The sequence below is a fragment of the Variovorax nitratireducens genome (genome assembly GCF_051216545.1).
Taxonomy (GTDB): Bacteria; Pseudomonadota; Gammaproteobacteria; order Burkholderiales; family Burkholderiaceae_C; genus Variovorax.
The window spans coordinates 446,130-502,662 of the sequence record NZ_JBPJZO010000004.1; the positions used below are offsets into that span (position 1 = coordinate 446,130).

The window sequence follows — 56,533 nt, forward strand, 5'->3', positions numbered from 1 at the left end:
TCACCACCGAGCCGCCCATCGCGAGCGGCCCCTATGCCATGGACAAGGTCGATTTCGGCAAGTCGATCTCCTACCGGCGGCGGCCCGATTACTGGGCCGTCGATCTTCCGGTGCGCAAGGGCATGTTCAATTTCGGCGAAGTGTCCTACCAGTACTTCAAGGACAAGCTGGGTGAGGAAGAATCACTCAAGGCCGGTGCACTCGACGCGCTGGAAGAGGCGTCGCTCAATGCCTGGATCCGGCGCTACAAGGGCCGCCGTTTCGACTCCGGCGAGCTGGTCAAGGCGGAAATCTCGCACCGTCGCTTCACTGGCATGCAGGGCCTGGTGATGAACCTGCGCCAGCCCCGTTTTGCCGATATCCGCGTGCGCCGGGCCCTGGCACTGGCCTTCGACTTCGACTGGCTCAACCAGCATCTCTTTCACAACCGCAGGGCACGCACCGAGAGCTACTTCCAGAACAGCGACGATCTCATGGCACGGCCCGAGGTCAGCGCCGAAGAGGCCACGCTGATCGAACGCCTGAAGCACAAGGCGCTCTATCGGGACAATGTCCACGGTGAGCTGCCGCGTCCCGCTGCCACCGGCGATACGGCCGACGGACTGCGGCGCAACCTCGTCAAGGCCCAGGGCTTGCTGAAGGAGGCGGGGTGGACGTACCGCGATGGCGCGCTGCGCAACAGTGGCGGCGATGCCTTCGTGATCAACCTCGACATCCCGGATCGCGCGTCCGAGCCCGTGCTGGCGCCGTATGCCAGAAATCTGGCCAAGCTTGGCATCGCGCTCCAATACCGTCTTCGCGACGCCAGCCTGATCAAGAAGAAGCAGGACGAGTTCGACTTCGACATGGCCATCAACATCCTGGGTGGCTCGTCGAGCCCGGGCAACGAGCTGTACGACGACCTCGGGTCGAAGTCGGCCGCCGAAAAAGGCAGCCAGAACCTCAGCGGCATCAGCGACCCGGTGGTGGACGACATCATCGAGGAGATCGTCGACAGCCCCGATCGCAAAACGCTGGCAGCGGGCGCCCGCCTGCTGGATCGTTACTTGCTGCACCAGCACTACGTGATTCCGATGTACTACGGCAAGCAATACTTCGTTGCCCACAAGCAGCACCTGCGCCATCCGGCCGCCGCATTGCCACAACGCCTGCTGGCAGGCTCGTGGCTGCTGACGATGTGGTGGATCGACCCGAAGTAGCCACCCACGCAACCCATGTTCGCCTACCTGCTTCGACGGCTGCTCCTCATCGTCCCCACCTTGCTGGGGGTGCTGGTGGTCAATTTCGCCATCATCCAATTTGTTCCTGGCGGGCCGGCGGAACAGCTGCTTTCGCAACTCACCAACAAGGAGAACCGTATTTCAGGTGGCCCGACTGGCCGCACCCTGGATGCGAAGCAGGTCGCCGAAATCAAGGCGCTCTACGGTTTCGACAAACCGGCGCCCGAGCGCTTCTGGCAGATGCTGGGCCAGTTTGCGCGTTTCGATCTCGGCAAGAGCTTCTTCCAGAGCCGGGACGTGTGGACGCTGATCAAGGACAAGCTGCCGGTTTCCATCAGCCTGGGCCTCTGGACTTTCTTCATTAGCTACCTGATCGCGGTACCGCTCGGGGTCGCCAAAGCGGTGCGCGCCGGTTCGCGCTTCGACTTTCTGACGACGCTGTTCGTTCTGGTCGGCTACGCGATCCCCGGCTTCGTGCTGGGCGTGGCGCTGCTCGTAATCTTCGGCGGGCAACTGCAGTGGTTTCCGTTGCGCGGGCTGACCTCGTCCAACTGGGGCACCCTGAGCTGGGGCGCCAAGGTGGTCGACTACCTGTGGCACATCGCCTTGCCGATCACCGCCATGGTGCTCGGCAGCTTCGCCGTGACGGCGATGCTGACCAAGAACTCTTTTCTCGAAGAAATCCGCAAGCAGTACGTGCTGACCGCACGCGCCAAGGGCCTGGCCGAGCGGCAGGTGCTGTGGAAGCATGTGTTCCGCAACGCGCTGATCCCGATCATCACCGGCTTTCCGGCCGCCTTCATCGGTGCCTTCTTCACCGGGTCGCTGTTGATCGAAACACTTTTCTCGCTCGACGGGCTAGGCCTGCTCAGCTACGAGAGCGTGATCCGGCGCGACTATCCCGTGGTGCTGGGCACGCTCTACCTGTTCACCCTGATCGGGCTGGTGACCAAGCTGATATCTGACCTCTGCTATGTCTGGGTGGATCCAAGGGTGAAGTTTGACTAGCGGCGCGCCGACTGTTTCGCTGAGCCCCGGCCGTCGCGCCTGGTTGCGCTTCAAGCGCAACCGGCTCGGCTTCTGGAGCCTCGTGGCCTTCAGCGTGCTGGTGGTGCTGAGCCTCTTTGCCGAGGTGCTCTCGACCGACAAGCCGCTGGTCGTGCGCTACGAGGGCGCGACCTACTTCCCGGTGCTGCGCGATTACCCCGAGAAGACCTTCGGTGGCGACTTCGAGACACCGGCCGACTACCTCGATCCCTTCATCCGCGAGCGCATCACGCAGGGCGCCAACTGGGCGATCTACGCGCCGAATCCCTACGGCCCGAAGACGCTCAACTACTTCGCGAAGTCGCCCAACCCGGCAAAGCCGTCCGGCCAGAACTTTTTCGGCAGCGACGACCGCGGACGCGACCTGCTGGCGCAACTGATCTACGGCTTTCGCGTGAGCGTGCTGTTCGCGCTTGCGCTGACCTTCGTCGGCGTGGTGCTGGGCGTCATCACCGGCGCGATCCAGGGCTTCTTCGGCGGCAAGACCGACCTCGCGTTCCAGCGCTTCATCGAGATCTGGGGGGCGATGCCGGAGCTGTACCTGCTGATCATCTTCAGCGCCATCTTTGCGCCCAGCCTGTCGTTGCTGCTGATCCTGCTGAGCCTGTTCGGCTGGATGGGCCTGTCGGACTACGTGCGCGCCGAGTTTTTGCGCAACCGGCAGATGGACTACGTTCGGGCTGCGCGCGCGCTGGGTGTCGGCAACCTGCAGATCATGTGGCGGCACATCCTGCCCAACAGCATGACGCCGGTGGTGACCTTCCTGCCGTTCCGCATGAGCGCGGCGATCCTGGCGCTGACGTCGCTCGACTTCCTGGGCCTCGGCGTCCCGCCCGGCACGCCGTCGCTCGGCGAACTGCTGAGCCAGGGCAAGGCCAACATCGATGCGTGGTGGATCTCGTTGTCCACCTTCGGCGTGCTCGTGGTCACACTGATGCTGCTGACCTTCATGGGCGACGCGTTGCGCGATGCGCTCGACCCTAGAAAGATGGACAAGTGACGACGACACCGCTGCTCGATGTGAAGAACCTGCGCGTGGCGTTCGGCGGCAAGGCGGTGGTGCACGGCATCGACTTCCGGATCGCGGCGGGCGAAAAGCTCGCGCTGGTGGGTGAGTCAGGCTCGGGCAAGACGGTCACGGCACTTGGCCTGCTGCGCCTTGTGCAAAACGCCGAGCTCTCCGGCGTTGCCTGCCTTTTTGGCCCAGAGGGCCCGGCGGACGGGCGCGACCTGCTCGCCATTCCCGAGCGACAGCTGCGCGGCATCCGGGGCAAGGAGATCGCGATGATCTTCCAGGAGCCGATGACCGCACTCAACGCGCTGTACCCGGTGGGCGACCAGATCGCCGAGGTGCTGGAACTGCACGAAGGCCTGTCGAAGCGCGAGGCGCAGGCGGCCGCCGTGCAGTTGCTGGCTGAAACCGGCATTCCCGAGCCCGAGCGGCGCGCGCAGTCGTTCCCGCACCAGTTGTCGGGCGGCCAACGCCAGCGCGCCATGATCGCGATGGCGCTGGCCTGCAAACCGCGCCTGCTGCTGGCCGACGAGCCAACCACCGCGCTTGACGTGACGGTGCGCGCGCAGATCCTCGCGCTGCTCGACGACTTGCAGCGCAAGCACGGCATGGCGGTGCTTCTGATCACGCACGACCTCAACCTGGTGCGGCGCTTTGCCGATCGCGTGGCCGTAATGGAGAACGGCCACATCGTCGAGCACGGCCCGGTGCAGACCGTGTTCGAGGCGCCGCAGCATTCCTACACCCGCAAGCTGATCGACAGCCGCCCCGAGCGCAACGTGGTGCCCGCCACGGGCGGGCATGGCGCCGCGCCGGTTCTGGAGGCCAAAGCGCTGCGCGTGAGCTACCCGGTCGCGCTGCCGGGCGTGCGCGGCTGGTTCCGCAAGGACGCTTTCGTGGCGGTTGAGGGCGTGGATTTCGCGCTCGCACCGGGCCAGACGCTGGGCGTGGTCGGCGAGTCGGGCTCCGGCAAATCGACGCTGGCGCTCGCGGCGCTCGGCCTGTTGCGACACGAGGGCGCCTTGCGCATCGGCGGCCGGCAGTGGGCTGGCGCCAGCGTCGCCGACCGCGCGCTGCGGCGCGTGATGCAGGTTGTCTTTCAGGATCCGTTCTCGTCGCTGTCGCCGCGCCTGACGGTCGAGCAGATCGTCGGCGAAGGCCTGCAGGTGCACGAGCCCGGGCTCGACACGGCGGCGCGGCGCGTGCGCAGCCTGACGGCGCTGAACGACGTGGGCCTGACCGAGGCGCAGTTTCCGGCGCTGCTCGACCGCTATCCGCACGAGTTCTCCGGCGGCCAGCGCCAGCGCCTGGCGATTGCGCGGGCGCTGATCGTTGATCCGCAATTGCTGGTCCTGGACGAGCCGACCAGCGCGCTCGATGTCACGATCCAGAAGCAGGTGCTGGGCCTGCTGCAGCGCCTGCAGCGCGAACGCGGGCTGAGCTACCTGCTGATCACGCACGACGTCGAGGTGATCCGCGCCATGGCGCACCAGGTGATCGTGATGAAAGACGGCGCCATTCTGGAGGCCGGCCCGGTGCAGCAGGTGCTCGACGCGCCGCAGCATCCCTACACGCAGAAGCTCGTCGCAGCCGCTTTTGCCGATTGAACGCAATGACGACCCATGAAGCCACCCAGCGGCGCGGCGCCTGGCGCGCCGCGCTCGCCTGCATGGTCACGCTGGCCGTGGCGATGGGGCTCGGCCGTTTCGCCTTCACGCCGATGCTGCCGATCATGCTGCACGAGGGCAAGCTCGACCTGCAGGACGGTGGCCTGCTGGCTTCGCTGAACTACCTCGGCTATTTCCTCGGCGCAGTCAGTTGCGCGGCGATCCGGGTCAAGGCGTCGACCATGGTGCGCGGCGGGCTGCTCGCCACCGCGGCGCTCCTGCTCGGCATGGGCTTGCTGAACGGCTTCACTGCCTGGGGCATGCTGCGCGCCGCGGCCGGCGTGATGAGCGCCTGGGTGTTCGTCTTCGCGTCGGGCTGGGGCCTGCGGCGGCTCGCCGAAACCCATGCGCCAGCGCTCGGCGGTGTCATTTATACGGGGCCCGGCATCGGCATTGCGGTCACCGGGCTGCTGGGCGGCGCAGTCGGCCGTTGGGGATCGAGCGCGGGCTGGATCGGTTTCGGCATCGTCGCGCTGGTGCTCATCGCGGTGATCTGGCGCGTTTTCGACGACGGTGCGGCGCCCGCGGGCACCGTCGCGCCGGGGGCTGCGGCAGTACCGGGCGCGGCCGCATTGGGCTCGGCCCGCCGCGACGCGATCTGGCTGGTGGTGCTCTACGGGCTGGCCGGCTTTGGTTACATCATCACCGCGACCTTTCTTCCGGTGATCGCGCGCCAGGCGCTGCCGGGCTCGCCCTGGCCGGACTTTTTCTGGCCGCTGTTCGGCGCTGCGATCATTCCGGGCGCGCTGATCGGTGCGCGCGCCCCCGGCCATTGGGACAACCGGCTGCTGTTGGCCGCCGCTTATGCCCTGCAGGCGCTTGGCGTGGTGCTGTCGGTGGTCTGGCCCACCATCACCGGCTTTGCAATCGGCAGCCTGCTGCTCGGCATGCCGTTCACCGCCATCACCCTGTTCGCGGTGCGCGAAGCCCGCCGGCTGCGCGGCAATGCGGCGGCGGGGTTGATCGGCTACGCCACCGCGTCGTATGGCGTGGGCCAGATCCTCGGGCCGCTGTTTGCCGCACCGCTGGCCCATCGCACCGGCTCGTTCGGAATCGCGCTCCTGGTCGCTGCGGCCGCCCTGGCGCTCGGTTCGGCGCTGTTTGCCGTGGTTTGGGCCCGATCACGGCGTCCCGCAGCCGCCTGAGAGCAGGTAAACCCTTTATTTGTCACAGGAAAAGCATATAATCCGAGGCTCACGACCAAACGGGCGGGTACCAACCGCCCGTTTTTTTTGGTCTATGCATTTCTGATGGGGCTTTTTCAAACACGTGGCATTGCAGCAGACAGTGGAACAAACCGTGGCCGGTCTCGGCTACGACCTGGTCGAGATCGAAAGATCGGCCGGGGGATTGCTGCGCGTCACGATTGATTTGCCCTGGAATGGCCCCAATTCGGAAGCTGTGGCCGGCGCGCCCGAACCGTTCGTGACGGTCGAGGATTGCGAAAAGGTCACGCGGCAGTTGCAGTTTGCGCTAGAGGTTGACGGCGCCGAGTACAAGCGGCTGGAAGTTTCGTCGCCGGGCATCGACCGCCCGCTGCGGCACGAGAAGGATTTCGAGCGTTTCGTCGGCGAAGTGATCGACCTGACGCTCAAGGCGCCGATGGGTGCCGCTGCGGGGACGCTGGTGTCGGCCACCCGCAAGAAGTTTCGCGGCACGCTGGAGCGTGCCGAGTCGGGTGGATGGCAGATCGTCTGGAGCGATGCCCCCGCACCCAAGCCAGGACAAAAAGTGAGCAAGAAGAGAGAGCCCGCCCCGTTGCAGGCGCTCGGCTTCGCATTGGACGAGCTGCGCGATGCGCGGCTCGCGCCGATTGTGGATTTCAAGGGCCGCAAGGCCAGGACCGCTGATACCGGTTTGCCGGATTGATTGAGGAGCTAGGTGGCATGAATCGCGAAATGTTGATGTTGGTGGATGCGATCTCGCGCGAGAAGAACGTCGAACGCGACGTGGTGTTCGGTGCGGTCGAATCCGCTTTGGCGCAAGCCACCAAAAAACTTCACGCGGGTGACGTGGACATTCGTGTCTCGGTCGACCGCGACAGCGGCGTCTACGAAACCTTCCGCCGCTGGCACGTCGTTCCGGACGAGGCCGGCCTGCAGCTGCCCGACCAGGAAATCCTCCTGTTCGAAGCCAAGGAAGAAATGCCCGACATCGAGGTCGACGAGTACATCGAGGAAGCGGTGGAGTCGGTGCCGATCGGCCGCATCGGTGCGATGGCGGCCAAGCAGGTGATCCTGCAGAAGATCCGCGACGCCGAACGCGAGATGCTGCTCAACGACTTCATGTCGCGCGGCGACAAGATCTTCGTCGGCACCGTCAAGCGCCTGGACAAGGGCGACATCATCGTTGAGGCCGGCCGCGTCGAAGGGCGCCTGCGCCGCAGCGAGATGATCGCCAAGGAAAACCTGCGCAACGGCGACCGCGTGCGGGCCATGATCATGGAGGTTGACCTGACGCTGCGCGGCGCGCCGATCATCCTGTCGCGCTCGGCACCCGAGTTCATGATCGAGCTGTTCCGCCAGGAAGTGCCCGAAATCGAACAGGGCCTGCTCGAAATCAAGAGCTGCGCCCGTGACCCGGGTTCGCGCGCCAAGATCGCCGTGCTCTCGCACGACAAGCGGGTCGATCCGATCGGCACCTGCGTCGGCGTGCGAGGCACCCGCGTCAACGCCGTCACCAACGAGCTGGCCGGCGAGCGCGTCGACATCGTGCTGTGGAGCGAAGATCCGGCCCAATTCGTGATCGGCGCGCTGGCTCCGGCCAACGTTTCCTCGATCGTGGTCGACGAAGAAAAGCACGCCATGGACGTGGTGGTCGACGAGGAAAACCTCGCCATCGCCATCGGCCGCGGCGGCCAGAACGTGCGCCTGGCTTCCGACCTCACGGGCTGGAAGATCAACATCATGGACGCGAACGAGTCGGCCCAGAAGCAGGCCGTCGAAACCGATGCGAGCCGCAAGCTGTTCATGGAAAAGCTCGACGTCGACGAGGAAATCGCCGACATCCTGATTTCCGAAGGCTTCACCAGCCTCGAAGAAGTGGCCTATGTGCCGATCTCCGAGCTGCTCGAGATCGAAAGCTTCGACGAAGACACGATCAACGAGCTGCGCACCCGTGCCAAGGATGCGCTGCTCACGATGGAAATTGCCAGGGAAGAGGGCGTCGAGACCGTTTCGCAGAATCTGCGCGACCTCGAAGGCCTCGACGCCGAACTCATTCCCAAGCTGACCGAGGCGGGTGTCCACACCCGTGACGACCTGGCCGACCTCGCGGTCGACGAACTCACCGAGATCACCGGCCAGAGCGCCGATGACGCCAAAACCCTCATCCTGAAAGCCCGCGAACACTGGTTCGCCGGCCAGGCTTGACGGTCATGGAGGCTCAAAGCACATATGTCCAGCACCACAGTCGCCGAGTTCGCGAACGAACTCAAAAAGACCCCCGAAACCCTGCTTGACCAGCTCAAGAGCGCAGGTGTGGCCAAAGCCGCGCCAACCGACGCGCTCACCGAGTCGGACAAGCAGCGCCTGCTCGGTTTCCTGAAGGCCAGCCACGGCACGGCCGAGCCCGAGCGCAAGAAGATCACGCTGGTCAAGAAGTCGACCAGCGAGATCAAGCAGGCTGACGCCACCGGTCGCGCACGCACCATCCAGGTCGAAGTGCGCAAGAAGCGCACCTTCATCCAGCGCGACGAAGGCCACCCGGCCACGCCCGAAGCGGCACCGGTCGAAGCGCCGGTCGCACAGGCCCCGGCCGCACCGCAGATCGACGAAGCCGAGCTGGCTCGCCGCGAGGAAGATGCGCGCCGCCAGGCCGAGCTGATCCGCCGCCAGGAAGAAGAGCTGGTCGAAAAGCGCCGCGTTCGCGAGGAAACGGAAGCCCGCGAACGTGACCAGGCAGAGCGCGCCGAACAGGCAGAGCAGCAGGCCAAGGCCGAAGCTGCCCGGAAAAAAGAGGCCGCAGCGCCCGCAGCGCCCGCGAAGGGTGCTGCCAAAGCCCCGGCAGCAACCGAAGAAGCCACCAACGCCGCCGCAGCCGAGAAGGCCGCGGCCGAAGCAACGGTGGCGCAGGCCAAGGAAGACGCCAAGGCCAAGGCGGCCGCCGAATCGAAGGCACGTGCCGACGAGGAAAGCGCGCGCGCCAAGGATCTGGACGAGCGTCGCCGCAAGGCGCTGGCCGAAGCCGAAGCCATCCGCGCAATGATGAATGCACCGGCGCGCGTGCTGGTGCCGCACAAGGCGCCCGAAAAGGAAGTGCCGAAGCCGGCCGTCAAGGGCACGCTGCACAAGCCGGCCACGCCGGCCGCACGCCCCGGCGCCCCGGCGGCCCCGGGCAGCACCGCGCCCGGCGCAAGCAAGGACGTCAAGTCGGCCAAGCTCTCGTCGAGCTGGGCTGGCGATCCGGCCAAGAAGAAGGAAATCAAGACCCGCGGCGATGCCAGCGGTGGTGTCGGTCGTGGCAACTGGCGCGGAGGCCCGCGCGGCCGCCGCGGCAGCAACGACCGCGGGGGTCATGAAGACCACGCACAGGCGGCACCGGTGGAAGCGCGCGTGCTCGAAGTGCACGTGCCTGAAACCATCACCGTGGCCGAACTGGCGCACAAGATGGCCGTCAAGGCGCAGGAAGTCATCAAGCAGCTGATGAAGCTCGGCATGATGGCGACCATCAACCAGTCGCTCGACCAGGACACCGCGATGATCATCGTGGAGGACATGGGTCACAACGCCGTGGTTGCCGCGCTGGACGATCCGGAAGCCTTTACCGACGACGACGTTACCGCATCGACGGCCGAAGCCTTGCCTCGCGCACCGGTCGTGACCGTCATGGGCCACGTCGACCACGGCAAGACCTCCCTGCTGGACTACATCCGCCGCGCCAAGGTCGCTGCGGGCGAAGCCGGCGGCATCACGCAGCACATCGGTGCGTACCACGTCGAAACCGAACGCGGCATGGTGTCGTTCCTCGACACCCCCGGCCACGAGGCGTTCACCGCCATGCGTGCCCGTGGTGCCCAGGCCACCGACATCGTCATCCTCGTGGTGGCGGCCGACGACGGCGTCATGCCGCAGACCAAGGAAGCCATCAAGCACGCGAAGGCGGCTGGTGTGCCGATCGTGGTCGCGATCAACAAGGTCGACAAGCCCGACGCCAACCTGGACCGCGTGAAGCAGGAACTGGTGGCTGAAGAAGTCGTGCCCGAAGAATACGGCGGCGACGTGCCGTTCGTGCCGGTGTCCGCCAAGACGGGCCAGGGCATCGATGCGCTGCTCGAGCAGGTGTTGCTGCAGGCCGAAGTGCTCGAACTCAAGGCGCCGGTCGATGCCGCCGCCAAGGGCTTGGTCATCGAAGCCCAGCTCGACAAGGGCCGCGGCCCGGTCGCGACGGTGCTGGTGCAGTCCGGCACGCTCAAGACCGGCGACGTGGTGCTGGCCGGCTCGACCTATGGCCGCGTGCGCGCCATGCTGGACGAAGACGGCAAGAGCATCAAGATGGCCGGCCCGTCGATCCCGGTGGAAATCCAGGGTCTGACCGAAGTGCCGCAGGCAGGCGACGAGTTCATGGTGATGTCCGACGAGCGCCGTGCGCGCGAGATCGCTACCTACCGTGCCGGCAAGTTCCGCAACACCAAGCTGGCCAAGCAACAGGCGTCGAACCTGCAGAACATGTTCACCGACCTGTCGGCGGGCGAGGTGCAGACCTTGCGCCTGATCATCAAGGCCGACGTGCAGGGTTCGCAGGAAGCACTGGCGCAGTCGCTGCTCAAGCTGGCGACCGAAGAGGTCAAGGTGCAGATCGTCTACGCGGGCGTGGGCGGCATCAGCGAGAACGACATCAACCTCGCAATCGCTTCCAAGGCGGTCGTGATCGGGTTCAACGTGCGGGCCGATTCCGGCGCGCGCAAGCTCGCCGAAGGCAATGGCGTGCAGTTGAACTACTACAGCATCATTTACGACGCCGTGGACGAGATCAAGGTCGCGATGTCCGGCATGCTGGCACCCGAGCGCCGCGAAGAGATCATTGGCTCGGCCGAGATCCGCACGGTGTTCGTGGCTTCCAAGATCGGTACGGTTGCGGGTTCTTACGTCACCTCGGGTTCGGTCAACCGCAGCGCGCATTTCCGCCTGCTGCGCGACAACGTGGTGATCTACACCGGCGAAGTCGACTCGATCAAGCGCATGAAGGACGATGTGCGCGAAGTCCGCGAAGGCTTCGAGTGCGGTATCAAGCTCAAGAACTACAACGACATCAAAGAAGGCGATCAGCTCGAATTCTTCGAGATCAAAGAGATCGCGCGTACGCTTTGATCACCCCCAGTCTTCGCGCACTTCGTGTCGCTTCGCCAACCCCCTTCCGGGGGCAACACCTGCGGCCCGGCAAAGCCGGTTCCGCGGTGTTTCACGAAGGGTTCACGAACTCGATGAAGTCTGAGACGATGACGAGTCCTCGCTCCTTACATGCCTAAAAGAAAAGCCGCAGCCCCCAACCGTGCGTTCAAGGTCGCCGATCAGATCCAGCGTGATCTGACGGAGTTGATCGCGCGCGAGTTGAAGGATCCGCGCGTGGGCATGGTCACCATCCAGGCGGTCGAGGTCACGCCCGACTATGCGCACGCGAAGATCTTCTTCAGCGTGCTCACGGGCGATCCGGCCGCGACGACCGAAGCGCTGAACCAGGCTGCAGGTTTCCTGCGCAACGGCCTGTTCAAGCGCCTGCACATCCACACTGTGCCCACGCTGCACTTCCTGTTCGACCGCACCACCGAGCGTGCTGCCGACATGAACGCGCTCATCGCGCAGGCTGTCGCTTCGCGTTCGAAAGACGAGTAGCGCGTGAGTACCGCAGGGCCGCCCCAAGGTGCGAAGGCCCCCTTGGGGGGCAGGGATTTACACGCATTGAAAGACCGTGGGGGCGACAGTCCCGCGCCACGCAAACGGGTGCAGCGGCGCCCTGTGCATGGAGTGTTGTTGCTCGACAAGCCGCTGGGTCTCTCCAGCAACCAGGCCTTGCAGAAGGCCAAGTGGTTGCTGCGCGCCGAAAAAGCCGGCCACACCGGCACGCTCGATCCGCTCGCGACCGGAGTGCTGCCGCTGTGTTTCGGCGCGGCAACCAAGTTCAGCCAGTTGCACCTCGATGCCGACAAGACCTACGAGGCCACTGCGCGCCTGGGCGTGAAAACCTCGACCGGCGACGCCGAGGGCGAAGTGATCGCCGAGCGCACGGTGAACGTGAATGCCGATGACCTGGCGCGTGTCGAGGCGCAGTTCACCGGCCCGATCCGCCAGACCCCGCCGATGCACAGCGCCCTCAAGAAAGACGGCAAGGCGTTGTACGAGTACGCGCGCGAGGGCATCGAAATCGAGCGCGCCGCGCGCGACGTCGTGATCTACAAGCTCGGTTTGGCTGAAGCACCCGCGCTGTCCGGGCAGTCGGCCATCAGGTTGACCGCTACCGTGAGCAAAGGCACCTACATCCGCACGCTGGGCGAAGACATCGGCGAGGCGCTTGGCTGCGGCGCGCACCTGACGGCGCTGCGCCGTACTGCGACCGGCGATTTCGACGTGTCGCAGTGCGTGACGCTCGAAGCGCTCGAAGCCATGAGCGAAGAAGAACGCCTGGCGCAACTGCTGCCGGCCGAATCTCTGGTCGCCGGCCACAGCCGCGTCATGCTCGGCACGGAAGATGCGGCGCGTTTCCTGTCCGGCCTGCGCCGGCGCGGCGAATGGGCCGATGCGGCCGAGGTGGCCGTGTTCGGCGCCGAGCCGCATGCATTTCTGGGCACGGCGCATGTCGTGTCCGGCGAACTGATCCCGGGGCGCTTGCTGAACCCCATCGAAATCCAGCAAACATTACTTTCGACTGAAGCGACACCATGAGCACTCCCAAGCAAATCCGCAACATCGCCATCATTGCCCACGTTGACCATGGCAAAACCACCATGGTCGACCAGCTGCTGCGCCAGTCCGGCACCTTTGCCGAGCACGAGAAGGTGGTCGACACCGTGATGGACAACAACGCCATCGAAAAAGAGCGGGGCATCACGATCCTGGCCAAGAACTGCGCCGTGACCTGGGAAGGCACGCACATCAACATCGTCGACACACCCGGCCACGCCGACTTCGGCGGCGAAGTGGAACGTGCACTGAGCATGGTCGATGGTGTGGTGCTGCTGATCGACGCGCAGGAAGGCCCCATGCCCCAGACGCGTTTCGTGACCAAGAAGGCGCTCGCCCTGGGCTTGAAGCCGATCCTGGTGGTGAACAAGGTCGACAAGCCCGGTGCGCGCCCCGACTACGTGGTCAACGCCGCTTTCGACCTGTTCGACAAGCTTGGCGCTACCGATGAGCAGCTTGATTTCCCGGTGGTCTATGCCTCGGGCATCAACGGCTGGTCGTCGCTGGAAGAGGGCGAACAGGGCGAGCAGTGGGGCCCCGACATGTCGGCCCTGTTCAACACGGTGCTCAAGCACGTGCCGGCGCAAGAGGGCGACCCTGAGGCGCCGCTGCAACTGCAGATTTCGGCACTCGACTTCTCGACCTTCGTGGGCCGCATCGGCGTGGGCCGCATCAGCGCCGGCACCATCAGGCCCATGATGGACGTGGTAGTGATGGAAGGCCCGGACGGCAAGGTCGTCAAGGGCCGCGTCAACCAGGTGCTGACTTTCCAGGGTCTGGAGCGCGTGCAGACGGCGGAAGCCGGCCCGGGCGAAATCGTGCTGATCAACGGCCTGTCCGACATCGGCATCGGCGTGACGGTCACCGACCCGACCAATCCGGCCCCGCTGCCGATGCTCAAGGTCGACGAGCCGACGCTGACGATGAACTTCTGCGTCAACACCAGCCCGCTGGCCGGCCGCGAAGGCAAGTACATCACCAGCCGCCAGATCTGGGATCGCCTGCAGAAAGAGCTGCAACACAATGTTGCCCTGCGCGTCAAGGAAACCGACGAAGAAGGCATCTTCGAGGTCATGGGCCGCGGCGAACTGCACCTGACCATCCTGCTGGAAAACATGCGCCGCGAGGGCTACGAGCTGGCCGTGTCGAAGCCGCGCGTGGTGTTCCGCACCATCGACGGCGAGAAGCACGAGCCGATCGAACTGGTGACCGCCGACATCGAAGACCAGCACCAGGGCGGCGTCATGCAGGCTTTGGGCGAACGCAAGGGCGAACTGGTCAACATGGAACCGGACGGCCGCGGCCGCGTGCGTCTCGAATACCGCATTCCGGCGCGTGGCCTGATCGGCTTCACCAACGAGTTCCTGAATCTGACCCGCGGCTCCGGCCTGATCAGCAACATCTTCGACAGCTACGAGCCGCACAAGGGCGAGATCGCCAGCCGCAAGAACGGCGTGCTGATCTCGATGGACGATGGCGAAATCTTCACCTACGCGCTGGGTAAGCTGGACGACCGCGGCCGCATGTTCGTGCGCGCCAACGACCCGGTGTACGAAGGCATGATCGTCGGCATCCACAGCCGCGACAACGACCTGGTGGTCAATGCCACGCGCACCAAGCAACTGACCAACTTCCGGGTCTCGGGCAAGGAAGATGCGATCAAGGTGACCCCGCCGATCGAACTCACGCTTGAATATGGCGTGGAGTTCATCGAGGACGACGAACTGGTCGAAATCACGCCCAAGAGCGTGCGCCTGCGCAAGCGCTACCTGAAGGAACACGAGCGCAAGCGCGCGGGCCGCGACACCGTCGCCGCCTGAGTTGCACGACTCGCAGGGCGTGAAGCCGTGAGCAGAGGGCTGCGGTGGCGGTCGCCGCTGGCTATCGGTGCAATGGTTCTCGCGGCCCTGGCACCGTCTCTAGCCGGCGCGGCTTCCGCCCCGGCGTTGGCCGCGCACGCCGACGCGGGCCGCGCGTTCGACGCGTTGCGCGCGGCACAGCCAGGGCGCATGCCACGTCTGGCCGAGGCAGAAGGTGGCACCTTGCTGCGGGTGCTGGGCGATGCGCCGCGCTTCCTGGACGACATGAGCTACACGCCGGCCGAGCTCGGCGTGCTTTCGGATCTGTGCGACCGCGACAAGGCGGCGATCACGGCCTACATCAGCTTCGGCGCCGTTCAGCCGGGCGGCATCGACGCATCGGTGGTGGTGCGCAATGTCCTGGAGTTTCAGGACGAGCTGGCGGTGTTGCAACCGTTTTTGGCGCGCTGCATCGCGCGTCAGGTGCCGGTCGCCGAGGCCATGCTGCGGCAAATGGGCGAGCGCCAGGCCTCGCAGCTGCGGCTCGGCGGATTGAAGCGCAGCCAGACCTCGCTGCTTCAGCTCTACGCCGGTGTTGCCACCTGCTTGGCGGACACGCGCTTCGGCCCGGCCTACTGCAGCCTGCTCGACCTGATGGCCGAACTGGCGCCGGTGCACGCGCGTGCGCTGCCGCTGGCGTCGCGAACCATGGCAATGCGTCTGCTGCCGCCGCCGCAGCAGCTTCCCGCGGGCCCGCAGCGCGAGGCCGTGCGGCGCATCGCCGACGCGATGAGCGACGACCGGTGCACCGCACTGTGCCTGCTGGGCACCGCTCCATGAAGCTGTCGCATCACCGGGCCGTCTGGCTGATGGTCGGCATCACTTTGTTGTGGGCCACGGCCGGCGTGGTGACGCGCCATCTGGAGGCCGCGCGCAGCTTCGAGGTCACGTTCTGGCGCAGCCTGTTCACGGTGCTGGCCCTGCTCGTGATCCTGCCGGCCTGGCAGGGGTGGGCGGTGTTCGGCAAGATTCGCCGCGGCGGTATCGCACTCTGGGTGTCGGGTGTCTGCTGGTGCGTGATGTTCACCGCCTTCATGGTCGCGCTCACGATGACCTCGACCGCCAACGTGCTGGTGACGATGGCCGTCGGGCCGCTGTTCACGGCGCTCGCGGCGCGCATCTTCATCGGCCATCGGCTGGCCGCGCGCACCTGGGGCGCGATCGCGGTGGCCGGCGCAGGCATTGCGTGGATGTACGGCCAGCAGTTCGGGCAGGGCCCGATGACGGGCACCTTCGTCGCTCTCTGCGTGCCGTTGGCGCTGGCTTGCAACTGGACGGTGGTGCAGCATGCCCACGCGCAGGGCCACGACATCGACCTGGTGCCGGCGGTGCTGATCGGGGCGGCGCTGTCGGCACTGCTCACCTTGCCGCTGGCCTGGCCGTTCAGTGCCAATGCGCACGACCTCGGCCTGCTGGCGTTTCTGGGGCTGTTCCAGCTCGCCATTCCCTGCGTGCTCTCGATGGTCTGCGCCAAGGTGCTCAAGGCGCCGGAGGTGGCATTGCTGGCGCTGCTCGAAGTGATCTTCGGCATCGCTTTCGCATGGATCGGTGCCGACGAGAAACCGGCCCCGAGCGTGCTGGCCGGCGGGGCGCTCGTGGTCGGCGCACTGGTGGTCAACGAATGGCTGGGCTGGCGCCGCCGCGAGGCCTGAGCCCACAAAAAAAGCCGGCGCTGGGGCCGGCATTTTTTTTAGGGCGAAAGCCTTTCAGGGCTTCGCGAGTTTCCAGGTGCCGCCGACGCCGTCACCGGTCTTGTCGCCGGCCTTGGTGTCCTTGATCCAGTAGTAGAGCGGCCAGCCCTTGTAGGCCCACTGCTTCTTGCCGTCGTCGCGCGTCACGATGTTGTAGCCGCCCATCGGCTTGGCGCCCTCGGGCGCCATCAGCGGCGGCCAATTGGTGGCGCACTGGCCGTTGCAGACCGATTTGCCGCTGTTGGCGGCGTCCTTGTCGAAGGTGTAGAGCGTCATGCCGGTCGGGCCGATCAACACGCCGTCGACCGTGCGGGTCGGGGTGTCCGGTGCCATGGCGGTCTTCATTCCGCCGCAGCCTGCGAGAAGGGCGACGGCGAGGATGGAAGCGCTGAGCAATTTCATGAAGATTTCTCCTTCAGTTAAAAAAACGATAAACAAATGCGCGATGGACAGTCTAGCCCCGACCAGCCGGCGCCCGCTCGGGTTGTCGGTACATCACCGTGGCAAGACCCGGCAAGGATTCGCCCGCCAGATTCCCTTGTCCTCAGGAAGTTTTTGCCTGGAGGACGCGGCGCTTGAGCAGCACGGCGGGGTTGCCGGTGTAGACCCCCCAGGGCTCGAGCGCACTGAAGGCGACGGCCCGCGCGCCGAGCACCGCGCCTTCGCCCACCGTCACGCCGGGGCCTACGAAAGCCTCGGCGGCGATCCAGGCCCTGGCGCCGATCGCGATGGGTTTGGCGAACAGCTGGAACTCCGGCGTGGAGATGTCGTGGGTGCCGGCACAAAGGTGCGCGCCCTGCGAAACCAGTGCGCCTTCCCCGAGCGAGATCGGCGCCATGTTGTAGCAGGTGACCCGTTCGGCCAGCAACGTCCGGTCGGCCATCTGCAGGTGCGGCGGATACCAGACGGTGGCACTGCCGCGCACGTCGGCGAGTTCGCCCATCTGCGCGCCGAAAAGCTTCAACAGGAAACGTCGCCAGCCGCGCAGCGGTGGTGGCGTCCACGAAGCGAGCACGGCCCACACGAGGCCCCATGTGGCACGGAACAGCCGGTTCGACAGCGTGAAGCTGGGGCCGCCCTGGTGCGGTCGCACCTGCCGGGCATCGAGGGGTTGGAGTGCCATGTTCGGAGCGTGGACGGTGTGAATGGTTCAGCGGCTGCGGCTTTTCATGGCCCGCTCGACTTCGCGCTTGCCTTCGCGATCCTTGATGGTGTCGCGCTTGTCGTGCTCCGCCTTGCCCTTGGCAAGCGCGATCTCGCACTTCACCTTGCCGGCTTTCCAGTGCAGGTTGAGCGGCACCAGCGTGTAGCCCTTTTGCTCTACCTTGCCGGTGAGGCGGCGGATCTGCTCCTTGTGCAGCAGCAACTTCTTGGTGCGGATCGAGTCAGGCGTGGTGTGGGTCGAAGCGCTGCGCAGCGGATTGATCTGGCAGCCGACGATGAACATCTCGCCGTCGCGGATCATGACGTAGCCGTCGGTCAGTTGCACCTTGCCCTCGCGCAGTGATTTGACTTCCCAGCCCTCGAGCACCATCCCGGCCTCGAAGCGTTCCTCGAAGAAGTAGTTGTAGGCTGCCTTCTTGTTGTCGGCGATGCGGGTGGAGGGGTCTTGTTTTTTCTTGGTGGCCATGGCGCTTGATTTGGGGTCTGCATGGCTTCAATACAATCCGTCGCGCACGCTCGTGCCCATTCTATGAAAACAGTTCACAAGTCCGTTTTGATCTGGTACAGCGCCGAAGAGATGTACGGGCTCGTCACGGATGTCGCCAGGTATCCCGAGTTTCTGCCCTGGTGCGACCGCTCCAGGGTCATCGAGGAGGACGAGGCAGGCATGACGGCCGAAGTCGGCCTCGGTTTCGGCGGCATCCACCAGAGTTTCACCACGCGCAACACCCACGTGCCGGGCCGGGAGGTGCGGCTCAAGCTCATAAGCGGCCCATTCTCCAGTCTCGACGGCGTCTGGAAGTTTCAGCCGGTGGGCGACACCGCCGAGCGGGCCTGCCGCATCGACCTGAACCTGAGCTACGGGTTCAGCAATTTCGGCTTGCAGACCCTGATCGGCCCGATGTTCGACACGATCGCCTCAAGCCTGGTCGAAGCCTTCGTCAAGCGCGCGGAACAGGTCTACGGCAAGCCCGCCTGATGCAGATCACGCTGGTCTATTCGCCGGCTCCGCGCGAAGTGTTCGAAGCGCTGCTGGAACTGCCCGAAGGGGCCACTGCGCGCGATGCGGTGCTTGCCAGCGCACTGCCCGCGCAGTTTCCGGCGCTGGACTGGGCCGCACTGCCCGCCGGTCTTTGGGGCCGCGCCATCGAGTGGGATCGTGCGTTGAGCGATGGCGATCGCGTCGAGCTCTGCCGGCCGCTCGTCGTCGACCCCAAAGTGGCCCGGCGTGAGCGTTTCCGCCGGCAGGGCGCGCGTGCAACGGGGTTGTTTGCCCGGCGGCGCGACGGCGGCAAGGCCGGCTACTGAGCGTTCTGCAAAGCAAGGCGCGCTATCTTTTCGATAGCGCGCTTTTTACTTGCAGTCGCTGTCGATCACCGCTTGCACGCGCTGTGCTTCGGCAGCCCGTGCCTTGTCGTCCATGATCTCGCGCTCACCCTGGGCGTTGACGCGCGCAACGCGGATGCCGCTGTCGAAAGTGGCCTTGCCCTGTTTGGCACGGGTGCAGTTGTCGGCCTTGGCCTGCGCGACCTTCTGGGCCTCGGCGGCCTGCTTGGCTTTTTCGACCTCCTCGGCCTTGCGCGTCTTTTCCGCGAGTTCCTTGTCGACACCGGTCGGCTTCGGGACGCCGGCTGCAGGCGCAGCACCCGGCGCAGCGGCGTCCGGGGCAGTGGCAGCACCGGGCGCGGGCGCGACGCTCGCGCGCTGTGAGGCGCCGGCCGCGCGGCGCAGGATGTTCTTTTCGGGCACGTCGAGCGGCGGCGGCTGGTCGCTGAAAACCTTCTTGCCGGTGTTGTCGATCCACTGCCATTGCGCGCTGGCCGCCAGCGGCAGCGCGCAGGCCCATCCGAGAATCAAGACGTGCACAAATTTCATGGCGGGAAGTTTAGCGCTGTGTGAGGGTTTGTAACGCCGTCGGCGGCGCATTTACCGTGTAACGCGGGCATTCGGCAACAGTTGCGGACCACGAGTGTTGCCACCTCGCATCGGGGGCAAGGCCCGGGCCGTCCGGGTAACTACGGAGCGATCGTTACAATCCGTCTTTTGGAGCTTCACCCATGCGCCTTCTCGGCAAAGCGCTCACCTTCGACGACGTGTTGTTGGTGCCAGCGTTCTCCCAGGTCCTGCCCAAGGACACCTCCCTCGCCACCCGACTCTCCCGCAACATCTCGCTGAACCTGCCACTGGTTTCGGCGGCGATGGACACCGTGACCGAAGCGCGTCTCGCGATCGCGATCGCGCAAGAGGGTGGCATCGGCATCGTGCACAAGAACCTCACGGCGCAGCAACAGGCCGCCGAGGTGGCCCGTGTGAAGCGCTACGAATCGGGCGTGCTGCGCGACCCGGTGGTGATCACGCCGACGCACTCGGTGCGGCAGGTGATGGCGCTGTCGGACCAGCTCGGTATTTCAGGCTTTCCGGTCATCGACGGCGGCAAGGTGGTCGGCATCGTGACCGGACGCGACCTGCGCTTCGAAACGCGCTACGACGTGCCGGTCAGCGAGATCATGACGCAGCGCGACAAGCTCATCACCGTGCCCGACGGCACGACGCTGGCCGACGCCAAGGCACTGCTCAACAAGTACAAGCTCGAGCGCCTGCTGGTCATCAACGGCGACTGGGAGCTCAAGGGCCTGATCACCGTCAAGGACATCACCAAGCAGACCAGCTTCCCCAATGCCGCACGCGATGCCAACGGCCGCCTGCGCGTGGGTGCTGCGGTCGGCGTGGGCGAGGGCACCGAGGAGCGCGTCGAGGCCCTGGTCAAGGCCGGCGTCGACGCGATCGTGGTGGACACCGCGCACGGCCACAGTGCCGGCGTGATCGAACGCGTGCGCTGGGTCAAGAAGAACTATCCGCAGGTCGACGTGATCGGCGGCAACATCGCGACCGGCGACGCGGCGCGTGCGCTGGCAGACGTCGGCGCCGATGCGGTCAAGGTCGGCATCGGCCCCGGCTCGATCTGCACCACGCGCATCGTGGCCGGTGTCGGCGTGCCGCAGATCATGGCGGTCGACAGCGTTGCCACCGCCTTGCAAGGCACCGGCGTGCCGTTGATCTCCGACGGCGGCGTGCGCTACTCGGGCGACATCGCCAAGGCCATCGCCGCAGGGGCCAGCACCGTGATGATGGGCAGCATGTTCGCTGGCACCGAAGAGGCGCCCGGCGAGATCGTGCTGTACCAGGGCCGCAGCTACAAGAGCTACCGTGGCATGGGCAGCATCGGCGCCATGCAGCAGGGCAGCGCCGACCGCTACTTCCAGGAGTCGAGCACCGGCAACCCCAACACCGACAAGCTGGTGCCCGAGGGCATCGAAGGCCGCGTGCCCTACAAGGGCTCGATCGTGTCGATCGTCTACCAGATGGCCGGCGGCGTGCGCGCCAGCATGGGCTACTGCGGTTGCGCCACGATCGAGGACATGAAGAACAAGGCCGAGTTCGTCGAGATCACCACCGCCGGCATCCGCGAGAGCCACGTGCACGACGTGCAGATCACGAAGGAAGCGCCCAACTACCGGGCGGAATAGGGCTCACCCCCAGGCTGCGCGCACTTCGTGTCGCGCGCGCCAACCCCCTTGCAGGGGGCAACACCAGCGGCCCGGCAAAGCCGGTTCCGCGGTGTTTCTGGAATGGGCTGCGGTACCGGCAGTGGTTCGCGGCGAAATGCTTTTTCGGGTTATTCCATGCAACACGACAAGATCCTGATTCTCGATTTCGGCTCGCAAGTCACTCAGCTCATCGCCCGCCGGGTGCGGGAAGCCCATGTGCTCAGCGAGGTGCATCCGTGCGACGTCAGCGACGAATGGGTGCGCGAGTACGCGAAGGACGGCACGCTCAAGGGCGTGATCCTGTCTGGCAGCCACGCGAGCCTGTGGGAAGACGAAAGCCTGCGCGCGCCGCAGGCCGTGTTCGAGCTTGGCGTGCCGGTGCTGGGCATCTGCTTTGGCATGTACGCGATTGCTCACGCGCTCGGCGGTACGGTGGAAGGCGGTCACAAGCGCGAATTCGGCTACGCCGAGATTCGTGCCCGCGGCCACACGAAGCTGTTCGACGGGATCCAGGACTACGCCACGCCCGAAGGCCACGGCATGCTGCACGTCTGGATGAGCCACGGCGACAACGTGACCGAAATGCCGCCAGGCTTCAAGCTCATGGCCAGCACCGAGAGTTGCCCGATTGCCGGCATGGCAGACGAAGAACGTGGCTTCTATGCCGTGCAGTTCCATCCCGAAGTCACGCACACCTTGCAGGGACAGGCGATCCTGAACCGCTTCGTGCTGGACATCTGCAACGCCAAGCCCGACTGGGTCATGCGCGACCACATCGCCGAAGCGGTCGCGAAGATCCGCGAGCAGGTCGGCGACGAAGAGGTCATCCTGGGCCTCTCCGGCGGCGTCGATTCTTCGGTGGCGGCTGCGCTGATCCACCGCGCGATCGGCGATCAACTGACCTGTGTGTTCGTCGACCACGGCCTGCTGCGGCTGAACGAGGGCGACCTCGTGATGGACATGTTCGTCGGCAAGCTGCACGCCAAGGTGATCCGCGTCGACGCGAGCGACCTTTTCCTCGGCAAGCTCGCGGGCGTGAGCGAGCCCGAAGCCAAGCGCAAGATCATCGGCGGCGAGTTCGTCACCGTGTTCAAGCAGGAGGCCGCCAAGCTCACCAGCGCGGGCGCCAAGGGTGCCAAGTGGCTGGCCCAGGGCACGATCTACCCCGACGTGATCGAGTCCGGCGGCGCCAAGAGCAAGAAGGCCGTCACCATCAAGAGCCACCACAACGTCGGCGGCCTGCCCGAGCAATTGGGCCTGAAGCTGCTGGAGCCGCTGCGCGACCTGTTCAAGGACGAGGTGCGCGAGTTGGGCGTGGCGCTCGGCCTACCGCCCGAGATGGTGTACCGCCACCCGTTCCCAGGCCCCGGCCTGGGCGTGCGCATCCTCGGCGAAGTGAAGAAGGAATACGCAGACCTGCTGCGCCGCGCCGACGACATCTTCATCCAGGAACTGCGCAACTTCATCGACCCCGCCACCGGCAAGAGCTGGTACGACCTCACCAGCCAGGCTTTCACCGTGTTCCTGCCGGTCAAGAGCGTGGGCGTGATGGGCGACGGACGCACCTACGACTACGTGGTGGCGCTGCGCGCTGTGCAGACCAGCGACTTCATGACCGCCGACTGGGCCGAGCTGCCCTACGCGCTGCTCAAGAAGGTGTCGGGCCGCATCATCAACGAGGTGCGCGGGATCAACCGCGTGACCTACGACGTGAGTTCCAAGCCGCCGGCGACGATCGAGTGGGAGTGACCGCGGCAAGACCCGCGTTGGATGCGGCATGAGTAACCCAGCACAGCTTTCGTTGGACGGTATCGTCGCCGCGCCGCTGCCGACCGACCGGCTGTTCTTCGCGATCCTTCCGGACACCGATGCCGCTGCGCGCGCCAGGATGCTCGCGCACCAGCTCGCAGAGGCGCATCGCATGGGCGGCAAGCCGCTCGCAACGGAGCGGCTTCACGTCACGCTGCATCATCTGGGCGACTACGCGGGCTTGCCGCATGACATCGTGGCGGCGGCTGGCCCGGCCCTGTCGGCGCTCCGCTTCCCGCCCTTCGAGGTGGTGCTGGATCGCGCCATGACCTTCGGCAAGGTCGAGCGACGGCCGGTGGTTCTGGGTGGGCATGGCAGCGGGGTGGCGGGGCTGGTGGCGTTTCATCAGGCATTGCTCGCCACCATCGGTGGGCGCGCGAGCGGCAACTTCGTGCCGCATCTGACGCTGCTGTATGACGAACAGGCGGTTCCCGAACACGACGTGGAGCCGATCGCGTGGATCGCGCGCGAATTCGTGCTGGTTCACAGCGCGATCAACCAGCGCAGGCACGGGCACGAGACCCTGGCGCGCTGGCCCCTGCGCCGCTGAGCGTGGTCACCCGCCCAGGCGTGCGACCGCGCGCGCCAGCGCCAGCACCGACAGCGGCGCCGACCCTTCCGCCTTGTTGTTGACCGTGACGTAGGCGTTGTGGCCCGCGCCCGTGGTGCCCGCGATCACGCGGGCCAGCGCTTCGCGCGTCTCGGGATCCGGGTCGACCAGCTTGTCGAAAGGTTCGTAGAGCGCCTTGGCCTGCTCGTAGCCATGGCCGCCGTGCAGGCGGTTCAGGTTCCAGCGGCAGACCAGCGGCCCCGGCCACAGCGCGCGCAACAGCGGCAGTTGTGCGGCGATCGGCGGCAGTTTGGGATGCAGGCCCAGGCAGTAGGTGGCGCCGGCCTCGCGCAGCACTTCCACGAAGGCTGGCGTCAGGAACTCCGGGTTGCGCACTTCGACCGCGATCACGCCGTAGGGCGCGGCAGGGCGCAGCGCGGGCAGGGCGGCCAGCATCGCGCGCAGGCGTTGCAGGATCTCCGGCATCTGCGCCAGCATCGATCCCGGCAACGGGCTCAACTGGAACACCAGCGCGCCGATCTTGTCGCCAAGGCCGTCCAGTGCGGGCTGCACGAACTGTTGCGCCGCGAGCGCGGGGTCGAGAAAGACCGGGTTCGGCTGCTCGCCCCGCCCATCTTCCGCCCGCACCATCGCATCGGCCACGAGGCTCGGCGCCTTCACGACAAAGCGGAAGTCGTCCGGTACCTGCGCCGCATAGGCGGCGAACTGGCTGGCCGAGAGCGGCCGGTAGAACGTGCGATCCAGGCTCACGCTGCGCAGCAGTGGATGCTTTGCATAGGCGGCCAGCCCGTGCTTCGACAAGACCGGCTGTCCGTACTCGCCGTCCCAGACCAGACCGACCCATCCCGGGAAATACCAGGACGAGGTGCCGAGTCGCAACTGCGGCGGCAGTGCGGCGGCCAATGTCTGCTGTGCGGGATCGATGGGTGCCGGCAACACTTTTGGCTCCCCGGCGCGCTTGCGCACGGTGCCCGCGGCCGCAGCGGGCACGGGCGGCATGTCCGGGTCGTCGAAGAGGGCGTCTTGCATGTGGGGCTTGCGTGACACCGACTCTGGATCAAGCCAAATAGGGCGGCAGCGCCCATCGGACGGGCGCGAGGCGACAATGGCGGGGCCATGTACCTGCCGCCCCAATTCAATGTGAAGGATCGCGCCACAGCCGTCGAGCTGATGCGCGACCACGCTTTCGCCAGTCTCATTTCGAACGACGACGAGGGCGTGCCCTGCGTGACGCACCTGCCGCTCGTGCTCGAAGAACGCGCTGAGGGCGAGTCGGGCGAGCTGGTGCTCTGGGGCCACTGCGCCAAACCCAATCCGCACTGGCGCTACCTGCAGGCACGGCCCCGGGCCGTTGTCACGTTCCTCGGCCCGCACGCCTACCTGTCGCCGTCGGTGTATCCGGATCTGGCCCGCGTTCCCACCTGGAACTACCTGGCGGTGCATTGCACGGTCGAGGCGCGGCTGGTCGAGGCACCGGCCGAAAAAGACGCGCTGCTCAAGCGCCTGATCGGCCAGCACGAACCGGCGTATGCGCAGCAGTGGCGCGATCTGGGCGACGACTTTCAGCAAAAGATGCTGGCCGGCATCGTCGGCTTCGAGCTGCGCGTCACGGCGCTCCAGTGCAAGGTCAAGCTCAACCAGCACCGCAAAGAATCTCATGCGGCAATGCACGCCACCTACAGCCAGGGCACGCCCGACGAGCGGGCGCTGGCCGTCTGGATGCAGCGGCTCGGCATGGCCATCGACAAAGGAACCGAGCATGCGTAGCCTGGGGTTGATCGGGTTGGTGCTGGCACTGTTGATCGTCGGCGTGCTCGTGAAGAAGCAGATGAACAGCGTGGCGCCTGCGGCGGCGCCGCAGTCCGGCGCACCGGCGCCCGCCGTGCGTGCGCAAAGCCAGCAGATCCAGCAGCAGGTGCGGGAGCAGGTCGATGCCGCGATGCAGGCCCGCCCCCTGCCGGACGACGCCAAGTAGCCGGCCCTTCCATGACAGATGCCGACTGGATGCAACGCGCACTCGGCGAGGCGCGCGTGGCTGCCGACGCGGGCGAGGTGCCGGTCGGCGCCGTGCTCGTGAAAGACGGCGTCCAGATCGCCATCGGCCGCAACACGCCGGTGGCGCAGCACGATCCGAGTGCCCATGCCGAAATCAATGCGCTGCGCGCCGCGGCCTCCGCGCTGGGTAACTACAGGCTCGATGGCTGCACGCTGTATGTGACGCTCGAACCGTGCGCCATGTGCGCCGGCGCGATGCTGCACGCGCGGCTGGCGCGCGTGGTGTTCGGCGCGGCCGACCCGAAGACCGGCGCTGCCGGTTCGGTGCTCGACCTGTTTGCCCAGCCGCAACTGAACCATCGAACGGTGGTGCAGGGCGGGGTGCTGGCGCACGAATGCGGGGCGCTGCTGCAGCAGTTCTTTCGTGCGCGCCGCGACCAGGCACGCGAGCAGGCGCAGCCATTGCGCGACGATGCCCTGCGCACGCCCGACGCCCGTTTTGCCGCGTTGCCCGACTGGCCCTGGACGCCGCACTACCTGAGCGAGCTGCCGAGCCTGAATGGCTGGCGCCTGCACTTCGTCGACGAGGGCCCGGCGGATGCGCCGCTGGCCATCGTCGCGCTGCACGGGCCCGGCCAGTGGGGTTACCTGTACAGGCATCTGATCGACCGGCTCGTGGCGCTCGACGGGCCGCGCGTGCTGGTTCCCGACCTCATCGGCTTCGGGCGCAGCGACAAGCCCAAGCGCGAAACTGCGCACCGGCCCGAATGGCATGCCGGGGTGTTGCGCGAGTGGATTGAACGACTGGCATTGCCGCGGGTTCTGCTGGTGCATGGCACCGGAGACGATGTGCTGGCTGCGTTGCTCGCCGCTTCCCTGCCGCAGCGGATCGTCGGCCGCCTCTGTGCCCGGAGCCAGTCGGATGCGGCCAGTGACGCGGCCTGGCGCCTGCCATTCGTCGATGCCGGCTACCAGGCTGGTCTGCGCGCATGGAAGGCGCCCCGAGGCCAGGTGTTTGACCTCGCGCCGGCGCAGGCGTCCGAGCTGGCCGAGGCCGCAATGGGATACTTCGCGCCGTGACCAAACACATCTACATTTTTTCGCCGTCGAGCGCAGTGCGCGACAAGGCTGCATTCAAGCGCGGCGTGGCCCGGCTCAAGGCCTTGGGCCATGACGTGGAGATCGACGAAGCCGCACTCGCCGTCCACCAACGCTTTGCCGGCGACGACGCCACGCGGCTTGCCGCCATTGCCCGTGCCGCCGCCAGCGGTGCCGACGTCGCCCTGATCTCGCGCGGCGGCTATGGCCTGACGCGCATCCTCGACGCACTGCCGTACAAGGCCGTGGCCAAGGCGATCGCACATGGCACCGAGTTCGTCGGCCTGAGCGACTTCACCGCGTTCCAGCAGGCATTGCTGGCCAAGACCGGTGCCGTCAGCTGGGCCGGGCCGGCCGTGGGCGAAGACTTTGGCGCCGAGGCCGGTTCCGACGACATCATGGAAGCCTGCTTCGACGACCTGCTGGCCGGGCAGGGCGAGGGCACCGGCTGGCGGCTGCCCGCACGCGATGCCGAGGCCGCGAGCGGCATGCGCAGCATCCATGGCGCGCAGCTGTGGGGCGGCAATCTCTGCGTGCTGACCAGTCTGCTCGGCACACCCTACTTTCCGGTGATCGACAATGGCGTGCTGTTTCTCGAGGACGTGGGCGAGCATCCCTACCGGATCGAACGCATGCTTGAGCAACTGCGCCATGCGGGCGTGCTCGCGCGTCAGAAAGCGATCCTGATGGGCCAGTTCACCGGCTACCGCAAGGTGCCGAACGACCGCGGTTTCAGTCTGCAGGGGGTGGTGGAGCGGTTGCGCGGCCAGATCAAGGCGCCGGTGCTGACCGGCCTGCCATTTGGCCATGTGCCGACCAAGGTGCTGCTACCTGTCGGCGCCAAAGTGGAAATCGCGGCCGAGGGCCGCGATGTGTTCATGGTGTGGGGACATCGGCACGCTCATCACCATTGAGCGATACCGGAGGTGTCTGGCGTCAGACGCTGAAGCGATGGTGGGCGCGCGGCCCCATGGTTTCGGGCAAGCGCCCTTTGAACATGACGTTGATGGGGCGCAGCTGCCGACGCGCCGCTGCCTCGCCATCGAGCTCGACCAGCGCGGACATCACATCCTGGCGCAAGTACCACAGCGCTTCGAGGTCATCGGCGAAGCGCACCCGCTGGGCGACGCGCTGAATGCCATGGCCGCCATGCACCTGGAGCAGGGAGAGCATGGCATTGCGGATGCGACTTGTGTGGCGTGGCTCCGAACCCCGCGATCCGAAGCCCGGAATAGACAGAAGTCGAAAGAAACCACTGAGTGAAATCATGGCGCAAAGGCGAATCGCCGGAGCAGTTGATGGGGTGACGTTACGGGTAACGCACCCTCGGCACAAGCGGGGGCACACTTTTTAATGTTTAAAAACAACATACTTCACGAAAGTCCTTATGCGTCTTCTGAGGAATGGATACCTAAGTTCTACCTTGTTCGTGAGAATGCGAAACGGGTGAAACCAATATGGCGAAGCCGGCGTACCCTGTGTATCAAATGCACAGAGTCTTTTTGAACCGGTTGACCGCGGTTGTCAGTAGGAGCGCATCGACAGCGATGAGGGCTGCTTTGCCATAATTTCAGTGCGATCGATACCAAGTTGATAAAAATGGCCGCTCCCCCCACCGTCGTATTTGCTGATTTGACCGGGAGCACTCGCGTGTTCGAGGCCATGGGCAATGCGCGCGCGACGGAAACGGTCACCCGGCTTGTTCAGTGGATCGGAGGTGTTTGCGAATCGCACCACGGGCGCGTCGTCAAGACGCTCGGCGATGGCGTGTTTGCGATATTTCCAGACGGAGCATCCGCTGTCGGCGCGGTGCTTGAGCTGCAGCGCAACCACCAGAAGCGCCTGATGGTGTGGCCAGCGCCACTGCGCATGGATCTTCAGATCGGGGTGGCCAGCGGCGAGGTGCTCGAGGTCGATGGCGACTCCTATGGCGACGCGGTCAATCTGGCATCCCGACTGAGCGATCTGGCAGGCCCGGGGCAGATCTGGGCGACCGAATCGGTGATCGACCAGCTCGGTGAAACCGGCGTGCGGCATCGCAATCTAGGACCGATCAATATTCGTGGCAAGAGCGAAACGCCGATCGTGCACCGCATCGACTGGCAGGACGAAGTGACGGAGTTCCTCACCATGCCGGCGTCGCTGGCACACCAGCCGCGGCCGACCGACTCGTCGTTCGGCCAGATCGAGCTGTCGTGGCTCGACGTGCGCTCGCTGTTTCGCGCGGACGAACTTCCGATTCACCTGGGGCGCGTCGACGAAGCCCAGTTCGTGGTCAATGACCCGCGGGTGTCGCGCCTGCATGCTCGCATCGAGGCGCGGCAAGGCAGTTGTGTGCTGGTGGATGTCAGCACCTACGGCACCTGGGTACGCTTCCACGGCACCGCCGGGGCCAGTGGCGAAATCGCGCTGCGGCGCGACGAGTGCGTGCTGCACGGCAGCGGAGAAATCGGCCTGGGCGCACCGCTGAGCGATTTCAGCGCGCCGACCATTTCGTTCAACACCACCGGCAACAACGTGCTGCTGGGACGAAAGGACGCCCGCTAGGGGCGTTGCCGCTTACTCGACCTTCGCGCTGGCGCGCAGGCCTTCCTGGTACTTTTGCAGCTTCTGCTGCTGCAGTTGCTGGGTGACCTGCGGCTTGACTTCCTCGAGCTTCGGCAACGTGGCCTGACGGATGTCATCGACGCGGATGATGTGGTAGCCGAACTGCGACTTGACCGGTGCCGGCGTGGTTTCGCCCTTCTTGAGCTTGATCATGGCCTCCGAGAACTCGGGCACGAAGCTCGCCGGGTTGGCCCAATCGAGGTCGCCGCCGTTGGCGCCCGATCCCGGATCCTTGCTCTGCTTCTTGGCGAGGTCTTCGAACTTGGCACCCTTCTTCAGGTCGGCCAGGATCTTCAGCGCCTGGTCTTCTTTCTCGACCAGGATGTGGCGCGCCTTGTATTCCTTGCCGCCGTTGGCCGCGACGAACTTGTCGTACTCGGCCTGCACGTCGGCATCGGTCACCGGGCTGGCCTTGCGGTAGTTGTCGAACAGCGTGCGGATCAGGATTGCCTGGCGTGCGAGTTCGAGCTGCGCCCTGAACTCGTCGCTCTTGTCGATGCCCTGTTTTTGCGCTTCCTGCATGAACACTTCGCGCGTGACGACTTCCTCGCGCAGCTGCGTCTGCATTTCAGGGGTCACCGGGCGGCCGGCAGCGGCGAGCTGCTGGGCCAGCATGTCCATGCGGGCCTTGGGCACGGCCTTGCCGTTGACGATGGCGGCGTTCTGCGCGAAGGCGGCCACGGGAATGGCGCCGATGAGCGCCGCGGCCGCAACGGCCTGCAGGAGTTGTTTTTTCATGATGAACGGGGGGTAAAGAGGGGGCGCGACGGCCGAAAGACGTGACGCTCAGAGCGTCTCGATGGCAATGGCGTGAAGGCCCTGTGCGATAAAAATGTGCAGCGCATCATACACAAGGCGATGCTGCGCAACACGCGGTTTGCCGGCGAACAAGGGGCTGGCGATGCGCACCCGGAAGTGCGTGCCGTAGCCCTCGTCACCGGCGCCGGCATGGCCGGCGTGCGAGGCGCTCTCGTCGATGACTTCGAGCACCGTCGGTTGCAGCGCTTGGCGCAGCGCGGCTTCGAGGTCGGCCGCTCGCGGCAGCAGCGTGGTGGTCGTGCTCATGCTCATGCGGCGGGCGTGTCGTCGGACTTCAGATGGGGCGAAATGTAGAGGCCCTGCGCGATCAGGAAGGCGATCGGGAAGGCATAGCCCCAGAGCTTGAAATTGACCCAGGCGTCGGTGCTGAAGTACATCGCCACATAGCCGTTGATCGTGGCCATGAACACGCAGTAGCCGATCCAGGCGACGTTCAGGTGCGTCCAGATGCGGTCGGGCAGCTGCAACTGCTTGCCGAGCATCACCTGGAGGAAATTCCTGCGAAAGCCCCAGTAGGCGACGGCCAGCGCGAGCGCCATCGCGCCGTACAGCGCGGTCGGCTTCCATTTGATGAAGCGGTCGTCGTGCAGCGCGAGCGTGAGCGAGCCGAACAGCAGGATCAGCACCAGCGTGGCCTTCTGCATCGGCTCCAGCCGGCGCGTGGTGAACCAGATGATCGCCATCTGCAGCACGGTGCCGGCCATCAGCACGCCCGTCGCGACATAGATGTCGTACAGCTTGAAGGCGCCGAAAAACAGCAGGATCGGGAAGAAGTCGAGCAGCAGTTTCATTCGTTTGTCTTGGTGCCGGGAGTGAAATCGAGCGAGGCCGAGTTCATGCAGTAGCGCAGGCCCGTTTCGGTCGGGCCGTCGGGGAACACGTGGCCCAGGTGCGCGCCGCAGTTGGCGCAGACGTTTTCGGTGCGCGTCATGCCGTGCGAACGGTCGACGATGTTCCTGATCGCGCCCGGCACCGCTTCTTCCGAAAAGCTCGGCCATCCGCAGCCGGCGTCGAACTTGGTGCCCGATTCGAACAGCTTGGCGCCGCAGCAGATGCAATGGTAGATGCCGTCGGCCCAGTTGGCTTCGTATTTGCCGGTGAAAGGGCGCTCGGTGGCGGCATGGCGGGTGACTTCGAAGGCGCCGCGCTCAGCGCCTTTTTCGGCGAGCAGGGCTTTCCATTCGGCGTCGGTTTTCTGGACGGAGGAGGTCATGATGAACAGCTGATTTCGATCGAGGAGGCCCAGTCGGGCGGGAAGCCGGCGTAGGCATCTTGCCCGGCGTGTTCCTCAAATGGGGTTTCGAGGAGTTTCAGCAAGGTTGCGACGCCCGCGAAGTCCTTGCGGTGCGCCGATTCGATTGCCCGCTGGCCCAAGTGGTTCCGCAGCACGAATTTCGGGTTGGTTGCCAGCATCAAATCGGCCGCCGACGCCCGCGGGACGGTCGCAAGGCGCTCTGAAAATAATAGCAGCCAGGCGTCGAAAGCAGCCGTGTCGGCGAACAGGTCGCGCACGGTTTGCGCATCCTCGCCGGCCATGTGTTGCGACAGGCGGCGCCAGAAGATCGTCCAGTCGGTCTGCTCCTTTGCCAGCAGCGACAGCGCACCTTCGATGAGTCCGCGGTCGCCATCGCGCGCATCGGCCAGTCCCAGTTTGGCGCCCATGCGCCGCTCGAACTCGCGCGGGAACACGGTCTTGTACGACTCCAGCGCGGCGATCGCCACCTCTTGCTCGCCGATCAGCGGGAGCAAAGCCTGGCCGAGGCAATAGAGGTTCCAGTAGGCCACGTTGGGTTGCTGGTTGTAGGCATAGCGGCCGCCGGTGTCGCTGTGGTTGCAGATGTGGCGCGGGTTGAAGCCGTCGAGAAACTGGAACGGGCCGTAGTCGATCGTGAGCCCCAGGATGCTCATGTTGTCGGTGTTCATCACGCCGTGGCAAAAGCCGACCGCCTGCCACTGCGCCATCAGCGCCGCGGTGCGTTCGCTCACGGCTTCGAGCAGCGCCGCGTAGGCGTTGCCGCCGAAGCCTTCGGTGGCCCGGCACGCCGGGTAGTGGCGGTCGATCACGAAGTCAGCCAGCGCACGCAGTTCGTCGTAGCGCTCATTGGCCGAGAAGTGCTCGAAATGGCCGAAGCGGATGAAGCTGGTCGCGGTGCGCGTCACCACCGCGGCGGTTTCGAGTTCTTCGCGGCGCACGCGTGCGTCGGAACCCGTCATGCACAGCGCGCGCGTGGTCGGGATGCCGAGCGCGTGCATCGCCTCGCTGCAAAGGAATTCGCGGACGCTCGAGCGCAGCACCGCACGGCCATCGCCCATGCGCGAGTAGGGCGTCCGGCCGGCCCCCTTGAGCTGCACTTCGAAGCCGTTTTCCGTTTCACCGAGCAGGATCGCGCGCCCATCGCCGAGCTGGCCGGCCCAGACACCGAACTGGTGCCCGCTGTAGACGGTCGCCAACGGATCCATTCCGGGCAGCAGCGCATTGCCCGTGAAGACTTCCAGCGCTTCGCTCGAGCTGGACCAGTCGGCATCGAGTCCAATCTGCCGGGCCGCCGCATCGCTGCGGCCGACCCAGTACGGTTCGGGCAGCGGGGTGGGCTGAAGTCGGGTGAAAAAGGCCGGTGCCAGGGTCGCAAACCCGTTGCGCCATCGCAGCCCGGTCTCGGAGGCGACAGCGAGGTCGGCCGTTTCGGAAGGGGAATCCATGGCTGCGATTGTCCGGCAGTTCGTCGCACCCGCCGGCGGTACGGGCATTCCCGCATCGGCGGCATGCTGCGCTGCGCAATACTCCCGCTCAACAATTTTGATTACTGAGACAAGGAACTTCCAGATGCTGGGTTTGATGCAAGACCAACCGCTGTTGATCTCGTCGCTGCTCGAGTTCGCCGACCGCCACCATGGCGACGCCGAAATCGTTTCGCGCCGCGTCGAGGGCGACATCCATCGCTACACCTGGACCGACGTGGCAGCCCGCTCGCGCCAGGTGGCCAATGCGCTCGACGGCAGCGACCTGCTGTTCAGCGACCGCGTCGCCACGCTGGCCTGGAACGGCTACCGGCATCTGGAGCTGTATTACGGCGTGAGCGGCTCCGGCCGCGTGCTGCACACCATCAACCCGCGCCTGCATCCGGACCAGATCGCGTGGATCGCGAACCATGCCGAAGACCAGGTCCTCGCGTTCGACCTGACTTTCCTGCCGCTGGTGCAGGCGGTGCATGCGCGCTGCCCGGGCGTGAAGAAGTGGATCGCGCTGTGCGACGCCGACAAGCTGCCGGCCGACAGCGGTGTGCCCAATCTGGTCAGCTACGAAGCCTGGATTGCGCCGCATCCGAGCCGCTACGACTGGCCGGCTTTCGACGAGAACTCCGCCTCGAGCATGTGCTACACCAGCGGCACCACCGGCAACCCGAAGGCCGCGCTCTACAGCCACCGCTCGACCATCCTGCATGCCTACGCCGCCGCGCTGCCGGACGTGATGCGCCTGTCGGCACGCGACTCGGTGCTGCCGGTGGTGCCGATGTTCCACGTCAACGCCTGGGGCATCCCGTACTCGGCCGCGCTCACCGGCTGCAAGCTGGTATTTCCCGGGCCGGCGATGGACGGCAAGTCGGTTTTCGAGCTCATCGAAGCCGAGGGCGTCACCTTTGCGGCCGGCGTGCCGACGGTCTGGCAGATGATGCTGGGCCACATGCAGGCCAACGGCCTCAAGTTCTCCAGGCTCAACCGCACGGTGATCGGCGGCTCGGCCTGTCCGCCGGCCATGATCCACGCGTTCCAGGAGCAGTACAACGTCGAGGTGCTGCATGCCTGGGGCATGACCGAGATGAGCCCGCTCGGCACGCTTTGCACGCTCAAGAACAAGCACTTGAAGCTGCCCGCCGCCGAGCAGGCTGCCATCCGCCTCAAGCAGGGCCGGGCGATCTTCGGCGTCGACATGAAAATCGTCGACGGCAATGGCGCGGAACTGCCATGGGACGGCAAGGCCTACGGCGACCTGCTGGTCAAGGGCCCGTGGATCGTCAAGGAATATTTCAAGGGCGAGGGCGGCGACCCGCTGATTCCCGATGCACAAGGTCGCGGCTGGTTTCCCACCGGCGACGTCGCCACCATCGACCCCGACGGCTTCCTGCAGATCACCGACCGCAGCAAGGACGTGATCAAGTCGGGCGGCGAGTGGATCAGCTCGATCGAGATCGAGAACATCGCGGTCGCGCATCCGGCCATCGCCCTGGCGGCTTGCGTCGGCGTGTTCCATCCCAAGTGGGACGAGCGCCCGATCGTGGTGGTGGCGAAAAAGCCGGGCGGCGAAGTCACGCGCGAAGAACTGCTGCAGTTCTACGAAGGCAAGACCGCCAAGTGGCAGATCCCGGACGACGTGGTCTTCGTCGAAGCCATTCCGCTCGGCGCCACCGGCAAGATCCTGAAGACCAAGCTGCGCGAGCAGCTCAAGGGCTACAAGCTGCCCGGGCTCTGAAACGCCCTACCGGCCGGTAGCATCGTCTGTCGCATGGGTGATAGAAACGACTTCGGCGCCGCCTTTCTTACGGGCATTCCCTGAGGGGGGGTCTACTAAAGACTTGTACTCTCACTTCGCGTTCGAATACCGATGATCAGGAGACCGATCCCCATGAAATTCACACTCAAATTTGTAGCTGCCGGCGTCATGATGGCCGCCGCCGCAGGTGCTTTCGCCCAGAAGGGCGAAACCGTCAAGATCGCCATGATCGAGGGGCTTTCGGGCCCGTTCGCCAATGTGGGGCAGAACCAGCTCAAGAGCTGGCAACTGATGGCCCAGGAACTGAGCGGCGCGAAGAATCCCGCAGGCGTCAAGTTCGAGATCGTCGGAATGGACAGCAAGAGCTCGCCGCAGGAAGCGCTGAATCTGCTGAAAGCCGCCAGCGACCAGGGCTTTCGCTACGTCACGCAGGGCAACGGATCCAACGTGGCCGTTCCGTTGGCCGATGCCGTCGCCAAACACAACGAGCGCAACCCCGGCAAGGAAATCGTCTACTTGAACTACGCCGCGGTCGATCCGGTGCTCACGAACGAGAAATGCAGCTTCGCGCACTTCCGCCTCGATGCCGACACCTCGATGAAGATGGCTGCGTTGACGGCGTTCATGAAGGATCAGCCCAAGATCTCGAAGATCTACCTGATCAACCAGAACTATTCGCACGGGCAGCAGGTCTCCAAATTCTTCAAGGAAGGCCTCACCCGCAACCGGCCGGATGCCAAGATCGTGGGCGACGACCTGCATCCGCTGGGCCAGGTCAAGGACTTCGCACCCTACGTGGCCAAGATCAAGCAGTCGGGCGCCGACACCATCGTCACCGGCAACTGGGGTCAGGACATGACCCTGCTGATCAAGGCGCTGAACGATTCGGGCCTGAAGATTCCGATCTACGCGTACTACGCCGGCGTTTCCGGCACCCCGACGGCGCTGGCCGCAGGTGGCGATCTTGAGGTCTATCAAATCGCCTACAACCACTCCAACTACACCGGCGAGTTGGGCCGGCTGATGGCGGAGTTCAAGAAGAAGTTCAACGACGATTTCTACACTTTCTCGATCTACAACGGTGTCGTGGTTCTGGGCGAGGCGATGGCCAAGGCCAAGTCCACCGATCCGATGAAGGTTGCGGCAGCGATGGAAGGCCTGAAGTTCAAGGGATTCAACGGCGACAGCGAAATCCGCAAGACCGATCACCAGATGCAGCAAGGGCTCTGGATCTCGAAGTGGCAGAAGGTTGACGCCAAGAACAAATACAACGTCGAAAACACCGGCTACACCTTTGCACCGGTGAAGTACCTCGAACCCTACATCGCGAGCACGCCCACCAGCTGCGACATGAAGCGCCCGTTCTGAGGCGCACCACAACACAGCAGGCCGGCGAGTGACGGGAGTCGCTCACCGGCTTTTTTGTACACCGGCTTTTGCGAGCGCCAACAACGAACAAACACCGTGGAATTCTTTGTCATCTCCCTGCTGAACGGACTCAGCTACGGGCTGTTGTTGTTCATGCTGAGTTCGGGCCTGACCCTGATCTTCAGCATGATGGGCGTGCTCAATTTCGCGCACACCAGCTTCTACATGCTCGGCGCCTATTTCGCGTACACGATCTCCGGCGTGCTGGGCTTCTGGCCGGCATTGGTGATCGCGCCCCTGGTGGTTTTTGTGCTCGGCGCGCTGTTCGAACGCTACAGCTTGCGACGCGTTCACAAGTTCGGACATGTGCCTGAACTGCTCGTCACCTTCGGTTTGTCCTACCTGATTCTGGAACTCGTGCAGTTGATCTGGGGCCGTGCAACGGTTCCGTACGGCCTGCCAGAGCAATTGCAAGGCCCGCTGTTCTCGCTGTATGGCACGCAGTTCCCCAAGTCGCGCTCGTTCATCATGCTGCTCGCCATGCTGATGCTGCTGTCGGTCTGGCTGTTGCTGACGCGCACCCGTATCGGGCTGGTGATACAGGCCGCGCTGACCCACCCCGAAACGGTGGAGGCACTGGGCCACAACGTGCCGCGTATCTTCATGCTGGTGTTTGGCGGCGGCGCTGCGCTCGCCGCGCTGGCCGGCGTGATCGGCGGCAACACCTATGTGACCGAGCCGGCCATGGCGGGCGCGGTGGGATCCATCGTGTTCGTGGTCGTGGTGGTGGGCGGCATGGGCTCGCTCGCGGGCGCGTTCCTCGCGTCGTTGCTCATCGGCGTGCTGCAGACCTTCGCGGTCGCGATCGACCAGTCGATGGCGTCGGGCCTCCAGGCGATCGGCATCACCGTCACCGACAAGACCTTTGGCTACGAACTGCTGCAGCTCAGCGTCGCACAGGTGGCGCCGATCCTGCCGTACCTGCTGTTGGTGCTGATCCTGATATTCCGGCCCAAGGGTCTCCTCGGCAAGCGGGAAGGTTGAGATGACGTCTACCAACTACTACCGTTTCAAGCCCTGGAACATCGGGCGCGTGCTGATCTGGACCTTGTTCGCGCTGATGCTGATCGTTTCTCCGCTGCTGTTTCGCAGCAGCCTGGCGCTCACCATGCTGTCGCAGATGGGCTACCTGACCATCATCTGCCTGAGCTACAACATCCTGCTGGGGCAGGGCGGCATGCTGAGCTTCGGGCACGCCGTCTACACCGGGCTGGGCGCGTTCGTTGCCGTCCACGCGATGAACCTGGCCGCTGCAAAGGGGGGCGTGCCGATTCCACTGGTGGCGATACCGCTGGTGGGCGGCCTTGCAGGCTTGCTGTTCGCGATCCTGCTGGGTTATGTCACGACCAAGAAGTCCGGCACCACCTTCGCCATGATCACGCTGGGCATCGGCGAGCTGGTGGCCGCCATGTCGCTCATGTTTCCGGGGTTCTTCGGCGGCGAGGGCGGCGTGACGACCAACCGCACCTATGGCTCGTTCTTCGGATGGACATTCGGCCCGCAGATCCAGGTGTACTACCTGATCGCCGCCTACTGCTTCATCTGCACCGCGCTGATGTTCGCGTTCACCGGCACGCCCCTGGGGCGCATGCTAAACGCGGTGCGCGACAACCCCGAGCGGGTGGAATTCATCGGCTACGACACGCAGCGGGTGCGTTACCTGGGCTTCATCATCGCCGGCTTTTTCGCGGGCATCGGGGGCGCGCTGGCTTCCATCAATTTCGAGATCGTCAACGCGTCCGACAGCTTGAGCGGCGTGCGCTCCGGTGGCTACCTGCTGTTCACTTTCCTGGGCGGCGCCACCTTTTTCTTCGGCCCCATCATCGGCGCAGTGCTGCTGGTGCTGGCGTCGGTGCTGTTGTCGGAATTGACCAAGGCCTGGCTGCTCTACCTCGGACTCGTGTTCCTGTTCATGGTGATGTACGCGCCGGGCGGCGTGGCCAGCCTGATCATGATGAACCTGCGGGTTGCCAGGTTCGGCAAGTTCAACCGCCTTTGGGGCCTCTATGGCGGGCTGCTGCTAACCGGCGCGGTCATGGTCGTCGCCGCCGCCGCCATCGTCGAAATGGTTTATCACATGCAGCTCAATGCGGCCCTCGGCGACACCGTCAACTTCATGGGCATCGAGCTCGACACGACCCGTGCGACCAGCTGGATCGGTGTTGCCGCGCTGCTGGCCATCGGCGTGGCACTGGTTGAAGTGGTTCGCCGGCGCTTCGCGCGGGTCTGGGGGCAGGCGCAGGAAGAAATAGAAGCCGAGATCAAACGGCGGGAGACGGCTTGATGGCCTACGCACTGGAATTGAAGGCTCTGCGCAAGAGCTTCGGCAAGACCGACATCATCCGTGGTGTCGACCTCGCCGTGAGCGCGGGCGAGCGCATCGCGGTGATCGGCCCCAACGGCGCCGGCAAATCGACGCTGTTCAACCTGATCAGCGGCCGGCTCATGCCGAGCAGCGGCGAGGTGCTGCTGAACGGCCAGCGCATCGACGGCAAGCAGCCTTACGAGATCAACCGGCTGGGCTTGTCGCGCAGCTTCCAGATCACCAACATCTTTCCCAAGCTCAGCGTGTTCGAGAACCTGCGCTGCGGCGTGCTGTGGAGCCTGGGGTACCGCTACACCTTCCTGCGCTTTCTCTCCAACCTCGATGACGCCAACGAGCGCACCGAAGAACTGGTGCGCCAGGTCGGCCTCGAGAGGAAGCGCGATGTGCATGCTGTCAACCTCACCTACGCCGAGCAGCGCGCGCTGGAAATCGGCGTGACCATCGCCGGCGGCGCCGGCGTGATCCTGCTCGACGAGCCGACGGCCGGCATGAGCAAGACGGAAACCTCGCATTTCATTGCGCTGATCAAGCAGGTGACGATCGGCAAGACGCTGCTCACGGTCGAGCACGACATGGGGGTGGTGTTCGGGCTGGCCGACAAGATCGCCGTGGTGGTTTATGGCGAGGTGATCGCCTTCGACACGCCCGATGCGGTGCGTGCCAACGCCAAGGTGCAGGAGGCCTATCTGGGCTCCTCGGTGGCAGATGCGCAGGTGGGGCACTGATATGTTGAAACTTCAGGACATTCACGGCTACTACGGCAAGAGCCATGTGCTGCACGGCGTTTCGTTCGAGGTCGGGCCGGGCGAGATCGTCGCGCTGCTCGGGCGCAACGGCTCCGGCCGCTCGACCACCGCCAAGGCCATCATGGGCCTGGTGCATGCCGAAGGGCAGATCCACTGGAAGGGCCAGGACATCCTGCGCAAGAAGGCCTACGAGATCGCGCACCTCGGCATCGGCTACGTTCCCGAGAACCGCGACATCTTTCCCAAGCTCACGGTGTCGCAGAACCTGCTGCTGGGGCAAAAGGGCGCCGGCAAGGGCAGCCGCTGGACGTTCAAGGACATGTACGAGATGTTCCCGCGGCTCAAGGAGCGCGAGCACACCGAGGCCGGCGTGCTTTCGGGCGGCGAGCAGCAGATGCTCACCCTGTGCCGCACCCTGATGGGCGACCCCGACCTGATCATCATCGACGAGCCAACCGAAGGCCTGGCGCCCAAGATCGTCGAACTGGTCGGCCAGTACCTGCAGACGCTCAAGGCCAAGGGCATCTCGGTGCTGCTGATCGAGCAGAAGCTCACCATCGCCATGCACATCTCGGACCGTGCGCTGGTAATGGGGCACGGCAGCATCGTGTTCGACGGCACACCCAACAGTCTTCGGGCCGATGCGACCACCCGCAAAGAGTGGCTCGAAGTCTGACGGCTTCGGTCGTTGTCCCGGCAGCGACTGATGCGTTTTGTGCGGTCATGCAAAACGCCTAGAATTTCGCAAAAAAGAACACTCGTGCTTTTTGGAGGCAACCGGGGGTGCGCAAGGCGCCGCCGGTGTTCTGTGTTCTCTCACCGGCTCTTCGATTTTTCATTTCCCTACTTAAGGAACGCAGCATGACGGCTGAATACAAAGTGCTCGGCGATGTCGCCGTGATCACCATGACCAATCCCCCGGTCAACGGTCTCGGCCACTCGACCCGCATCGGCATCACCGACGGCCTGGCCAAGGCCAACAGCGACGCAGCCGTCAAGTCGATCGTTCTCACCGGCGCCGGCAAGGCGTTCTCGGGCGGCGCCGACATCAAGGAATTCGGCACGCCCAAGGCGCTGCAGGAGCCCAACCTGCTGAGCGTGATCCTAGCGCTCGAAGCCTCGCCCAAGCCGATCGTGGCGGCGATCCATTCGGTCTGCATGGGCGGCGGTCTTGAACTGGCCATGGGCTGCCACTATCGCGTGGTCTCGCCCGGCACCAGTGTCGCGCTGCCCGAAGTCAAGCTGGGCCTGTTGCCCGGTGCCGGCGGCACGCAGCGTCTGCCGCGCCTGCTGGGTGTCGAGACCGCGCTGAACATGATCGTCAGCGGCGAGGCCGTCAAGAGCGAACTGCTGGCCTCGGCCCCGGGCCAGAAGCTGTTCGACAAGCTGGCCGCCTCGCCCGAGTCGGTGTTCGACGAAGCAGTCGAATTTGCCAAGTCGGTGGCGGCGAAGGGCGGCGAACTGCCGCTGGTGCGCAATCTGCCGTGCAAGCATCCGCAGGGCGATGCCTACTTCCAGTTCGCCAAGAACATGGTCGGCGGCATGTCGAAGAACTATCCGGCACCGCTCAAGTGCGTCGATGCCGTGCAGGCCGCCACCCAGATGAAGTTCGACGACGGCATGGCCGAGGAGCGCCGCCTGTTCATCGCGCTGATGTTCACGCCCGAATCCCTGTCGCTGCGCCATCTGTTCATGGCCGAGCGCGCGGCGAGCAAGATCCCCGACGTGGCGGACGACACGCCGCAGCGCGCCGTCAAGTCGGTCGGCGTGATCGGTGCCGGCACCATGGGCGGCGGCATCTCGATGAATTTCCTGAACGCCGGCATCCCGGTCAAGATCCTCGAGATGAAGCAGGACGCGCTCGACCGCGGCGTCGCCACGATCAAGAAGAACTACGAAGCCCAGGTCAAGAAGGGCAAGCTCAAGCAGGACAAGTACGACCAGCGCATGGCCTTGCTGACCACCACGCTGAGCTACGACGACCTGAAGGACTGCGACCTGATCATCGAAGCCGTGTTCGAAGAGCTCGGCGTCAAGGAAGCGGTGTTCAAGGAACTGGACCGCGTGGCCAAGCCCGGGGCCATCCTGGCCTCCAACACCTCGACGCTCGACGTCGACAAGATCGCCGCCTTCACCAAGCGTCCGCAGGATGTGGTTGGCATGCACTTCTTCAGCCCGGCCAACGTGATGAAGCTGCTCGAAGTGGTGCGCGGCAAGGCCACCGCCAAGGACGTGCTGGCCACGGTGATGGCGATTGGCAAGAAGATCAAGAAGACCTCGGTGGTCTCGGGCGTGTGCGACGGCTTCATCGGCAACCGCATGATCGAGCAATACAGCCGCCAGGCCGGTTTCCTGCTGGACGAAGGCGCCACGCCGCAGCAGGTCGACAAGGCCGTCGAGAAGTTCGGCTTTGCCATGGGCCCGTTCCGCATGGGCGACCTGGCCGGCAACGACATCGGCTGGGCCATCCGCAAGCGCCGCGCCACCGAGCGCGCCGACATGAAGTACAGCCGCACCGCCGACAAGCTCTGCGAGCTGGGTCGCTTCGGCCAGAAGACCGGCGCGGGCTGGTACGACTACCAGGCCGGCAAGCGCGATGCGATCCCGAGCCAGGTCGTGCTCGACCTGATCGAGAAGCACCGCAAGGACGAAGGCATCACGCCGCGCAAAATCAGCGACGAAGAAATCGTCCAGCGCCTGGTGTACGCGCTGGTCAACGAAGGCGCGCACATCCTTGAAGACGGCATCGCCAGCAAGTCGGGTGACATCGACATGGTGTACCTGACCGGCTACGGCTTTCCGATCTTCCGCGGTGGCCCGATGCACTACGCTGGCCAGGTCGGCCTGTATAACGTGGCCGAGTCGATGAAGCGCTTCGCGAAGAACCCGCACGACGACGCGAGCTTTTGGCAGCCTGCGCCGCTGATCCAGAAGCTGGTGGCCGAAGGCAAGAACTTCAGCTGAAGCCGAGGCAGGCCGCAACCGTGATCAAACGCGTTTTTCTCGCGCTGCTGCTCGTGCTTCTGGCACTGGCGGCTGCGGTTGCGGTCAACACGCTGCGCACGCCGTCGCGCCAGATCACGGTGGCGCCCGCGCCCCGGCTTGCCATCGACCTGCAGGCTGCCGCGCAACGGCTGGCTGGCGCGATCCCGATGCGCACGGTGTCGAGCCTTGACGATGCCAAGGGCAACGACGCCGAGTTCGACAAGCTGCACGCCTACCTCGCGCAGCAGTTCCCCAAGGTGCACGCCACGCTCAAGAAGGAAGTGGTCGGCCAGAAGGCGCTGCTCTACACCTGGACGGGCACCGATCCGGCCGCCAAGCCGATCGCGTTGATGGCGCACCAGGACATGGTGCCGATCGCACCGGGCACCGAGAAGGCCTGGACGGTCGATCCCTTTGGTGGCGAGGTCAAGGACGGCTACATCTGGGGCCGCGGCACGCTCGACAACAAGAGCAACCTGTTCGCGCAGATGGAAGCCATCGAGCTGCTGATCGGCAGCGGCTTCCAGCCGAAACAGACCGTCTACCTCGTGATGGGCGACGACGAGGAGGTCAGCGGGCTGCGCGGGGCGCGCCCCATCGCCGAGCTGCTGAAGTCGCGCGGCATCGAGCTCGACTGGGTGCTCGACGAAGGCCTGCTGGTGCTCGACGGCGTGCTGCCGGGCCTTGGCAAGCCGGCCGCGCTGATCGGCCTGGCCGAGAAGGGCTACGCGACGTTCTTCCTCACGCTCGACACCGCGCCGGGCCATTCCTCGATGCCGCCGCAACACAGCGCGATCGGCAGCATGAGCGCCGCGCTGGCCCGGCTCGAGGCCAACCAGATGCCGGGCGCCATCCAGGGCGTTGCGGGCGAGATGTTCGGCACGCTGGCACCCGAGATGGGCGGCATCAACCGCGTGATGCTGTCCAACCTGTGGCTCACCGGCCCGTTGGTGGCGGGCCAGCTCGCGAAGAGCCCGAGCAGCAATGCGATGCTGCGCACCACCACCGCGCTGACCATCGTGCGCGCCGGCAACAAGGACAACGTGCTGCCGGGCCGGGCCGAGGCGGCCGTCAACTTTCGTGTGCTGCCGGGCGACACGCTGGCCAGCGTCGAAGCACATCTGCGCAAATCGCTGGGCAACGACGCGATCCAGGTCAAGGCCTACCCGGGCAACTCCGAGCCCTCGCCGGTGTCGCCGACCGACAGTACCGGCTACCGCGCAGTGCAGCAGGCGGTGCGCCAGGTGTTCCCCGACGCCGTGGTTGCGCCCGGCCTGATGACCGCGGCCACCGATTCGCGCCATTTCAGCCTGGTGAGCAAGGCGGTGTTCCGCTTCTCGCCAATCCGCGTGAAGAGCGAGGATCTGGCGCGCTTTCATGGCAACAACGAGCGCGTGTCGATCGCCAATTACGCCGAGATGATCGGCTTCTATCACCAGCTGCTGCGCAACACGGCGCAGCCGGACTGACCCTTCCTTTTTTTCCTCTTTCTCAAAGGACATCACCATGACCAGCGCCGTCATCGTCTCCACCGCCCGCACCCCGCTCGCCAAGAGCTGGAAAGGCGCTTTCAACATGACGCACGGCGCCACGCTTGGCGGCCATGCGGTGCAGCATGCCGTGCAGCGTGCCGGCATCGACCCGGCATCGGTCGACGACGTGATCATGGGTTGCGCCACGCCCGAAGGCGCCACCGGCTCGAACATCGCACGCCAGATCGCACTGCGCGCCGGCCTGCCGGTGACGACCTCGGGCATGACCATCAACCGCTTCTGCTCGTCGGGCCTGCAGACCATCGCCACCGCAGCCCAGCGCATCATCGCGGGCGAGGGCGAGGTCTACGTGGCTGGCGGCGTCGAAAGCATTTCGTGCGTGCAGAACGAAGCCAACAAGCACATGCTGGCCGACCCCTGGCTGGTGAAGCACAAGCCCGAGATCTACTGGAACATGCTGCAGACGGCCGAGCAGGTTGCCAAGCGCTACAACATCGGCCGCGACGCCATGGACGAATACGGCGCCGCCAGCCAGCAGAAGGCCACCGCCGCGCTCGAAGCCGGCCGCTTCAAGGACGAGATCGCGCCGATCACCGTGCTGGCCGGCGTGGCCGACGCGGTGATGGGCCTGCGCACCAAGGAAGTGACGATCGAAAACGACGAGGGCATCCGCGCGGGCACCACCAAGGAAGGCATTAGCGGCATCCGTTCGGCCATGCCCGGCGGCCTGATCTCGGCCGGCAATGCCAGCCAGTTCTCGGACGGTGGCGGCGCCTGCGTGCTGGTCGACGAGAAGTACGCGCAGCAAAAGGGCCTGAAGCCGATCGGCCGCTTCCTCGGCTTTGCGGTCGCAGGTTGCGAGCCCGATGAAATGGGTATCGGCCCGGTGTTCGCCATTCCCAAGGTGCTCAAGCGCCTGGGCCTCACGGTCAACGACATCGACCTGTGGGAACTGAACGAAGCCTTCGCGGTGCAGGTGATCTACTGCCGCGACAAGCTCGGCATCCCGGCCGACCGCCTGAACGTGGACGGCGGCGCCATCGCCGTGGGCCACCCCTACGGCGTGAGCGGCCAGCGCCTGACCGGCCACGCGCTCATCGAAGGCAAGCGCCGCGGCGCGAAGAAGGTGCTGGTCACGATGTGCATCGGCGGCGGCATGGGCGCTGCGGGCGTGTTCGAAATTCTTTGACTCTCCCCCAGGCTGCGGCGCACTGCGTGTCGCCTCCGCCAACCCCCTTCCGGGGGCAACACCAGCGGCCCGGCTGAGCCGGTTCCGCGGTGTTTCTCGAACGGGCCTGGCTTTGCCGGCCGATGGGTGGCCACCGGGCAAAGGCGGCCCGCCTCAACATGAAGATCCGACCATGAGCCTGCGTCCCACCCTCGACTTTCTGCTCTACGACTGGCTCGATGCCGGCGCGCTGAGCCAGCGCGAGCGCTTTGCCGACCATTCGCGCGAAACCTTCGACGCAGTGCTCGACACCTGCGAGCGCATCGCGCGCGAAAAGTACGCGCCGGCCAATCGCATCGTCGATACGCAGGAGCCGCACTTCGATGGCGAGAAGGTGATCCTGCCGCAGGCCACGCACGACGCGCACAAGGCTTTCGTCGAGTCCGGCATGCTGAGCGCAGCGCAGGACTACGACATCGGCGGCATGCAGTTGCCCTACACGCTGCAGGCGGCGGCCAACAGCTTCTTCGCAATGGCGTCGGTCAGCATCGGTTCGGGCATGCTGACGAGTGGCAATGCCAACCTGCTGATGGTGCACGGCACCGGGATGCAGAAAGAGGTGTTTGCGAAAAACGAGTTCTCGGGTCGCTGGGCCGGCACGATGTGCCTGTCGGAGCCGCAGGCCGGCTCGTCGCTGAGCGACGTGGCCACGCGCGCCGTGCCCGACGGTTCCGACTACCAGGACGACCCGCTCGGCCCGCGCTATCGCCTGACCGGCAACAAGATGTGGATCTCGTCGGGCGACCATGAGCTGACCGAGAACATCGTGCACATCGTGCTGGCCAAGATCCCCGACGCGAACGGCAAGCTCGTGCCCGGAACACGCGGCATCTCGCTGTTCATCGTGCCCAAGCGCATGGTGAACACGCAGGGCGAGCTGACCGGCGAGCGCAACGACGTGGCACTCGCGGGCCTCAACCACAAGCTGGGCTGGCGCGGCACCACCAACACGCTGCTGAACTTCGGCGAAGGCAAGTACCCGGTCGACGGCAAGGCCGGCGCCGTGGGCTACCTGGTCGGCGCGCCCGGCAAGGGCCTGCACTGTATGTTCCACATGATGAACGAGGCCCGCATTGGCGTGGGCACAGCGGCGGCCATGCTCGGCATGGCGGGCTATTACGCCTCGCTCGACTACGCCAAATCGCGGCCGCAGGGCAGGGCGGTGCACAAGGCCGGTGCCGACGGCGGCGTGGTCAAGGACTCGGCGAGCCCGCAGGTTCGCATCATCGAGCATGCCGACGTGCGCCGCATGCTGCTCGCGCAGAAGGCGTACTGCGAAGGCGCGCTGGCGCTGGAGCTGTATTGCGCGCGGCTGGTCGACGTCCAGAAAACCGGCAATGCCGAGGAAGCCGACGAGGCCCGCCTGCTGCTCGAAGTGCTCACGCCCATCGCCAAGAGCTGGCCCAGCGAGTGGTGCCTGGAAGCGAACTCGCTCGCGATCCAGATCCACGGCGGCTACGGCTACACGCGCGATTTCCCGGTGGAGCAGTACTGGCGCGACAACCGCCTGAACATGATCCACGAAGGCACGCACGGCATCCAGGCCGCCGACCTGCTGGGCCGCAAGGTGCTGATGGAAAACGGCCGCGGCCTGAAGCTGCTGGCAGGCCGCATCACCGAGACCATCGCGCGCGCCGCGCAGGTGCCGGAGCTGGCGCCGCACTCGCGGGCGCTGGGCGAAGCGCTGCAACGCGTGGGCAGCGCGACGCAGGCGGCCTGGTCGACCGGCGACCCGCAGGCTGCGCTGGCCAATGCCGTGCCCTATATGCAGGCTTTCGGCCACACTGTGCTGGCCTGGATCTGGCTCGATGTGGCCACTCGCGCGCTGGCGCTCGACGGCGCAAAATCGATCCCGTCCACCGCCGGAAGAACGGGCGCCGCAGCCTACTTCTTCCATTACGAACTGCCCAAGATCGGCGCCTGGCTCAACGTGGTGGAAAGCCGCGACGCGACCTGCACCGAACTGTCTGAGGAAGCGTTCTGATGAACGCCGGAAGCTACATGCCCCAACTGAATTCAAGCAAGCCACCCAAGCCCCACGCCCGGCTCGAAAACTGGATCTGGATCCTGATCTACGGCGGCCTGTTCCTGGTGATCCTCGGCATCGCCAGTGGCCGCACCGACGCTACGACCGGCTGGCTGCTGGCGATCCCCGGCGCGGTGGCGACCGCGGTCGGCATCGTGCTGATCTACGTGCGCTCGCGCCTGCCGTCATGAGCCGCCAACGCCCCCGCCCAACGCCACTGCCGTCGCCTGCGGAGCGACAGGCTTTCGGCCGCGACCAGCGCAAGCGCTTCGAGCGCGAGGAACTCGCGCAGGCGCCCGTGCCGAGCGCCGCTGGGCGCGATCCGCTCGGCTGGCTCAAGGCCTCGAACCGCCGGCGCGTGCCGGAGCTGGTGGCGGTGCGCCATGGCCGCATGCTGGCCAACCCGTTGGCTTTTTACCGCGGCGCCGCCTCCCTGATGGCGAACGACCTGGCAACGCTGCCGCACAGCGGGGTGATGACGCAGCTTTGCGGCGATGCCCATCTTGCGAACTTTGGCTTTTTCGCAAGCCCGGAACGTGCGCTGGTGTTCGACATCAACGACTTCGACGAAACGCTGCAAGGCCCGTTCGACTGGGATCTGCGGCGCCTGGCCACCTCGTTCGTGGTGGCGGCGCGCGAACTGGGCTTCAAGGCGCGCGTCGGCGGCGATGCGGTCGACCGGCTGGCCGATGCCTACCGCGAGCGCATGCGCCGCTTCGCCCGCATGGACACGCTGGAAGCCTGGTACCTGCGTCTCACGTCGCAAACGCTGCTGAAGCTCGGCGACGAAGACGAAGCCGAGCTGGCCGTCATCAAGAAGGCGCGCCGCAGCACCGCGCGCGTGTTCGCGCAGGAAGCCACCGAGGTGGTCGACGGCCGCCTGATGATTCGGGACCAGCCGCCGTTCGTCTACCACGACGCCACCGCCACGCAACGCGAGATCCGCCGCTTTCGCGCCGGGCTGCCGGCCTTTCTGGCGCAGTACCGCGCCAGCCTGCCGCCGGAACGGCAACGACTGCTCGACCGCTACGAGCTGCACGACGTGGCCGTACTCACGCCGGGCGTCGGCTCGGTCGGGCGGCGCTGCTTTCTGCTGCTGCTGGTGGCCGACCAGCGCCATCCGCTGTTCCTGCAATGCAAGGAGGCGGGCGCCTCGGTGCTCGAGGCCCACCTTGGCGCGTCGCCGGCCGGCTCGCCCGGACAGCGCGTCGTCGAAGGCCAGCGGCTGGCGCAGGCCGCCAGCGACGTGTTCCTGGGGTGGGCCGACGTGCCGGGTGCCAACGGCTTCTACGTGCGCCAGCTGCGCGACATGAAAGCCGCCTACAAGCTCGAGGATTTCAGCCCGGCCGACCTGGTCGAGTTCGCCGAGGCCTGCGGCTACGGTCTGGCACGCGCCCATGCCAAGGGCGGCGACGCCTGGGCCATCACCGGCTACCTCGGCCGCTCGAAACGCTTCAACACCGCGTTGGCCCGCTTTGCTGAGGCCTATGCCGATGTGAACCAGGCCGACTGGGAGCAGCTTGCCGCCGCAGTGGCCGCGGGCCGCTTCGCCGCCTTCGTAACCGAGGACGAGGCCGCCTGACGGCCGTCCGATCCCTTTTTCATCATCTTCGGAGACACCATGAACCCCCGCACCGTCCAGCAACTGTTCGACCTCACCGGCAAGACCGCGCTCATTACCGGCGGCTCGCGCGGCCTCGGCCTGCAGATGGCGCACGCGCTCGGCGAAGCCGGCGCGAAGATCATGCTGAGTTCGCGCAAGGCCGATGACCTGGAGCAGGCCGCTGCCGAATTGCAGGCGGCCGGCATCGATGCCCGCTGGATCGCCGCCGACTGCTCGAAAGAGGAAGACACGCGCCGTCTGGCGGACGAGACGCTGGAGCGCATGGGCGCGGTCGACATCCTGGTCAACAACGCGGGCGCCAGCTGGGGCGCGCCGGCCGAGAGCCACCCGGTCGAGGCCTGGGACAAGGTGATGAACCTCAACGTGCGTGGCTACTTCATCCTGTCGCAGCAGATTGCCAACGCCTACATGATCCCCAAGAAGACCGGCCGCATCATCAACATCGCGTCGATCGCCGGCCTCAACGGCAACCCGCCCGAGATGAGCACGCTGGCCTACAACACCTCGAAGACGGCGGTGATCGGTTTCACCAAAACGCTCGCGGCCGAATGGGGCAAGTACAACATCAACGTCAACGCGATCTGCCCGGGCTTCTTCATGACCAAGATGGCGGCCACGCTGATCAAGTCGATCGGCGAGGAAAAGATGGCCAACGCCGCGCCGCTCAGGCGCCTGGGCGACGACGAAGACCTGAAGGGCCTGACGCTGCTGTACGCGAGCGATGCCGGCAAGCACATCACCGGCCAGTGGCTGGCGGTGGACGGCGGCGTAAGCGTGGTTCTGGGGGCGGCGTGACCATGACCCCCACGCTCCGTCACTTCGTGTACTCGCTGCCCCCTGAGGGGGCCGCATCCGCCTTGGGGCGGCCCGGCGGCGGATCACCATGAGTCTTTCATTCGGTGTCGCGATCCCGTTCGTCGACCACCTCGGCTTCACGCTCGAGCGCTTCGAGAACGGCGAATCCGAGCTTCACTACACGGCGCAGCCCGAGCACCTCAACAGCTTCTTCGTCACGCATGGCGGTGCCTGCATGACGCTGATGGACGTGACCATGGCCGCGGCGGCGCGCAGCGTTCAGCCCGAGATGGGCGTGGTCACCATCGAGATGAAGACCAGCTTCATGCAGCCCGCACGCGGCGCGCTGGTGGGCAAGGGACGGCTGCTGCACCGCACCGCGACCATGGCCTTTACCGAGGCGATGATCTACGACAGCGCCGGGCGCCTTTGCTCCCACAGCACCGGCACCTTCAAGTACGTCAAGCGCCTGCCGGTCAGCGGCAACTCAGTGCACGCCATGCAGCCGCTCTCCACCGACTGATTCTTCAAGAGACAAACCACCATGCCAGTCAACAAGCAGATCCACCTCGACAACCGCCCCGAAGGCGAAGCCACCGCCGGCAACTTCAAGCTGGTGACAGCCGAAACCACCGCGCTGCAGGACAACCAGGTGCTGGTGCGCCACCACTACATGAGCCTCGATCCGTACATGCGTGGCCGCATGAACGACTCGAAGAGCTATACCGCCAACCAGCCCGTCGGCCAGGTGTTCCAGGGCGGCACGGTCGGCGAGGTGGTCGAGAGCAGGCATCCCAAATACGCCGTTGGCGACAAGGTCGTCGGTTTCGGCGGCTGGCAGGAATACAGCGTGGTCGATGCCTCGGTGCCGGGTGCGCTCAAGAAGGTCGACACCACCCATGTGCCGCTGTCGCACTACCTCGGCGCGGTTGGCATGCCGGGCGTGACGGCGTGGTACGGCCTGGTCAAGATCATCGCGCCGAAAGAGGGCGAAACCGTCGTCATCACCGCCGCCTCGGGCGCGGTCGGCAGTGCCTTCGGTGCGCTGGCCAAGGCGCGCGGCTGCCGCGTGGTCGGCATTGCGGGCGGGCCGGACAAGTGCAAGTATGTGACCGACGAGCTCGGCTTCGACGCGTGCATCGACTACCGCGCGCACCCGGATGTGAAGAGCATGAGCACGGCGCTGAAAGAAGCCTGCCCCGATGGCATCGACGGCTATTTCGAAAACGTCGGCGGCTACATCTTCGATGCGGTGCTGCTGCGCTGCAATGCGTTTGCGCGCGTGGCGCTGTGCGGAATGATCGCCGGGTACGACGGCGCGCCGATGCCGCTCGCCAACCCGGCACTGTTCCTGATCAACCGCATCAAGCTCGAAGGCTTTATCGTGAGCGAGCACATGGAAGTCTGGCCGGAGGCGCTGGCCGAGCTCGGCAAGCTTGTCGCCACCGGCAAGCTCAGGCCGCGCGAGTCGATCGCGCAGGGCATCGAGGCCGCGCCTGAAGCCTTCCTGGGACTGCTCAAGGGCAAGAACTTCGGCAAGCAATTGGTCAAGCTGATCTAGTCTTTACCGCGACGGGGGTTGGCGATGGAAACGACACATGAAGTCTTCAACCAGCCCGCACCCCTCGCGGGCTACAACCTGTTCGAAACCAACCGGGCGCTGCGCGATGGCTTGAAGTTCAACGCGCCCGCGCTGCAGACGACCGCGCTGCGCGAGCTCGGCGAAACCATCGGCTCGGCCGACATGCAGATGCATGCGCGGCTGGCCAACGTGCACGCGCCGCAGCTGCACACGCACGACCGCTTCGGCCGCCGCATCGACGAGGTGGAGTTCCATCCGAGCTATCACGTGCTGATGAAGGCGGCGGTGGGGGCTGGGCTGCATGGCACGCCTTGGGGCAGCCCTCACCCCAGCCCTCTCCCGGAGGGAAAGGGAGCAAATGCCTCCGCACACGTCAAGCGCGCCGCTGGCTTCATGCTCTTCACCGAGCTGGAGCCGTCGATGCTGTGCCCGATCTCGATGAGCTACGCGGTCACGCCCGCGCTGCGCAGCAATGCCGCGATCTACGCCGACTGGGGGCCGAAGCTCACAAGCCTCTGGTACGACCCCGAACTCAAATCTTTCCAGGACAAACCCGGCGTGACCATGGGCATGGGCATGACCGAGAAGCAGGGCGGCTCCGACGTGCGGGCCAACACCACGCGTGGCGTGCGCACCGGCAGCGATGCCTGGGGCGAGCGCTACGAGATCACCGGCCACAAGTGGTTCTTCTCCGCCCCGATGTGCGACGCCTTCCTCGTGCTCGCGCAGGCGCCGGCCGGGCTGTCGTGCTTTTTCCTGCCGCGCATCTTGCCCGACGGCGAACGCAATGCCATCCATATCCAGCGCCTGAAGGACAAGCTCGGCAACAAGGCCAATGCGAGTTCCGAAGTCGAGTTCCACGGCGCCACCGCCTGGGCGGTCGGCGAAGAGGGCCGCGGCGTTCCGCAGATCCTCGAAATGGGAACGATGACGCGGCTCGACTGTGCGCTCGGCACCAGCGGGCTGATGCGGCAGGCGCTGAGCCTGGCGCTGAACCACACGGCGCAACGCAGCGCCTTCGGCAAACCGCTGATCGAGCAGCCGCTCATGAAGAACGTGCTGGCCGATCTCGCGCTCGAAAGCGAAGCCGCCACCGCGCTTGCGCTCCGACTCGCCCGCGCCTTCGACCGCCCCGACGACGAACACGAGCGCGTCATGGCGCGGCTGCTCACGCCGGTCGCCAAGTTCTGGATCTGCAAGCGCGGCAGCCACTTTGCGCAGGAGGCGATGGAGTGCCTTGGCGGCAACGGCTATGTGGAAGAGGGGGGCGAGGGGGTGATGGCGCGCGTCTACCGCGAGATGCCCCTCAACTCGATCTGGGAAGGGGCCGGCAACATCATGGCGCTCGACCTGCTGCGGAGCCTGCGCAAGGGCGACGCCGCTGCGGCGCTCGCAAAGGAACTGGCCCCGGCGCGCGGCCAGCACGTGGCACTCGACCGGCTGGCCGACGCGCTGCCGGCGCGCGTTGAGGCCATGGCCACCGAGATGGAAGCGCGCCGGCTCGCGCAGGACGTGGCGCTGGCCGTGCAGGCCGCGCTGCTCGCGCAGACCGCACCGCCCGAAGTGGTCGGCGCCTTCTGCGCTTCACGCCTGGGTGGCGACTGGGGCCAGGCCTTCGGCACGCTGGGAACCGGCACCGATTTCGATTCGATCATCCGGCGCGCGCAGCCGCGCTGAACACTACAGTCAAGCACCTACAGGAACAACAAATGCCCGACCTGATCCTCCACCACTACACCACCTCGCCGTTCTCCGAGAAAGTGCGCCTGATCCTCGGCGCTAAAAAGCTGCCGTGGAAGTCGGTCTTCATCCCGCTGATGATGCCCAAGCCCGACGTGGAAGTGCTCACCGGCGGCTACCGCAAGACGCCGTTCCTGCAGATCGGCGCCGACATGTACTGCGACAGCGCGCTGATCGCCGATGTGCTGGAGCACCTTCAACCCGAAGCCACGCTGTACCCGGAGCCCGAGAAGGGCATGTCGCGCATCCTCGCGCAATGGGCCGACACCACCTTGTTCTGGGCTGCGATGGCCTGGAGCCTGCAGCCCCTGGGTGCGGCCGAAGTGTTCGCCAAGGCGCCGCCTGAAGCCGCCAAGGCCTTCGGTGAAGACCGCGGCAAGATGAGCGCCGGCAACATGACGCGCCTGCGCCCGGCCGATGCCACCAGCGCCTACAAGTCGTACCTGCGCCGCTTGTCGGACATGCTCGACGACAAGCCCTACCTGCTAGGCGAAGTGCCGTGCATCGCCGATTTCTCGGCCTACCACCCGCTCTGGTACACGCGCCGAATCGAGGCGGTGCGGCGCATTCTCGACCTCACCCCCGCGGTGCTCGACTGGATGGATCGCATGGCCGCCATCGGCCATGGCGCGCCGGAGAAGTTCAGCGCCGACGAGGCCATTGCAGCGGCCAAGGCCGCGACGCCACACACCCTGCTGACCGACAGCACCTTCCAGGACGACCACGGAATCCCGCTCGGCAGCGCGGTCACGGTTCGCGCCGAGAGCTTCGGCCTCGAAGAGACAGCCGGCACGCTGGTGGCCGCCACGCGCACGCACTACACGCTGGAGCGCAGCGCCGATCGCGTCGGTACGGTGCACGTGCACTTCCCGCGCATCGGCTACGTGTTGCGCAAGGCAGAGGCCTGAGCGGCTTGGCCAAGACAATCGATGACCCGCTCGATAGCCGTTCGACCTGCAGCCCCCGCAGACTACGCGGCCTGGCGGCCGCTCTGGGACGGCTACAACACCTTCTACGGCCGGCACGGCGAAACGGCGCTTGCCGAGCACGTCACCCTGTCGACGTGGCAACGCTTCTTCGAGCCCGACGAACCCGTGTTTGCGCTGGTCGCGGAGGACGAGGGGCAGGTCGTCGGCCTCGCGCACTATCTGTTCCACCGCAGCATGATCCGGATCGAAAACGTGTGCTACCTGAGCGATCTGTTCACGCTCCCGACCCTCCGCGGCCGCGGGATCGGGCGCTCGCTGATCGAGGGCGTCTACGCGCAGGCCGCTGCGGCCGGCGCGACGCGGGTGTACTGGCAGACCCATGAGAGCAACGCGGCAGGCCGGCTGCTCTACGACAAGGTGGCCAGCTACCAGGGGTCTCTGGTGTACGTGCGCGAGCTGTAGGCGTCGCCCGCAGGACAGGCGAATCGGGGCCGATGCGGGTTCAATACCCGGCAGGCCAGAGACATCAACCGACCAAGGACAGCTTTCATGATTCAGGATTTCAAGGGCACGACCGCCGTTCTCACCGGCGCAGGCTCGGGCTTCGGCCTCGAATGCGCGCGCATCGGCGCCGCCCGCGGCATGAACCTGGTGCTGGTCGACGTGCAGCAGGACGCGCTCGACAAGGCCCGGGTCGAGATGGAGGCCGCTGGCGCGCAGGTGCTGGCGCGCAAGGTCGACGTGGCCGATGCCGCGCAGATGGAGCAGCTCGCCGCTGACGTCAAGGTGCGCTTCGGTGCGCCGCATTTCGTCTTCAACAACGCCGGCGTCGGTGCGGGCGGCCTGGTGTGGGAAAACACCGTGGCCGACTGGGAATGGGTGCTGGGCGTCGACGTGTGGGGCGTGATCCACGGCGTGCGCCTGTTCACGCCGATGATGCTGGAGGCCGCCGCCAAGGATCCGTCGTACCGCGGGCACATCACCAACACGGCGAGCATGGCTGGCCTGCTGACGCCGCCGAACATGGGCATCTACAACGCGGCCAAGGCTGCGGTGGTGAGCCTTACCGAAACGCTGTACCAGGACTTGACGCTCGTCACCGACCAGATCGGCGCCAGCCTGCTGTGCCCTTACTTCGTGCCCACCGGCATCACCAGCAGCGAGCGCAACCGTCCCAACGCGCCGAAGAACGACCAGCTCACCCGCAGCCAGCTCATCGGCCAGGCCATGAGCAACAAGGCCGTGAGCAGCGGCAAGGTCACCGCGGTCGAGGTGGCGAACAAGGTGTTCGACGCAATCACTGCCAACCAGTTCTACGTGTTCAGCCACCCCAAGGCGCTGGGCAATGTGAGGAGCCGCATGGAAAACATCGTGTCGATGACCAACCCGGCCGATCCGTTCCTGGAGCGGCCCGACATCGGCGCCGGCTTGCGCGCGGCGCTGCGCGCGGGCTGATTCCGGCGCCGGGCGTCTTCAGCGGGGCGCATCGCCCGTCACCGCGACCAGCCGGGTCAGCAGCGTGAGTTGCTCCGTCTGCAGCGCCAGCAGTTGCTGCCACTGCGCTTCGCGCAGCTGGTCGACCTTGTCGTGCAGCAGCATGATTTCCAGCTCGGCCTTGAGGTTGACCTCGTAGTCGTGCTCGGCCCGGACGCGGTCTTTTTCGGACTGGCGGTTCTGCGACATCAGGATGATCGGCGCCTGGATGGCGGCCAGCATCGAGAGGAACAGATTCAGCAGGATGTAGGGGTAGGGGTCGAAGCTGCTGCCGCGCGTGGCGGCAAGCACGGCATTGAGCCCGACCCAGACCAGCATCGTGGCCGCGAAGAGCCCGACGAAAGTCCAGGAACCACCGAACCGCGCCACCGCGTCGGCCGCGCGCTGTCCCGCGCTCTGGCCGGTTTCGAGTTCCCGGGCGATGTTGCGCGCGATGTGCGTGCGCTGTGCGATGTGCCGCGCGACCGTTCTGGCCGGCGCGTCGTCACGAGGTGCGTCGCTTGCGTCCGCAGGGGGTTGCTTGCGCTTGCGTATGATTTGCGGCTCCTCGAACACGGGCCTCGCGGAGCGAGGCGGGCCCGAGCGTAGGCATTGTGCGAACTCGGGACTGTGCGGCAGCATACGCCGGAGCATGATGTGCACTGCCAGCATGTGCGCTGCCAGACGGCCGTGCAAGCGACGCGCTGGCGGCAACCCACCGGAGCGCCCGTTTGGCCACCAACGACCACGATCTCGCTGACCCATCGCTGCGGGATGCCGGTGACGTGGCGAGCGCACTGGGCACCGACACTGAAAAAGGCCTCACTGCGCAAGAGGCGTTGCGGCGGCTCACGGCCGACGGCCGCAACGAACTGCGCGCCTTGCCGCCCGCTCCGGCCTGGCGCCGCCTGCTGGCGCAATTTCAGGATCCACTGGTTTACCTGTTGATGGTGGCCATCGCCATCGCATCGATCGCCTGGGCGCTCGAGGGCGGTATGGGCTGGCCGGTGGACGCGCTCGTGATCGCGGCCATCGTGCTGGTCAACGGCGTGCTGGGCCATGTCCAGCAGGGCAAGGCCGACAACGCTGTGGCGGCGCTGGCGCGCATGACAGAAGTCACCGCTGCCGTGGTGCGCGACGGGCGACTGCTGCGCGTGCCGGGCGCCGAACTCGTGCGCGGCGACCTGCTGGCACTCGGCGAAGGCGATGCCGTCGGCGCCGATGCCCGGCTCGTCGAAGCTGCCTCGCTGCGGGTGCAGGAGGCATCGCTGACCGGCGAGAGCGAGGCGGTGCTCAAGAACGTCGACACCTTGCGTCGACTCGGCCCGCCGGGTGACCGGCTGTGCATGGTGTTCAAGGGCACAGCTGTCGCCCAGGGCACCGGGCGGGCCATCATCACGGCGACCGGCATGGCCACCGAGATGGGCGCCATCGCCCATCTGCTCGATGCCACGCACCAAGCGCCCACGCCATTGCAAAAGGAAATTGCACGCGTCGGCCGCACGCTCGGGCTCGCGGTGGTGGTCATTGCGCTCATCGTGGTGGGCACGATCCTGGCCATCTCCGACATCCGCGGCGCCCACGACGTGATGGCCGTGTTGCTGCTCGGTGTGTCACTGGCCGTGGCGGCTGTGCCCGAGGGCTTGCCGGCGATCCTGTCGGTGGTG

The 56,533-nt window shown here is 65.8% G+C and carries 55 protein-coding genes (2 of these 55 only partly in view); 43 read left to right on the forward strand and 12 right to left on the reverse strand.

The genetic code is table 11. From position 1 onward, the window contains the following. From ACSFA8_RS14255 to ACSFA8_RS14315, 13 genes are all read left to right on the forward strand, one after another. A protein-coding gene (locus tag ACSFA8_RS14255; RefSeq protein WP_435480154.1) for an extracellular solute-binding protein crosses the window boundary here: on the forward strand, positions 1–1,199 show its 3' portion. It extends 628 nt beyond the left edge of the window; the window shows 1,199 of its 1,827 coding nt (coding positions 629–1,827); its start codon lies beyond the left edge, outside the window; it ends in the stop codon at positions 1,197–1,199. Between the two features lie 15 nt (positions 1,200–1,214). Further along, positions 1,215–2,228, forward strand: a complete 1,014-nt coding sequence (locus ACSFA8_RS14260) for a microcin C ABC transporter permease YejB (protein WP_435480155.1) — start codon at positions 1,215–1,217, stop codon at positions 2,226–2,228. Beyond that, positions 2,221–3,267: an ABC transporter permease gene (locus ACSFA8_RS14265; protein WP_435480156.1), complete on the forward strand. Its 1,047-nt coding sequence runs from the start codon at positions 2,221–2,223 to the stop codon at positions 3,265–3,267. Before ACSFA8_RS14260 ends, ACSFA8_RS14265 begins: the two co-directional genes overlap by 8 nt. Continuing rightward, positions 3,264–4,886 (forward strand): ABC transporter ATP-binding protein, encoded by a 1,623-nt coding sequence (locus ACSFA8_RS14270; RefSeq protein WP_435480157.1) that lies wholly within the window; start codon positions 3,264–3,266, stop codon positions 4,884–4,886. Before ACSFA8_RS14265 ends, ACSFA8_RS14270 begins: the two co-directional genes overlap by 4 nt. 5 nt (positions 4,887–4,891) lie before the next feature. After that, positions 4,892–6,091, forward strand: a complete 1,200-nt coding sequence (locus tag ACSFA8_RS14275) for a YbfB/YjiJ family MFS transporter (RefSeq protein WP_435480158.1) — start codon at positions 4,892–4,894, stop codon at positions 6,089–6,091. A gap of 124 nt (positions 6,092–6,215) precedes the next feature. Further along, the gene (gene rimP, locus ACSFA8_RS14280) at positions 6,216–6,815 is read left to right on the forward strand and encodes a ribosome maturation factor RimP (protein WP_435480159.1); all 600 of its coding nucleotides are present in this window, start codon (positions 6,216–6,218) and stop codon (positions 6,813–6,815) included. Between the two features lie 17 nt (positions 6,816–6,832). Next, entirely contained in the window at positions 6,833–8,317 is a 1,485-nt protein-coding gene (nusA, locus tag ACSFA8_RS14285; protein ID WP_435480160.1) for a transcription termination factor NusA, read from the forward strand. Between the two features lie 24 nt (positions 8,318–8,341). Further along, on the forward strand, positions 8,342–11,254 hold the full coding sequence (infB, locus tag ACSFA8_RS14290) for a translation initiation factor IF-2 (RefSeq protein ID WP_435480161.1): 2,913 nt from the start codon (positions 8,342–8,344) through the stop codon (positions 11,252–11,254). A gap of 150 nt (positions 11,255–11,404) precedes the next feature. Further along, positions 11,405–11,776: a 30S ribosome-binding factor RbfA gene (gene rbfA / locus ACSFA8_RS14295; RefSeq protein ID WP_286543968.1), complete on the forward strand. Its 372-nt coding sequence runs from the start codon at positions 11,405–11,407 to the stop codon at positions 11,774–11,776. A gap of 66 nt (positions 11,777–11,842) precedes the next feature. Next, the gene (gene truB, locus ACSFA8_RS14300; protein ID WP_435480162.1) at positions 11,843–12,823 is read left to right on the forward strand and encodes a tRNA pseudouridine(55) synthase TruB; all 981 of its coding nucleotides are present in this window, start codon (positions 11,843–11,845) and stop codon (positions 12,821–12,823) included. Next, complete coding sequence (gene typA, locus ACSFA8_RS14305) at positions 12,820–14,661, forward strand: translational GTPase TypA (RefSeq protein WP_435480163.1); 1,842 nt, start codon at positions 12,820–12,822, stop codon at positions 14,659–14,661. The genes truB and typA overlap by 4 nt, the downstream gene beginning before the upstream one ends. Positions 14,662–14,733: 72 nt before the next feature. Beyond that, on the forward strand, positions 14,734–15,480 hold the full coding sequence (locus ACSFA8_RS14310; RefSeq protein WP_435480164.1) for a hypothetical protein: 747 nt from the start codon (positions 14,734–14,736) through the stop codon (positions 15,478–15,480). After that, positions 15,477–16,352 carry a DMT family transporter gene (locus tag ACSFA8_RS14315; protein WP_435480165.1) on the forward strand — a complete coding sequence of 292 codons (876 nt, stop codon included), beginning with the start codon at positions 15,477–15,479 and terminating at the stop codon, positions 16,350–16,352. The genes ACSFA8_RS14310 and ACSFA8_RS14315 overlap by 4 nt, the downstream gene beginning before the upstream one ends. Before the next feature lie 54 nt (positions 16,353–16,406). On the opposite strand, the gene ACSFA8_RS14320 is transcribed toward ACSFA8_RS14315, so the two are convergent. The 3 genes from ACSFA8_RS14320 to smpB form a co-directional block, all read right to left on the reverse strand. Continuing rightward, on the reverse strand, positions 16,407–16,793 hold the full coding sequence (locus tag ACSFA8_RS14320; protein WP_435480166.1) for a COG4315 family predicted lipoprotein: 387 nt from the start codon (positions 16,791–16,793) through the stop codon (positions 16,407–16,409). Between the two features lie 142 nt (positions 16,794–16,935). Continuing rightward, on the reverse strand, positions 16,936–17,514 hold the full coding sequence (locus ACSFA8_RS14325) for an LbetaH domain-containing protein (protein WP_435480167.1): 579 nt from the start codon (positions 17,512–17,514) through the stop codon (positions 16,936–16,938). A 27-nt stretch (positions 17,515–17,541) separates the two neighbouring features. After that, the gene (smpB, locus tag ACSFA8_RS14330; RefSeq protein ID WP_286543990.1) at positions 17,542–18,021 is read right to left on the reverse strand and encodes an SsrA-binding protein SmpB; all 480 of its coding nucleotides are present in this window, start codon (positions 18,019–18,021) and stop codon (positions 17,542–17,544) included. 63 nt (positions 18,022–18,084) lie between these two features. On the opposite strand from smpB, the gene ACSFA8_RS14335 reads away from it, so the two are divergent. Together ACSFA8_RS14335 and ACSFA8_RS14340 are read left to right on the forward strand one after the other, a co-directional pair. Next, the gene (locus ACSFA8_RS14335; protein ID WP_435480168.1) at positions 18,085–18,534 is read left to right on the forward strand and encodes a type II toxin-antitoxin system RatA family toxin; all 450 of its coding nucleotides are present in this window, start codon (positions 18,085–18,087) and stop codon (positions 18,532–18,534) included. After that, positions 18,534–18,863, forward strand: coding sequence for an RnfH family protein (locus tag ACSFA8_RS14340; protein WP_435480169.1), 330 nt, complete (start codon positions 18,534–18,536; stop codon positions 18,861–18,863). Before ACSFA8_RS14335 ends, ACSFA8_RS14340 begins: the two co-directional genes overlap by 1 nt. Positions 18,864–18,908: 45 nt before the next feature. On the opposite strand, the gene ACSFA8_RS14345 is transcribed toward ACSFA8_RS14340, so the two are convergent. Continuing rightward, the gene (locus tag ACSFA8_RS14345) at positions 18,909–19,430 is read right to left on the reverse strand and encodes a DUF4124 domain-containing protein (RefSeq protein WP_435480170.1); all 522 of its coding nucleotides are present in this window, start codon (positions 19,428–19,430) and stop codon (positions 18,909–18,911) included. Positions 19,431–19,612: 182 nt separating this feature from the next. On the opposite strand from ACSFA8_RS14345, the gene guaB reads away from it, so the two are divergent. From guaB to ACSFA8_RS14360, 3 genes are all read left to right on the forward strand, one after another. Then, a complete protein-coding gene (gene guaB, locus ACSFA8_RS14350) occupies positions 19,613–21,082 on the forward strand; it encodes an IMP dehydrogenase (protein ID WP_435480171.1) in 1,470 nt (489 codons plus the stop codon). A 156-nt stretch (positions 21,083–21,238) separates the two neighbouring features. After that, a complete protein-coding gene (guaA, locus tag ACSFA8_RS14355; RefSeq protein WP_435480172.1) occupies positions 21,239–22,852 on the forward strand; it encodes a glutamine-hydrolyzing GMP synthase in 1,614 nt (537 codons plus the stop codon). 28 nt (positions 22,853–22,880) lie between these two features. Further along, positions 22,881–23,462 (forward strand): 2'-5' RNA ligase family protein, encoded by a 582-nt coding sequence (locus ACSFA8_RS14360; RefSeq protein WP_435480173.1) that lies wholly within the window; start codon positions 22,881–22,883, stop codon positions 23,460–23,462. Between the two features lie 6 nt (positions 23,463–23,468). On the opposite strand, the gene ACSFA8_RS14365 is transcribed toward ACSFA8_RS14360, so the two are convergent. Beyond that, positions 23,469–24,512 carry a DUF72 domain-containing protein gene (locus tag ACSFA8_RS14365; RefSeq protein ID WP_435480174.1) on the reverse strand — a complete coding sequence of 348 codons (1,044 nt, stop codon included), beginning with the start codon at positions 24,510–24,512 and terminating at the stop codon, positions 23,469–23,471. A gap of 87 nt (positions 24,513–24,599) precedes the next feature. On the opposite strand from ACSFA8_RS14365, the gene ACSFA8_RS14370 reads away from it, so the two are divergent. From ACSFA8_RS14370 to ACSFA8_RS14385, 4 genes are read left to right on the forward strand one after another with little or no spacing between them, the layout of a single operon-like run. Next, positions 24,600–25,250, forward strand: a complete 651-nt coding sequence (locus ACSFA8_RS14370) for an FMN-binding negative transcriptional regulator (RefSeq protein ID WP_435480175.1) — start codon at positions 24,600–24,602, stop codon at positions 25,248–25,250. Beyond that, positions 25,243–25,458 (forward strand): hypothetical protein, encoded by a 216-nt coding sequence (locus ACSFA8_RS14375; RefSeq protein ID WP_435480176.1) that lies wholly within the window; start codon positions 25,243–25,245, stop codon positions 25,456–25,458. The genes ACSFA8_RS14370 and ACSFA8_RS14375 overlap by 8 nt, the downstream gene beginning before the upstream one ends. A gap of 11 nt (positions 25,459–25,469) precedes the next feature. After that, positions 25,470–26,558, forward strand: a complete 1,089-nt coding sequence (tadA, locus tag ACSFA8_RS14380; RefSeq protein WP_435480177.1) for a tRNA adenosine(34) deaminase TadA — start codon at positions 25,470–25,472, stop codon at positions 26,556–26,558. Continuing rightward, entirely contained in the window at positions 26,555–27,490 is a 936-nt protein-coding gene (locus tag ACSFA8_RS14385) for an LD-carboxypeptidase (protein ID WP_435480178.1), read from the forward strand. Before tadA ends, ACSFA8_RS14385 begins: the two co-directional genes overlap by 4 nt. Before the next feature lie 22 nt (positions 27,491–27,512). Here ACSFA8_RS14385 and ACSFA8_RS14390 read toward each other — a convergent pair whose 3' ends face one another. Next, the gene (locus ACSFA8_RS14390) at positions 27,513–27,749 is read right to left on the reverse strand and encodes a hypothetical protein (protein WP_435480179.1); all 237 of its coding nucleotides are present in this window, start codon (positions 27,747–27,749) and stop codon (positions 27,513–27,515) included. Between the two features lie 426 nt (positions 27,750–28,175). Between ACSFA8_RS14390 and ACSFA8_RS14395 the strand changes: the two genes are divergently transcribed. Continuing rightward, positions 28,176–29,123, forward strand: a complete 948-nt coding sequence (locus tag ACSFA8_RS14395) for an adenylate/guanylate cyclase domain-containing protein (RefSeq protein ID WP_435480180.1) — start codon at positions 28,176–28,178, stop codon at positions 29,121–29,123. A 12-nt stretch (positions 29,124–29,135) separates the two neighbouring features. On the opposite strand, the gene ACSFA8_RS14400 is transcribed toward ACSFA8_RS14395, so the two are convergent. From ACSFA8_RS14400 to ACSFA8_RS14420, 5 genes are read right to left on the reverse strand one after another with little or no spacing between them, the layout of a single operon-like run. Beyond that, the gene (locus ACSFA8_RS14400; protein ID WP_435480181.1) at positions 29,136–29,921 is read right to left on the reverse strand and encodes a peptidylprolyl isomerase; all 786 of its coding nucleotides are present in this window, start codon (positions 29,919–29,921) and stop codon (positions 29,136–29,138) included. 48 nt (positions 29,922–29,969) lie between these two features. Further along, complete coding sequence (locus ACSFA8_RS14405; RefSeq protein WP_435480182.1) at positions 29,970–30,248, reverse strand: BolA family protein; 279 nt, start codon at positions 30,246–30,248, stop codon at positions 29,970–29,972. A gap of 2 nt (positions 30,249–30,250) precedes the next feature. Continuing rightward, the gene (locus tag ACSFA8_RS14410) at positions 30,251–30,793 is read right to left on the reverse strand and encodes a septation protein A (RefSeq protein WP_435480183.1); all 543 of its coding nucleotides are present in this window, start codon (positions 30,791–30,793) and stop codon (positions 30,251–30,253) included. Next, a complete protein-coding gene (gene msrB, locus ACSFA8_RS14415) occupies positions 30,790–31,215 on the reverse strand; it encodes a peptide-methionine (R)-S-oxide reductase MsrB (protein WP_435480184.1) in 426 nt (141 codons plus the stop codon). Before msrB ends, ACSFA8_RS14410 begins: the two co-directional genes overlap by 4 nt. Then, positions 31,212–32,702: a protein adenylyltransferase SelO gene (locus ACSFA8_RS14420; protein WP_435480185.1), complete on the reverse strand. Its 1,491-nt coding sequence runs from the start codon at positions 32,700–32,702 to the stop codon at positions 31,212–31,214. The genes msrB and ACSFA8_RS14420 overlap by 4 nt, the downstream gene beginning before the upstream one ends. A 124-nt stretch (positions 32,703–32,826) precedes the next feature. Between ACSFA8_RS14420 and ACSFA8_RS14425 the strand changes: the two genes are divergently transcribed. From ACSFA8_RS14425 to ACSFA8_RS14515, 19 genes are all read left to right on the forward strand, one after another. Further along, on the forward strand, positions 32,827–34,470 hold the full coding sequence (locus ACSFA8_RS14425; protein ID WP_435480186.1) for a 3-(methylthio)propionyl-CoA ligase: 1,644 nt from the start codon (positions 32,827–32,829) through the stop codon (positions 34,468–34,470). A gap of 153 nt (positions 34,471–34,623) precedes the next feature. After that, the gene (locus ACSFA8_RS14430; RefSeq protein WP_435480187.1) at positions 34,624–35,859 is read left to right on the forward strand and encodes a branched-chain amino acid ABC transporter substrate-binding protein; all 1,236 of its coding nucleotides are present in this window, start codon (positions 34,624–34,626) and stop codon (positions 35,857–35,859) included. 96 nt (positions 35,860–35,955) lie between these two features. Further along, entirely contained in the window at positions 35,956–36,903 is a 948-nt protein-coding gene (locus ACSFA8_RS14435; RefSeq protein WP_435480188.1) for a branched-chain amino acid ABC transporter permease, read from the forward strand. Position 36,904: 1 nt separating this feature from the next. Beyond that, positions 36,905–38,203, forward strand: a complete 1,299-nt coding sequence (locus ACSFA8_RS14440; protein WP_435480189.1) for a branched-chain amino acid ABC transporter permease — start codon at positions 36,905–36,907, stop codon at positions 38,201–38,203. Next, complete coding sequence (locus tag ACSFA8_RS14445) at positions 38,203–38,970, forward strand: ABC transporter ATP-binding protein (RefSeq protein ID WP_435480190.1); 768 nt, start codon at positions 38,203–38,205, stop codon at positions 38,968–38,970. Before ACSFA8_RS14440 ends, ACSFA8_RS14445 begins: the two co-directional genes overlap by 1 nt. 1 nt (position 38,971) lies before the next feature. After that, complete coding sequence (locus tag ACSFA8_RS14450) at positions 38,972–39,667, forward strand: ABC transporter ATP-binding protein (RefSeq protein ID WP_435480191.1); 696 nt, start codon at positions 38,972–38,974, stop codon at positions 39,665–39,667. 185 nt (positions 39,668–39,852) lie between these two features. After that, on the forward strand, positions 39,853–41,955 hold the full coding sequence (locus ACSFA8_RS14455) for a 3-hydroxyacyl-CoA dehydrogenase NAD-binding domain-containing protein (RefSeq protein WP_435480192.1): 2,103 nt from the start codon (positions 39,853–39,855) through the stop codon (positions 41,953–41,955). Positions 41,956–41,975: 20 nt separating this feature from the next. Continuing rightward, entirely contained in the window at positions 41,976–43,445 is a 1,470-nt protein-coding gene (locus ACSFA8_RS14460; protein ID WP_435480193.1) for a M20 family peptidase, read from the forward strand. Between the two features lie 37 nt (positions 43,446–43,482). Beyond that, positions 43,483–44,658, forward strand: coding sequence for an acetyl-CoA C-acyltransferase (locus tag ACSFA8_RS14465; RefSeq protein ID WP_435480194.1), 1,176 nt, complete (start codon positions 43,483–43,485; stop codon positions 44,656–44,658). Positions 44,659–44,830: 172 nt separating this feature from the next. Further along, positions 44,831–46,681: an acyl-CoA dehydrogenase gene (locus ACSFA8_RS14470; RefSeq protein ID WP_435480195.1), complete on the forward strand. Its 1,851-nt coding sequence runs from the start codon at positions 44,831–44,833 to the stop codon at positions 46,679–46,681. Beyond that, positions 46,681–46,914, forward strand: coding sequence for a hypothetical protein (locus ACSFA8_RS14475; protein WP_435480196.1), 234 nt, complete (start codon positions 46,681–46,683; stop codon positions 46,912–46,914). Before ACSFA8_RS14470 ends, ACSFA8_RS14475 begins: the two co-directional genes overlap by 1 nt. After that, on the forward strand, positions 46,911–48,305 hold the full coding sequence (locus ACSFA8_RS14480; RefSeq protein ID WP_435480197.1) for a DUF2252 domain-containing protein: 1,395 nt from the start codon (positions 46,911–46,913) through the stop codon (positions 48,303–48,305). The genes ACSFA8_RS14475 and ACSFA8_RS14480 overlap by 4 nt, the downstream gene beginning before the upstream one ends. 39 nt (positions 48,306–48,344) lie before the next feature. Further along, positions 48,345–49,142 carry an SDR family oxidoreductase gene (locus ACSFA8_RS14485; protein WP_435480198.1) on the forward strand — a complete coding sequence of 266 codons (798 nt, stop codon included), beginning with the start codon at positions 48,345–48,347 and terminating at the stop codon, positions 49,140–49,142. Positions 49,143–49,230: 88 nt separating this feature from the next. Continuing rightward, on the forward strand, positions 49,231–49,665 hold the full coding sequence (locus ACSFA8_RS14490; protein WP_435480199.1) for a PaaI family thioesterase: 435 nt from the start codon (positions 49,231–49,233) through the stop codon (positions 49,663–49,665). 21 nt (positions 49,666–49,686) lie between these two features. Next, complete coding sequence (locus tag ACSFA8_RS14495) at positions 49,687–50,703, forward strand: NADP-dependent oxidoreductase (RefSeq protein WP_435480200.1); 1,017 nt, start codon at positions 49,687–49,689, stop codon at positions 50,701–50,703. Positions 50,704–50,727: 24 nt separating this feature from the next. Then, positions 50,728–52,401 carry an isovaleryl-CoA dehydrogenase gene (locus ACSFA8_RS14500; RefSeq protein WP_435480201.1) on the forward strand — a complete coding sequence of 558 codons (1,674 nt, stop codon included), beginning with the start codon at positions 50,728–50,730 and terminating at the stop codon, positions 52,399–52,401. 32 nt (positions 52,402–52,433) lie between these two features. Next, entirely contained in the window at positions 52,434–53,372 is a 939-nt protein-coding gene (locus ACSFA8_RS14505) for a glutathione S-transferase family protein (protein WP_435480202.1), read from the forward strand. A gap of 21 nt (positions 53,373–53,393) precedes the next feature. After that, entirely contained in the window at positions 53,394–53,855 is a 462-nt protein-coding gene (locus tag ACSFA8_RS14510; RefSeq protein WP_435480203.1) for a GNAT family N-acetyltransferase, read from the forward strand. An 87-nt stretch (positions 53,856–53,942) separates the two neighbouring features. Then, positions 53,943–54,848: an SDR family oxidoreductase gene (locus ACSFA8_RS14515; protein ID WP_435480204.1), complete on the forward strand. Its 906-nt coding sequence runs from the start codon at positions 53,943–53,945 to the stop codon at positions 54,846–54,848. 18 nt (positions 54,849–54,866) lie between these two features. Here the strand turns inward: ACSFA8_RS14515 and ACSFA8_RS14520 are convergent, their stop codons facing one another. Further along, positions 54,867–55,424, reverse strand: a complete 558-nt coding sequence (locus tag ACSFA8_RS14520) for a DUF1003 domain-containing protein (protein ID WP_435480222.1) — start codon at positions 55,422–55,424, stop codon at positions 54,867–54,869. A 173-nt stretch (positions 55,425–55,597) separates the two neighbouring features. Here ACSFA8_RS14520 and ACSFA8_RS14525 point away from each other — a divergent pair, with 173 nt between their 5' ends. Continuing rightward, on the forward strand, positions 55,598–56,533 hold the start of the coding sequence (locus ACSFA8_RS14525) for a cation-translocating P-type ATPase (RefSeq protein WP_435480205.1). The gene runs 1,863 nt beyond the window's last position; the window shows 936 of its 2,799 coding nt (coding positions 1–936); its start codon is at positions 55,598–55,600; the stop codon falls past the right edge of the window.

Coding starts and splice junctions, on each gene's coding strand:
- ACSFA8_RS14260 (WP_435480155.1), top strand. CDS start 1,215: ATGTTCGCCTACCTGCTTCGACGGCTGCTCCTCATCGTCCCCACCTTG.
- ACSFA8_RS14275 (WP_435480158.1), top strand. CDS start 4,892: ATGACGACCCATGAAGCCACCCAGCGGCGCGGCGCCTGGCGCGCCGCG.
- nusA (WP_435480160.1), top strand. CDS start 6,833: ATGAATCGCGAAATGTTGATGTTGGTGGATGCGATCTCGCGCGAGAAG.
- infB (WP_435480161.1), top strand. CDS start 8,342: ATGTCCAGCACCACAGTCGCCGAGTTCGCGAACGAACTCAAAAAGACC.
- rbfA (WP_286543968.1), top strand. CDS start 11,405: ATGCCTAAAAGAAAAGCCGCAGCCCCCAACCGTGCGTTCAAGGTCGCC.
- typA (WP_435480163.1), top strand. CDS start 12,820: ATGAGCACTCCCAAGCAAATCCGCAACATCGCCATCATTGCCCACGTT.
- ACSFA8_RS14310 (WP_435480164.1), top strand. CDS start 14,734: ATGGTTCTCGCGGCCCTGGCACCGTCTCTAGCCGGCGCGGCTTCCGCC.
- ACSFA8_RS14315 (WP_435480165.1), top strand. CDS start 15,477: ATGAAGCTGTCGCATCACCGGGCCGTCTGGCTGATGGTCGGCATCACT.
- ACSFA8_RS14320 (WP_435480166.1), bottom strand. CDS start 16,793: ATGAAATTGCTCAGCGCTTCCATCCTCGCCGTCGCCCTTCTCGCAGGC.
- ACSFA8_RS14325 (WP_435480167.1), bottom strand. CDS start 17,514: ATGGCACTCCAACCCCTCGATGCCCGGCAGGTGCGACCGCACCAGGGC.
- smpB (WP_286543990.1), bottom strand. CDS start 18,021: ATGGCCACCAAGAAAAAACAAGACCCCTCCACCCGCATCGCCGACAAC.
- ACSFA8_RS14335 (WP_435480168.1), top strand. CDS start 18,085: ATGAAAACAGTTCACAAGTCCGTTTTGATCTGGTACAGCGCCGAAGAG.
- ACSFA8_RS14340 (WP_435480169.1), top strand. CDS start 18,534: ATGCAGATCACGCTGGTCTATTCGCCGGCTCCGCGCGAAGTGTTCGAA.
- ACSFA8_RS14345 (WP_435480170.1), bottom strand. CDS start 19,430: ATGAAATTTGTGCACGTCTTGATTCTCGGATGGGCCTGCGCGCTGCCG.
- guaB (WP_435480171.1), top strand. CDS start 19,613: ATGCGCCTTCTCGGCAAAGCGCTCACCTTCGACGACGTGTTGTTGGTG.
- guaA (WP_435480172.1), top strand. CDS start 21,239: ATGCAACACGACAAGATCCTGATTCTCGATTTCGGCTCGCAAGTCACT.
- ACSFA8_RS14360 (WP_435480173.1), top strand. CDS start 22,881: ATGAGTAACCCAGCACAGCTTTCGTTGGACGGTATCGTCGCCGCGCCG.
- ACSFA8_RS14365 (WP_435480174.1), bottom strand. CDS start 24,512: ATGCAAGACGCCCTCTTCGACGACCCGGACATGCCGCCCGTGCCCGCT.
- ACSFA8_RS14370 (WP_435480175.1), top strand. CDS start 24,600: ATGTACCTGCCGCCCCAATTCAATGTGAAGGATCGCGCCACAGCCGTC.
- ACSFA8_RS14375 (WP_435480176.1), top strand. CDS start 25,243: ATGCGTAGCCTGGGGTTGATCGGGTTGGTGCTGGCACTGTTGATCGTC.
- tadA (WP_435480177.1), top strand. CDS start 25,470: ATGACAGATGCCGACTGGATGCAACGCGCACTCGGCGAGGCGCGCGTG.
- ACSFA8_RS14390 (WP_435480179.1), bottom strand. CDS start 27,749: ATGCTCTCCCTGCTCCAGGTGCATGGCGGCCATGGCATTCAGCGCGTC.
- ACSFA8_RS14395 (WP_435480180.1), top strand. CDS start 28,176: ATGGCCGCTCCCCCCACCGTCGTATTTGCTGATTTGACCGGGAGCACT.
- ACSFA8_RS14400 (WP_435480181.1), bottom strand. CDS start 29,921: ATGAAAAAACAACTCCTGCAGGCCGTTGCGGCCGCGGCGCTCATCGGC.
- ACSFA8_RS14405 (WP_435480182.1), bottom strand. CDS start 30,248: ATGAGCACGACCACCACGCTGCTGCCGCGAGCGGCCGACCTCGAAGCC.
- ACSFA8_RS14410 (WP_435480183.1), bottom strand. CDS start 30,793: ATGAAACTGCTGCTCGACTTCTTCCCGATCCTGCTGTTTTTCGGCGCC.
- msrB (WP_435480184.1), bottom strand. CDS start 31,215: ATGACCTCCTCCGTCCAGAAAACCGACGCCGAATGGAAAGCCCTGCTC.
- ACSFA8_RS14420 (WP_435480185.1), bottom strand. CDS start 32,702: ATGGATTCCCCTTCCGAAACGGCCGACCTCGCTGTCGCCTCCGAGACC.
- ACSFA8_RS14425 (WP_435480186.1), top strand. CDS start 32,827: ATGCTGGGTTTGATGCAAGACCAACCGCTGTTGATCTCGTCGCTGCTC.
- ACSFA8_RS14430 (WP_435480187.1), top strand. CDS start 34,624: ATGAAATTCACACTCAAATTTGTAGCTGCCGGCGTCATGATGGCCGCC.
- ACSFA8_RS14440 (WP_435480189.1), top strand. CDS start 36,905: ATGACGTCTACCAACTACTACCGTTTCAAGCCCTGGAACATCGGGCGC.
- ACSFA8_RS14445 (WP_435480190.1), top strand. CDS start 38,203: ATGGCCTACGCACTGGAATTGAAGGCTCTGCGCAAGAGCTTCGGCAAG.
- ACSFA8_RS14450 (WP_435480191.1), top strand. CDS start 38,972: ATGTTGAAACTTCAGGACATTCACGGCTACTACGGCAAGAGCCATGTG.
- ACSFA8_RS14455 (WP_435480192.1), top strand. CDS start 39,853: ATGACGGCTGAATACAAAGTGCTCGGCGATGTCGCCGTGATCACCATG.
- ACSFA8_RS14465 (WP_435480194.1), top strand. CDS start 43,483: ATGACCAGCGCCGTCATCGTCTCCACCGCCCGCACCCCGCTCGCCAAG.
- ACSFA8_RS14470 (WP_435480195.1), top strand. CDS start 44,831: ATGAGCCTGCGTCCCACCCTCGACTTTCTGCTCTACGACTGGCTCGAT.
- ACSFA8_RS14475 (WP_435480196.1), top strand. CDS start 46,681: ATGAACGCCGGAAGCTACATGCCCCAACTGAATTCAAGCAAGCCACCC.
- ACSFA8_RS14480 (WP_435480197.1), top strand. CDS start 46,911: ATGAGCCGCCAACGCCCCCGCCCAACGCCACTGCCGTCGCCTGCGGAG.
- ACSFA8_RS14485 (WP_435480198.1), top strand. CDS start 48,345: ATGAACCCCCGCACCGTCCAGCAACTGTTCGACCTCACCGGCAAGACC.
- ACSFA8_RS14490 (WP_435480199.1), top strand. CDS start 49,231: ATGAGTCTTTCATTCGGTGTCGCGATCCCGTTCGTCGACCACCTCGGC.
- ACSFA8_RS14495 (WP_435480200.1), top strand. CDS start 49,687: ATGCCAGTCAACAAGCAGATCCACCTCGACAACCGCCCCGAAGGCGAA.
- ACSFA8_RS14500 (WP_435480201.1), top strand. CDS start 50,728: ATGGAAACGACACATGAAGTCTTCAACCAGCCCGCACCCCTCGCGGGC.
- ACSFA8_RS14505 (WP_435480202.1), top strand. CDS start 52,434: ATGCCCGACCTGATCCTCCACCACTACACCACCTCGCCGTTCTCCGAG.
- ACSFA8_RS14510 (WP_435480203.1), top strand. CDS start 53,394: ATGACCCGCTCGATAGCCGTTCGACCTGCAGCCCCCGCAGACTACGCG.
- ACSFA8_RS14515 (WP_435480204.1), top strand. CDS start 53,943: ATGATTCAGGATTTCAAGGGCACGACCGCCGTTCTCACCGGCGCAGGC.